This is a genomic window from Streptomyces monashensis (genome assembly GCF_001866665.1).
GTDB classification, from domain to species: Bacteria; Actinomycetota; Actinomycetes; order Streptomycetales; family Streptomycetaceae; genus Streptomyces; species Streptomyces monashensis.
In genome coordinates, this window is sequence record NZ_MLYO01000058.1 from 1 (window position 1) to 57,671 (window position 57,671).

General features: G+C 71.3%; 44 protein-coding genes and 5 pseudogenes (1 of these 49 running past the window's edge). 26 read left to right on the forward strand and 23 right to left on the reverse strand.

Annotated features, from left to right (window positions below; genetic code table 11):
- Window positions 1-232, forward strand: a 232-nt coding sequence (locus BIV23_RS31180; protein ID WP_177240102.1) for an AEC family transporter, incomplete at its 5' end; no start/stop codon positions are given.
- Window positions 233-668: 436 nt separating this feature from the next.
- Here BIV23_RS31180 and BIV23_RS54080 read toward each other — a convergent pair.
- Window positions 669-895, reverse strand: a pseudogene (locus BIV23_RS54080) (IS701 family transposase); the annotation flags it as partial.
- Window positions 896-1,220: 325 nt separating this feature from the next.
- Here BIV23_RS54080 and BIV23_RS31185 point away from each other — a divergent pair.
- The 3 genes and pseudogenes from BIV23_RS31185 to BIV23_RS31195 all read left to right on the forward strand — a co-directional run.
- Entirely contained in the window at window positions 1,221-1,784 is a 564-nt protein-coding gene (locus BIV23_RS31185; protein ID WP_071384374.1) for a GNAT family N-acetyltransferase, read from the forward strand.
- 90 nt (window positions 1,785-1,874) lie between these two features.
- Window positions 1,875-2,566: pseudogene (locus BIV23_RS47125) on the forward strand (transposase); the annotation flags it as partial.
- A gap of 11 nt (window positions 2,567-2,577) precedes the next feature.
- Window positions 2,578-3,417 (forward strand): annotated as a pseudogene (locus BIV23_RS31195) (IS3 family transposase); the annotation flags it as partial.
- A 106-nt stretch (window positions 3,418-3,523) separates the two neighbouring features.
- Here the strand turns inward: BIV23_RS31195 and BIV23_RS31200 are convergent.
- Both BIV23_RS31200 and BIV23_RS31205 read right to left on the reverse strand, forming a co-directional pair.
- Window positions 3,524-4,168 (reverse strand): response regulator, encoded by a 645-nt coding sequence (locus BIV23_RS31200; RefSeq protein ID WP_071384338.1) that lies wholly within the window; start codon window positions 4,166-4,168, stop codon window positions 3,524-3,526.
- Entirely contained in the window at window positions 4,156-5,412 is a 1,257-nt protein-coding gene (locus BIV23_RS31205; protein WP_071384339.1) for a sensor histidine kinase, read from the reverse strand. The genes BIV23_RS31200 and BIV23_RS31205 overlap by 13 nt, the downstream gene beginning before the upstream one ends.
- Window positions 5,413-5,515: 103 nt before the next feature.
- Between BIV23_RS31205 and BIV23_RS31210 the strand changes: the two genes are divergently transcribed.
- The 6 genes and pseudogenes from BIV23_RS31210 to BIV23_RS31235 form a co-directional block, all read left to right on the forward strand.
- Window positions 5,516-6,022 (forward strand): hypothetical protein, encoded by a 507-nt coding sequence (locus BIV23_RS31210; protein WP_071384340.1) that lies wholly within the window; start codon window positions 5,516-5,518, stop codon window positions 6,020-6,022.
- A gap of 60 nt (window positions 6,023-6,082) precedes the next feature.
- Window positions 6,083-6,718 carry a class I SAM-dependent methyltransferase gene (locus BIV23_RS31215; RefSeq protein WP_071384341.1) on the forward strand — a complete coding sequence of 212 codons (636 nt, stop codon included), beginning with the start codon at window positions 6,083-6,085 and terminating at the stop codon, window positions 6,716-6,718.
- Window positions 6,719-6,805: 87 nt separating this feature from the next.
- A complete protein-coding gene (locus BIV23_RS31220; protein WP_071384342.1) occupies window positions 6,806-8,062 on the forward strand; it encodes a hypothetical protein in 1,257 nt (418 codons plus the stop codon).
- A complete protein-coding gene (locus tag BIV23_RS31225) occupies window positions 8,059-8,439 on the forward strand; it encodes an SCO4402 family protein (protein WP_079173502.1) in 381 nt (126 codons plus the stop codon). The genes BIV23_RS31220 and BIV23_RS31225 overlap by 4 nt, the downstream gene beginning before the upstream one ends.
- Window positions 8,440-8,635: 196 nt before the next feature.
- Window positions 8,636-9,505: an alpha/beta fold hydrolase gene (locus BIV23_RS47130; RefSeq protein ID WP_245790716.1), complete on the forward strand. Its 870-nt coding sequence runs from the start codon at window positions 8,636-8,638 to the stop codon at window positions 9,503-9,505.
- Window positions 9,506-9,682: 177 nt separating this feature from the next.
- Window positions 9,683-10,591, forward strand: a pseudogene (locus BIV23_RS31235) (transposase); the annotation flags it as partial.
- Here BIV23_RS31235 and BIV23_RS31240 read toward each other — a convergent pair.
- The 3 genes from BIV23_RS31240 to BIV23_RS31250 are packed head-to-tail and all read right to left on the reverse strand — an operon-like array spanning window position 10,507 to window position 12,906.
- Window positions 10,507-11,724: an alpha/beta hydrolase gene (locus BIV23_RS31240; RefSeq protein ID WP_071384344.1), complete on the reverse strand. Its 1,218-nt coding sequence runs from the start codon at window positions 11,722-11,724 to the stop codon at window positions 10,507-10,509. The pseudogene BIV23_RS31235 and the gene BIV23_RS31240 overlap by 85 nt on opposite strands.
- The gene (locus tag BIV23_RS31245) at window positions 11,714-12,601 is read right to left on the reverse strand and encodes a hypothetical protein (protein WP_071384345.1); all 888 of its coding nucleotides are present in this window, start codon (window positions 12,599-12,601) and stop codon (window positions 11,714-11,716) included. The genes BIV23_RS31240 and BIV23_RS31245 overlap by 11 nt, the downstream gene beginning before the upstream one ends.
- Window positions 12,598-12,906, reverse strand: coding sequence for a PadR family transcriptional regulator (locus BIV23_RS31250; RefSeq protein ID WP_071384346.1), 309 nt, complete (start codon window positions 12,904-12,906; stop codon window positions 12,598-12,600). Before BIV23_RS31250 ends, BIV23_RS31245 begins: the two co-directional genes overlap by 4 nt.
- Window positions 12,907-13,086: 180 nt before the next feature.
- On the opposite strand from BIV23_RS31250, the gene BIV23_RS52380 reads away from it, so the two are divergent.
- The gene (locus BIV23_RS52380) at window positions 13,087-13,500 is read left to right on the forward strand and encodes a recombinase family protein (RefSeq protein ID WP_245790717.1); all 414 of its coding nucleotides are present in this window, start codon (window positions 13,087-13,089) and stop codon (window positions 13,498-13,500) included.
- A 286-nt stretch (window positions 13,501-13,786) separates the two neighbouring features.
- On the opposite strand, the gene BIV23_RS31260 is transcribed toward BIV23_RS52380, so the two are convergent.
- Window positions 13,787-14,932 (reverse strand): amidohydrolase family protein, encoded by a 1,146-nt coding sequence (locus BIV23_RS31260; protein ID WP_071384347.1) that lies wholly within the window; start codon window positions 14,930-14,932, stop codon window positions 13,787-13,789.
- Window positions 14,929-15,522, reverse strand: a complete 594-nt coding sequence (locus tag BIV23_RS31265) for a nuclear transport factor 2 family protein (RefSeq protein ID WP_079173503.1) — start codon at window positions 15,520-15,522, stop codon at window positions 14,929-14,931. The genes BIV23_RS31260 and BIV23_RS31265 overlap by 4 nt, the downstream gene beginning before the upstream one ends.
- A gap of 80 nt (window positions 15,523-15,602) precedes the next feature.
- Here BIV23_RS31265 and BIV23_RS31270 point away from each other — a divergent pair, with 80 nt between their 5' ends.
- Window positions 15,603-16,484: a LysR family transcriptional regulator gene (locus BIV23_RS31270; RefSeq protein WP_071384349.1), complete on the forward strand. Its 882-nt coding sequence runs from the start codon at window positions 15,603-15,605 to the stop codon at window positions 16,482-16,484.
- Window positions 16,485-16,934: 450 nt separating this feature from the next.
- Here BIV23_RS31270 and BIV23_RS31275 read toward each other — a convergent pair whose 3' ends face one another.
- The 4 genes from BIV23_RS31275 to BIV23_RS47135 form a co-directional block, all read right to left on the reverse strand.
- Window positions 16,935-18,494 carry a PfaD family polyunsaturated fatty acid/polyketide biosynthesis protein gene (locus tag BIV23_RS31275; protein WP_071384350.1) on the reverse strand — a complete coding sequence of 520 codons (1,560 nt, stop codon included), beginning with the start codon at window positions 18,492-18,494 and terminating at the stop codon, window positions 16,935-16,937.
- Between the two features lie 23 nt (window positions 18,495-18,517).
- Window positions 18,518-20,776 (reverse strand): hypothetical protein, encoded by a 2,259-nt coding sequence (locus BIV23_RS31280; RefSeq protein WP_079173504.1) that lies wholly within the window; start codon window positions 20,774-20,776, stop codon window positions 18,518-18,520.
- 32 nt (window positions 20,777-20,808) lie between these two features.
- Window positions 20,809-26,964, reverse strand: a complete 6,156-nt coding sequence (locus BIV23_RS31285; RefSeq protein WP_245790718.1) for a type I polyketide synthase — start codon at window positions 26,962-26,964, stop codon at window positions 20,809-20,811.
- Window positions 26,965-27,178: 214 nt separating this feature from the next.
- A complete protein-coding gene (locus BIV23_RS47135) occupies window positions 27,179-27,817 on the reverse strand; it encodes a transposase (protein ID WP_079173511.1) in 639 nt (212 codons plus the stop codon).
- 16 nt (window positions 27,818-27,833) lie between these two features.
- Here BIV23_RS47135 and BIV23_RS53305 point away from each other — a divergent pair, with 16 nt between their 5' ends.
- Window positions 27,834-27,959: a hypothetical protein gene (locus BIV23_RS53305; RefSeq protein ID WP_281250179.1), complete on the forward strand. Its 126-nt coding sequence runs from the start codon at window positions 27,834-27,836 to the stop codon at window positions 27,957-27,959.
- A gap of 12 nt (window positions 27,960-27,971) precedes the next feature.
- On the opposite strand, the gene BIV23_RS31300 is transcribed toward BIV23_RS53305, so the two are convergent.
- Window positions 27,972-29,171 (reverse strand): helix-turn-helix transcriptional regulator, encoded by a 1,200-nt coding sequence (locus tag BIV23_RS31300; protein WP_245790719.1) that lies wholly within the window; start codon window positions 29,169-29,171, stop codon window positions 27,972-27,974.
- Window positions 29,172-29,306: 135 nt separating this feature from the next.
- On the opposite strand from BIV23_RS31300, the gene BIV23_RS31305 reads away from it, so the two are divergent.
- Together BIV23_RS31305 and BIV23_RS52385 are read left to right on the forward strand one after the other, a co-directional pair.
- Window positions 29,307-29,720: a hypothetical protein gene (locus BIV23_RS31305; protein ID WP_245790728.1), complete on the forward strand. Its 414-nt coding sequence runs from the start codon at window positions 29,307-29,309 to the stop codon at window positions 29,718-29,720.
- An 861-nt stretch (window positions 29,721-30,581) separates the two neighbouring features.
- Entirely contained in the window at window positions 30,582-30,884 is a 303-nt protein-coding gene (locus tag BIV23_RS52385; RefSeq protein ID WP_245790720.1) for a hypothetical protein, read from the forward strand.
- A 381-nt stretch (window positions 30,885-31,265) separates the two neighbouring features.
- On the opposite strand, the gene BIV23_RS31315 is transcribed toward BIV23_RS52385, so the two are convergent.
- Window positions 31,266-31,640: a hypothetical protein gene (locus BIV23_RS31315; RefSeq protein WP_143079149.1), complete on the reverse strand. Its 375-nt coding sequence runs from the start codon at window positions 31,638-31,640 to the stop codon at window positions 31,266-31,268.
- On the opposite strand from BIV23_RS31315, the gene BIV23_RS52390 reads away from it, so the two are divergent.
- The 3 genes and pseudogenes from BIV23_RS52390 (at window position 31,631) to BIV23_RS31330 (ending at window position 33,882) form a co-directional block, all read left to right on the forward strand.
- Window positions 31,631-31,999 carry a hypothetical protein gene (locus tag BIV23_RS52390; RefSeq protein WP_245790721.1) on the forward strand — a complete coding sequence of 123 codons (369 nt, stop codon included), beginning with the start codon at window positions 31,631-31,633 and terminating at the stop codon, window positions 31,997-31,999. The two genes, BIV23_RS31315 and BIV23_RS52390, sit on opposite strands and share 10 nt — an antisense overlap.
- A 1,094-nt stretch (window positions 32,000-33,093) precedes the next feature.
- Window positions 33,094-33,255, forward strand: a pseudogene (locus tag BIV23_RS31325) (winged helix-turn-helix transcriptional regulator); the annotation flags it as partial.
- A 339-nt stretch (window positions 33,256-33,594) separates the two neighbouring features.
- A complete protein-coding gene (locus BIV23_RS31330; protein ID WP_071384354.1) occupies window positions 33,595-33,882 on the forward strand; it encodes a hypothetical protein in 288 nt (95 codons plus the stop codon).
- Between the two features lie 21 nt (window positions 33,883-33,903).
- On the opposite strand, the gene BIV23_RS31335 is transcribed toward BIV23_RS31330, so the two are convergent.
- The 5 genes from BIV23_RS31335 to BIV23_RS50660 all read right to left on the reverse strand — a co-directional run bounded on the left by BIV23_RS31335 (window position 33,904) and on the right by BIV23_RS50660 (window position 42,321).
- Window positions 33,904-35,133, reverse strand: a complete 1,230-nt coding sequence (locus tag BIV23_RS31335) for a TIGR02679 family protein (RefSeq protein WP_071384355.1) — start codon at window positions 35,131-35,133, stop codon at window positions 33,904-33,906.
- Between the two features lie 136 nt (window positions 35,134-35,269).
- A complete protein-coding gene (locus tag BIV23_RS31340; RefSeq protein ID WP_071384356.1) occupies window positions 35,270-39,355 on the reverse strand; it encodes a TIGR02680 family protein in 4,086 nt (1,361 codons plus the stop codon).
- Entirely contained in the window at window positions 39,352-40,563 is a 1,212-nt protein-coding gene (locus tag BIV23_RS31345) for a TIGR02678 family protein (RefSeq protein WP_071384357.1), read from the reverse strand. Before BIV23_RS31345 ends, BIV23_RS31340 begins: the two co-directional genes overlap by 4 nt.
- Window positions 40,560-42,152, reverse strand: coding sequence for a TIGR02677 family protein (locus BIV23_RS31350; protein ID WP_245790722.1), 1,593 nt, complete (start codon window positions 42,150-42,152; stop codon window positions 40,560-40,562). The genes BIV23_RS31345 and BIV23_RS31350 overlap by 4 nt, the downstream gene beginning before the upstream one ends.
- 13 nt (window positions 42,153-42,165) lie before the next feature.
- Entirely contained in the window at window positions 42,166-42,321 is a 156-nt protein-coding gene (locus BIV23_RS50660) for a hypothetical protein (protein WP_177240104.1), read from the reverse strand.
- 256 nt (window positions 42,322-42,577) lie between these two features.
- On the opposite strand from BIV23_RS50660, the gene BIV23_RS31355 reads away from it, so the two are divergent.
- The 5 genes from BIV23_RS31355 (at window position 42,578) to BIV23_RS31375 (ending at window position 49,742) form a co-directional block, all read left to right on the forward strand.
- Complete coding sequence (locus tag BIV23_RS31355) at window positions 42,578-44,047, forward strand: ABC transporter substrate-binding protein (RefSeq protein WP_245790723.1); 1,470 nt, start codon at window positions 42,578-42,580, stop codon at window positions 44,045-44,047.
- A 10-nt stretch (window positions 44,048-44,057) separates the two neighbouring features.
- Window positions 44,058-45,863: an ABC transporter permease subunit gene (locus BIV23_RS31360; protein WP_071384359.1), complete on the forward strand. Its 1,806-nt coding sequence runs from the start codon at window positions 44,058-44,060 to the stop codon at window positions 45,861-45,863.
- Between the two features lie 202 nt (window positions 45,864-46,065).
- Window positions 46,066-47,640 (forward strand): ATP-binding cassette domain-containing protein, encoded by a 1,575-nt coding sequence (locus tag BIV23_RS31365; protein WP_245790724.1) that lies wholly within the window; start codon window positions 46,066-46,068, stop codon window positions 47,638-47,640.
- Window positions 47,641-48,681: 1,041 nt separating this feature from the next.
- Window positions 48,682-49,176, forward strand: a complete 495-nt coding sequence (locus tag BIV23_RS31370; RefSeq protein WP_079173505.1) for an RICIN domain-containing protein — start codon at window positions 48,682-48,684, stop codon at window positions 49,174-49,176.
- A 149-nt stretch (window positions 49,177-49,325) separates the two neighbouring features.
- A complete protein-coding gene (locus BIV23_RS31375) occupies window positions 49,326-49,742 on the forward strand; it encodes a peptidase inhibitor family I36 protein (protein ID WP_071384362.1) in 417 nt (138 codons plus the stop codon).
- A gap of 138 nt (window positions 49,743-49,880) precedes the next feature.
- Here BIV23_RS31375 and BIV23_RS31380 read toward each other — a convergent pair whose 3' ends face one another.
- Both BIV23_RS31380 and BIV23_RS31385 read right to left on the reverse strand, forming a co-directional pair.
- The gene (locus tag BIV23_RS31380; RefSeq protein ID WP_071384363.1) at window positions 49,881-50,117 is read right to left on the reverse strand and encodes a hypothetical protein; all 237 of its coding nucleotides are present in this window, start codon (window positions 50,115-50,117) and stop codon (window positions 49,881-49,883) included.
- 257 nt (window positions 50,118-50,374) lie between these two features.
- Window positions 50,375-51,790: an amino acid permease gene (locus tag BIV23_RS31385; protein ID WP_107471318.1), complete on the reverse strand. Its 1,416-nt coding sequence runs from the start codon at window positions 51,788-51,790 to the stop codon at window positions 50,375-50,377.
- Between the two features lie 154 nt (window positions 51,791-51,944).
- Here BIV23_RS31385 and BIV23_RS31390 point away from each other — a divergent pair, with 154 nt between their 5' ends.
- Together BIV23_RS31390 and BIV23_RS31395 are read left to right on the forward strand one after the other, a co-directional pair.
- Window positions 51,945-53,084 (forward strand): C45 family autoproteolytic acyltransferase/hydrolase, encoded by a 1,140-nt coding sequence (locus tag BIV23_RS31390; RefSeq protein ID WP_071384364.1) that lies wholly within the window; start codon window positions 51,945-51,947, stop codon window positions 53,082-53,084.
- A 43-nt stretch (window positions 53,085-53,127) separates the two neighbouring features.
- Window positions 53,128-54,027 carry a MurR/RpiR family transcriptional regulator gene (locus tag BIV23_RS31395; RefSeq protein ID WP_071384365.1) on the forward strand — a complete coding sequence of 300 codons (900 nt, stop codon included), beginning with the start codon at window positions 53,128-53,130 and terminating at the stop codon, window positions 54,025-54,027.
- Between the two features lie 55 nt (window positions 54,028-54,082).
- On the opposite strand, the gene BIV23_RS31400 is transcribed toward BIV23_RS31395, so the two are convergent.
- Complete coding sequence (locus BIV23_RS31400; RefSeq protein ID WP_342746391.1) at window positions 54,083-55,327, reverse strand: pyridoxal phosphate-dependent aminotransferase; 1,245 nt, start codon at window positions 55,325-55,327, stop codon at window positions 54,083-54,085.
- 283 nt (window positions 55,328-55,610) lie between these two features.
- Window positions 55,611-57,026 (reverse strand): IS4 family transposase, encoded by a 1,416-nt coding sequence (locus BIV23_RS31405; RefSeq protein ID WP_177240105.1) that lies wholly within the window; start codon window positions 57,024-57,026, stop codon window positions 55,611-55,613.
- A gap of 606 nt (window positions 57,027-57,632) precedes the next feature.
- On the opposite strand from BIV23_RS31405, the gene BIV23_RS31410 reads away from it, so the two are divergent.
- A protein-coding gene (locus BIV23_RS31410; protein ID WP_245790725.1) for an N-acetyltransferase crosses the window boundary here: on the forward strand, window positions 57,633-57,671 show its beginning. 843 nt of this gene lie beyond the right edge of the window; only the first 39 of its 882 coding nucleotides appear in the window; the start codon lies at window positions 57,633-57,635; its stop codon lies beyond the right edge, outside the window.

A 57,671-nucleotide genomic window follows, 5' to 3' on the forward strand; every position in this document is an offset into this window, starting at 1 on the left:
GAAGTCCCTGGGCCAACCGGCCGTGGCATGGGTACTGGCGAGCGGCGTCTTCGGCCTGCACGGCGCCCCGCTGCTGGACGTGGTGGTGACCTCGGCTCTGCCGGCCGCGCAGAACCTGTTCACGTACGCGAGCCGGTACCGGGTGGCCGAGTCCCTGGCGAGAGAGTCCATCCTGCTGTCGACGGTGGCGTCGGTACCGGTGTTGGCGGGGGTGGCGGCGGTGTTGGGATGAGCGACAGCCGACAGGGAACCCGCCAGTGCCGAGCTTCAGGTCGAACGGCTCCGGAAGCAGGAACCCGGCGCCACCGCAGGGCCAGGCATCAGGAACGAGCCCGTTCGGGCCTTGGGAGTGCGCAGCCATAGCAGCACCGTGTTCGCCGGGTACGACACCGCTGCCCCACTTTTCCCCTGCGGCTGGGTGGCTTGTCCGCCCGGCGTCGCGCGCGGCCCCGCCGTCGCGCGAGGAACACCGGCGGCGCCCGATCCCCTCGCTCGCCGCCCAGGGCCTGCCTGTCCCACCCACCCACTTCTCTTTTCTTCCTGCCGGCGGGCGTGGACTCGGGGGCGTAGAGGGGATGTCGGCCTCCCGAGCATCGCAGGGCCGGCGTCGTGAGCTGCGGGTTTGCGGGCGGGCGCGGGAGTGGGTGCGGACGGTTGTCGGCGGGGATCAGGAAAAACCGCAGCCGCTGCACCGCTGGCACCCCGCACCTTCCACCGGCTCCGCCCCGGCCAGACAGGTGATCGTCTTGTTCCGTTCCCCCGCGGCGCCAGCAGCCCGGTCAGATACTCGCGAAAGCCCCGCCGCTGGGCCAGACTGAAGAAGAGGTCGCCGAAACCGGGCCGCGTAGCCCTCCAACGGCCCCGGCATAGGCGGACACGGACAGCGAGCAGTCATCTTCAGCCCCCGGCAAGGCAGTTGACTCCTCCCACCGGCCTACGACCAACCCGACCTGCCCGTCAACCACACCACCACCGGATTCGACGAACTACCGGTAGACGCACTTGGGCCCCCGTCAGTGACGGCCGATCGCCCCACGATTCACGTTGCCGTTGTGTTTCTCTGTGGCCGAGCGCCACCAGCCGGTGTAGGGAGCCTGACCCCGAAACCCCGCCGCACAGGTTAAAGATCAAGCTAGGAGCGTGGGCCAGTAACGGCTCGGGGCATTCGAGGCTGGAGCGCGAGGTCTCGGCTGGGCCCTGTGCTGGCTATGCTGCCGACCATGACCAGCGGTGTGACCACTGAGCCCGTCGTCCTTGACGCCGTACAGCTGACTTCCGATCCGGAGCTGGAGATCCGGTTTACGGAATCGGCTCACCAGATCCTGGCGGATCTGGTCAGTGGAGGTGCCTCGCTGGGCTGGGTCGAGCCACCCTCGCGGGATGAGGTGGCGGGCCTTCTCGGGCACGTCGTCTCTGCGGTGGAGGCCGGGGATGCGGCTCTGCGTGCCGCTTACCTCGACCGTCAGCTGGTCGGGTTGGGGTACTGGTTGCGCTACGCCCGACCGACCCACCGGCCCCACGCCGACCTGGAGAAGATCGCGGTAGATGCTGCTGCGCATGGTCGTGGTGTCGGTCGAGTACTGACCGCTGCCTTGATCGCTGACGCCCGGGAGGCAGGTATCGAGGTCCTCACCCTGGACGCCCGTGGCGACAACACCAATGCCCTGCACCTCTACCGGTCATTGGGCTTCACCGAATACGGCCGTCTGCCCGACTTCGTCGCCGTCGGCGAACACCGCTACGACAAGGTCTTCTACATGTTGGACTTCCGCCAGCAAGGCTGACCACTGCCACGTACGAAGGCCCGGCGGCGACCTGCTGGCGCTTCGCGATCTTTCATGCGAGATGATCACGGCATGCGTGGCGGGGATGGACTGTTCGATGTCGAGCCGGTCGAGAAGAAGCGGTCTCGGGGCCGTCAAGCGGCGGAGGACAAGACGTTTCGGGCCTTCGACCCGCACCAGGTCCTGCTGCTGCCTCCGCCGCTGGACGACTGGCTGCCCCAGGACCAACTCGCCCGGTTCGTCGCCGACCTGGTCGACGAGGTCCTCGACCTCTCGCCGGTGCTGGCGGACTACACCGACAAGCGGGGCTACCCGCCCTACGATCCCCGGCTGATGCTGCGGCTGCTGATCTACGGCTACACCACCGGCGTCCGCTCCCCACGGGCGATCGAGCGCAAGTGCACCGACGACGTCGCGTTCCGGTTCCCGGCCGCCGAAGGCCCCGGACTTCCGCCCGATCGCCCGGTTCCGCCGCCGCCACCTGGACGCCCTCGCCGACCTGTTCACCCATTCCCTGCACCTCGCGCAGAAACTCGGCATGGTCAGGATGGGCCGCGTCGCCCTGGACGGCCGAGATCGCTCAGTTGGAGGCGAAGGCCCAGGCCTTGCTGGCCGACGCGCAGGCCACCGATGAAGCCGAGGACCAGACATTCGGCCCCAATGGCAAGGACACCGACCTGCCCGCCGAGCTGGACCGCCGGGAGAAGCGCCTGGCCAGGCTGCAGGCCGCCCGCGCGCAGATCGAGGCCGAAGCCGCCGACAAGGCCCGCGCTCACACCGAGGCCCTTGCAGGGTGCCGGTGGCGGTGACGTGCCGGGTGCTCGGGCTGGCTCGTCAGCCCTACTACCGGTGGCTGGCCCGGCCTGCCACCGACGCCGAACTGACCGAGGCATACCGGGCCAACGCCCTGTTCGACGCGCACCGCGACGATCCCGAGTTCGGGCACCGCTTCCTTCTCCACGAGGCCCGCGTCGCCGGTGAGGCGATGGCCGAGCGAACGGCCTGGCGGATCTGCCGGGACAACGGCTGGTGGAATGCCTTCGGCAAGCGCAGGGGCCGCGGGAAGAACGCCAAAGCCGGGCCACCGGTCCACGATGACCTGGTGCGGCGGAACTTCACCGCGGACGGGCCGAACCGGTTGTGGCTCACGGATATCACCGAGCACGCGACCGGCGAGGGCAAGCTGTATCTGTGCGCGGTCAAGGACGTGTACTCCGGCCGCATCGCGGGCTATTCCATCGATGCCCGGATGAAGTCCCGCCTCGCCGTGGCCGCGCTGGAGTCCGCCGTCGTCCGCCGCGGCTCCGCTGCGGGATGCATCGTGCACTCCGACCGCGGATCGCAATTCCGGTCCCGCAAGGTCGCCGCCGTCCTCACCCGGCACGGCCTGGTCGGCTCACTGGGCCGGGTCGGGGCTGCCGGCGACAACGCCGCAATGGAGAGCTTCTTCGCACTGCTGCAAAAGAACGTCCTCGACCGCCGCGTCTGGGCCACCCGCCAGGAGTTGCGGATCGCGATCGTCACCTGGATCGAACGGACCTACCACCGGCGCCGCCGGCAACGACGCCTGGGTCGATTGACCCCCGTCGAGTACGAGACCATCATGACCCCACCCGCAGCTCTGGCTGCATAAACCCCGCTGTCACCCGATCATGCAGCAGTCCCGCCCGGATGTCATGCCGGAGAAAGGCCGGAAAGGCCCAAGTGGAAGGGGATGCGGTCCGCAGGGTCGGCCGGGATCAGGCCACGCCGAGGAAGCTCAGTACGGCGAGCACCCGGCGGTGGTCGGCGTCCGCCTTCGGCAGGTCGAGCTTGGCGAAAATGTTGTTGATGTGCTTGGCCACCGCGCTCTCGCTGACCACGAGTTGCCCCGCGATCCCGGCGTTGGACCGGCCGCCCGCCATCAGCTCCAGGACCTCGCGTTCCCGCGGGGTGAGCCGGTCCAGCGGGCCGCTGTGGCGGCGTACCAGAAGCTGCGAGACGACCTGCGGGTCCAGCGCTGTCCCGCCGGCCGCGACCCGGCGCAGCGCGTCCACGAACTCCTCCACGTCCGCGACGCGTTGCTTGAGCAGATAGCCGATGCTGGAGGTGTTGGCGGACAGCAGATCGGCCGCGTACCGCTCCTCCACATACTGCGAGAGCAGCAACACCGCGGTCTTGGGCCACTGTTGCCTGATGACCAGCGCGGCGCGCACTCCCTCGTCGGTGAAACCGGGGGGCATGCGGACGTCCACCACCGCGATGTCCGGCCGGTGCTCCTCCACCGCGGTCAACAGCGCCTCGCCGTCGCCGACTTCGGCGACGACCTCGAAGCCGGCCATCTCCAGGACCTTGACCACCCCGACCCTGAGCAGTACGGAATCCTCGGCGATCACGGCACGCACGGCAGCTCCACGGTGATGACGGTCGGCCCCCCGACGGGGCTGTCGACCGACAGCGTGCCATCGACCGAGGCGACCCGCTTGGCCAGCCCCGCCAGCCCGGTACCACCGGTGGGTTCCGCGCCGCCCACCCCGTCGTCGCTGATGACGACCAGCAGCGTCGTCCCGAAGCGCTCCACGGTGACCTCGGCGCTGGACGCCTCCGCGTGCTTCACCACGTTCGTCAGTGCTTCGGAGACGACGAAGTAGGCGACCGCCTCGATCGTGGGCGACGGCCGCGACGGCAGGTCCACCTTCACCCGTACAGGGATGGGTGCTCGGGCGGCGATGCCGGACAGCGCGGGGTCCAGGCCGCGGTCCTCCAGCACGGCCGGGTGCAGCCCGCGCACCAGGCCGCTCAGCTCCTCTATCGCCTCCTTCGCCTCCCGGTGCGCCTCGCCGATCACCTTGCGGGCCTCCTCGGGCAGGTCGGTGAGCGTGGCCTTGGCCAGGCCGAGGTTGACGGCCAGGGAGACCAGCCGCTGCTGGGCTCCGTCGTGCAAGTCTCGTTCGATACGCCGTCGTTCGGCATCGACCGCGTCCACCAGGCCGGTCCTGCTCTCGGTCAGGTCCTCGACCCGGCGCGCCAACTGCTCCTCGCGGCTGGGCCCGAGGAGGACGGTGGCGGTGCGGGTGTCGAGCCGGGAGAGGGCGTCGGTCGACAACCGCGCGATGTGGAGCAGGGCGAGCCCCGCCGCGGTGACGTACGCCGCCCAGGTGTAGTAGCCGGGATGGTCGACGCGCCAGTCCAGCGGCACCAGCCAGATCCACAGGTAGATCGAGGTGGCGGTGCCGGCCACGACCCATGCCAGGAGGGTGAAGGACCCCGTGAGAGCGAGCAGCGGCCCGTCCAGCAGGTGGTACCTGAGCTGCCGGTGCCCCGCCCGGGATCGCAGCCACTCCGGCAGCCGGGGCCGCTGTCCCGCGTAAGGCGAGGGGATGGCCACGTCGAGCCGGGTGCGGAAGCGGCCGCGCTGCACCTCGGTCAGCAGCGGCCCGGCGAGCACGATGGCCGTGAACGGGATGAACACCGCGAGGAGCAGTTGGCCCGCCGGGTCGAGGACCGGGAGGAAGAGCAGCCACGGCAGGGACGCGACGAAGAGGACGCCGAGCTGGACGAGGACGCCCGTGACGAGGAACGAGACCGGTCGTCCGGCTCCCTGGAACGGGAACAGAAGTAGGCGCCGCAGGCGGGCGGTTGTGTGCATGGGGAAACGGTAGGTGTCCGGGCCGGGGGCGGGCCATGGCAAGAGCATCCGCCTCGGGGTGTAGCCAGTGCCACCCCCACAACGGACATTCGCGTTACTGACCGTGAGCGCCTGGCGGGCGAGGCTGGAGGCCGTGAAGGAGCACCGGGAACGCGAGGAGACCGATCCGATGAGCACGCTGAGCGTCTGCCGACTTCAGGACGAGGTCCGCGGCTCGGCCGGCCTGCGCATCGGCCGCCGGTACCGCCTGGAGCACGTCCTGGTCGGCTGCGGGCTGGCCCTGCTGCCGTGGCTGGTCGTGCTGGCCAACGGTCTGCCGGGGACCGCCATCGCCTCGAACTGGTGCACCGCCTGGATCGGCCTGGACGCGCTGGAGGCGCTGGGGCTGATCGCCACGGGGCTGCTGGCTGCACGCGGCCACCACCTGCACGCGCTGACGGCCGTCGCCACCGCGACGCTGCTGGTGGTCGACGCCTGGTTCGACACGGTGACCGCGGCACCGGGCGCGGATCAGATATCGGCGGTGGTGATGGCGGTCGGCGCGGAACTGCCGCTGGCGGTGGTGTGCGTCGTGCTGGCGGTACGGAGGTTTGCCCGCCAGACAGCCTGACCCTCGCTCCCGGCCCCGCCTCCTTCCCGCACGCCACCATCCCCTCCCAAGGAGAGATCCATGTCCCACACCGTCCTGGCCAAGCCCGCCGTCCGCTGGGCGCTCGCCGCCGGTGCCGTCGCCGCCGGCGCCCTGTGGTTCGGCGACAAGGCCCCTTACCCGTACGCCCAACACAAGCTGCTGGACCTGCCGTTGCCGTATCTGACCGCGAACCGCCTGGACGCCGTGCTGCGGCCCAGGCCAGGTGAGCGGGTGCTGGAAGTCGGTCCCGGCACCGGCCTGCAGTCGCTGCACGTCGCTCCCCAACTCGGCCCGGACGGACGGCTGGACGTCCTGGACATCCAGCCGGAGATGCTCGACCACGTGATGCGCCGCGCGGAACGGCACGGCATCGCCAACATCACGCCCACCCGAGGTGACGCTCGTGAACTCCCCTTCCCTGACCGCACGTTCGACGCCATGTACCTGGTGACCGCACTGGGCGAGGTACCGGAGCCGGAGCGGGTGCTGGCCGAGGCGGTCCGGGTGCTCACCCCCGGAGGCCGACTGGTGGTCGGCGAGTTCTTCGACCGCCACTGGATCCCCTTCGGCACCTTGCACCGCCTCGCCGACGACTCCGGCCTCCACCTGGCCGCACACCGTGGCTCCGCCCTCGCCTACCTAGCCCGCTTCCGCCCCTGCGCCGCGGCAGCGTAGGAACGGGCCCGGGTCTACTGCCCCGGGAGGCCGGGGACCGCCTTCATCGCCAACGGCCAGTACTCCGCCCGCAGCGACGACGAACGCGTGACCGCCTCCAAACTCGTCAACGACGGCGGCCCGGAGGTCAAGGCAGCCGCCAAGGTCGCCCTGGCCGGCCCCGCCGATCAGCTCGAAGCCTTCCTCAACGTCGGCCAGTGCATGGCTGACCGCAAGGACAAGCTCGCGGACACCCACAACGCCCAGATGCAGCGCCTGATCGCCGAAGTCTCTGGCATCGCGGCCACGGCGCGCAAGAACAGCTGGCTCGCCGCCAAGGCAGCCGCCGACGCCCACCGGGCGTCCACCGATGCCCAGAAGGCGGCCAACCAAGCGGCCAACTCCGCCCACGAGGCCCAGGGCTACGCCCACGACGCCGACGTGGCCGCCGCCAGCGCCGAGAACTCCGCCGACCAGGCCCGCAAGTCCGTGGCCACCGCACGTGCCGCCGCCGACGCCACCGAGTCGGCCGCCCAGGCCGAGTTCAACACCAACTACGCCCGCACCTCCGCCTCCCAGGCCGACCAGTCCGCCACCGACGCCCGCGACTCCGCGATCGCCGCCGGCAAGAGCGCCAAGGAAGCCCAGGAACAGGCTTCCCAGGCATGGCAGATCACCATGGACAAGCGCCGGGCCCAGGAAGCCGAAGCCCGCCGCCAGGCTGAAGAGGCACGCAAGGCGCAGGCCGAGGCCAAGAAGAAGACCAAGCACTGCCACTACATCCCCCGTCCCGGCTACTACCCGGACTGCCTCAAGGACGGTGGTGTCATGGATCCGCCGATCAACGTGGATCCGCAAGAGGCCGCCATGATCTACGGCGGACTGTGGACGCTCTCCGGCGGCAAGGACATCCAGGACTGCATCGACAACCCCACCCTCGGCAAATGTGCCTTCGCCGCCATGGTCGTCATTCCCGGCGTCGGCGAACTCAAGGCAGCCAAGAAGGTCGAAGAGGGCGTCGAAGGCGTCGCCGAGGCCAGCCGGGTCAGCAGGACCGTCGACGGCTGGCTCCCGCAGGACGCCGTGGACAAGGTGCCGGACTCCCTCAAGCCGTTCATGAAGGGGAACAAGAAGGGCATCGGTTACCTCTGGAACGACGGCAAGGGGAACGGCGTCCGGATCGACCAGGGAAACCCCAACAACTCCCAGGTGTTCCAGCAGGTCGACCACGTCGTCATCAACTCCGGCGGTAAGATCATCGGCCGCGATGGAAAGCCCGTAATCGGCTCGATCAAGGATCACGCCGAGGAAGCCCACATCCCGTTGGAGGAATGGCTCCACTGGAAGGAATGGGACAAGCCGTGAACCAGACACCGCAGGTGCGACTGCCCCAGATGCGTGAGCAGATCATCTCCGCGGTCCAAGCGCTGTCCGACCCCGACCACCAGCGACGCGTCTGGATCGAGCGCCAGTACCCGCATCCGGGCTACTTCGACGACCTCACGATGAACATCCACATCCTCTACGACGACACCGCCGTACTGGACGACCCTTCCGCGGCGATCGGCACCACACTCCGCGACGCGTCGGAGGCACGGACGATCCAATGCCTCGCCGACCGCCTGGACGAGATCCTCGACGCCCTGGAGCCCGAGGCGGACGAGGCCGCCTACCTTGGACATCCGCTGTGGCCAGGCGTCGTCGAAGCCGCAGCGCAGGCCCACGCGGCCCTCACCCGGTGACCCGCTGAGGACCCCGACAGTCTCGGCGCCTCGGTGCTGACCACACCACATCCCGCCGCTCCCGTCGGACCGGCCGCACCCGCGGCCGGTCCGGCGAAAGCCCGACCGGACCGCTTCAGCCGCAGTACCGGCCGCTGCACTCAGCTTGTGATTTGACCTTTCGCAGAGCCTCAATGAGACCGGTAGGTTCTCCGCGGTGACCTCGGTGGAGACGCAGGGCTTCGTGTCGATGACGGACGAGGCGCAGTTGCGCTGGATGGCGATGGGAGACGCCACCCGGCGGCCGCCGGTGGTCATGCTCCATGGCGGTCCGGGTCTGCCGGACTACCTGGGCGATGTCGCCGCCATGGTCGCGGACCTTGCGCCCGTGTACCGGTACGACCAGCGCGGCACGGGCCGGTCGCCCTGGCGGGGGCGCCATTCCCTCACCCGGCATGTCGACGATCTTGCTGAGCTGCTCGACGCATGGGACGTATCCAAGGCCGTGCTGATTGGGCATTCCTACGGCACTAACCTGGCGAGCCGGTTCTGCCTGGCACACTCTGACCGGGTTGCCGCGATGCTGCTGATGTGCGGGCCGTTCGTCGGTGATTGGCGCTCCGGGGACCAAGCGGAGCGCGATCGCCGCATGTCCGCAGCACAGCAGGAACGGCTCCGCGCATTAAAGGAGTTGCCGGACCGCACGGAGGAACAGGAAGTCGAGCTGCTCACGCTGGCCTGGTTCACCGACCACGCCGATCCCGAACGCGGGTGGCACTGGGCAGCACAGGGCGCCCGGCGGCGTCGCCCCGTCAACTGGACTGTGAATGGTGAACTTGGCAGGGAAGGACGCGCGGACCCGCTCGATGCGCATCTGGCCGAGCTGCGCGCGTGCCTGCCCGCGCGAACGGAACTCCTCGGTGGGGCTGACGATCCCCGCCCTGTGTCGGCTCTTGAATCACTTGCGCTCCGGCTCGATCTTCCACTGACGCGGATCGAGGGCGCTGGGCACGAGCCCTGGCTGGAGCAGCCTGACGCCGTGCGTGCGCACCTTCGGCGATTCGTGCAAGGCGCGATGGGCGCATAGAGTTTCGGCCGGTTTGCTGGCTGACGTCATCCCCAGCTGTCGGCACCGCGGACGGTCCGGTGCCGAAATGGGCCTCGAACTAGGCCGCTCACCTGGGTGTTCGGCGGACGCTGGGGCGGCCTTCGTCTGATCATGTGCTCCGACCAAGGTGCACCGATCGAGACGAAGGCCGTGAGGGTGAGTCTGCTGCCTGACGCCGGTCCCGGGGAAGCGTTCGCGCAAGCGTCACGCTTCCGAGAGGAATCTTTCGACTGCCTGACCGCGCGCAGGGACGAACTGCTCGAGCTGGTCGATGCGTTGCTGTGCGCGGACGGTCCGGTGACGTCGCCGGTGGATCTGACGCGGGTGGCTGAGCACCGGCGCGGGCACAGCGCGATGTACGAGGCGTTGAACTGCGGGAACGTGGACGTTCCCCGGCTTCGGCCGGTGCTGGCCGGTCTGCCGATGCCGCAGGCCGCCGACGGGCGCCTGGTCCTGGCGGTCGACGTCGGCAACTGGCTCCGCCCCGACGCCCCGACCAGCGCGGACCGCCTGTTCTGCCACGTCTACGGCCGCAGCGGCCGGTCCTCGTACCAGTTCATCCCCTGCTGGCCGTACTCCTTCGTCGCCGCCCTGGAATCGGGCCGGACGTCCTGGTGCCGGCTCCTGGACGCCGTCCGTCTCGGACCCGGGGACGACGTCGCCGAGGTCACCGCCGCCCAGCTCCGCCGTGTGGTCGAGGACCTGATCGAGATGGGTCGCTGGCACTTCGGCGACCGCGACATCCTCACCGTCTTCGACGCCGGCTATGACGCCCCGCGCATGGCCCACCTCCTGGCCGGCCTCCCGGCCGAGGTGCTGGGTCGGATGCGCTCCGACCGCGTCATGCGACGGCCGACGCCCACCCTCAAGGAGTACGCCCTGGCCTACCCCTTGGGCGGGCGGCCGCCGAAGCACGGGAAGGAGCTCCGCTTCGCCAAGCCGGAGACCTGGGCCGAGCCGGACGCGGCCACGACGCAGGCTCACGACGCGGTGCGCTGTACCCCGACCTTGGGGTACGGCGAGGACCGGCCGGCCAGCAGCGGTTCCGGCAGGCCGCGGGCCACATGGTCGACGAACGCGGCCAGGTAGGCGTTGGTGATGGTCAGCGTGTCGTCGCTGTCGATCGACCCGAGCCCGACCACAGACCGGATCGGCGCGGCCAGGTAGTAGGCGCCGTAGTCGCTGAAGTTGAAGTGCTCGGCCCCGTTGAGCCGGTAACTCCAGACGGGCCCGGTGCTGGCTGCCAGCACGGCGCGGGCGGCGTCGCGTTCGGATTGTTCGTCGGCATTGCTCGGCCGGCAGGTTCCGGTGATGCAGGAGCTCTGGCTGGCCAGCAGCATCATCGGTTTGCCGAGTCCGGAGTGGACGACCGTGCCGAACTGGGTTCCGTCCAGGTCGGCTGCTCCGGCGCAGTGCGGGTCGTCGTGGCAGGCTTGGAGCGCGGCGGCTCCGCCGAAGGAGTGGCCCAGGTACAGGGTGGTGGCCGCGTCGACGTGTCCGGCGAAGCGGCCGGTGGCGTCCAGCGCGGCGACCCGGGTCGCGGCGAAGCGGTCGTCGGCCGCCCATACGCTGACCAGCCGGTCGTTGGCGGGGCGCATGGCGGCCGCGTCGGAGTCCTGCGGGTTGCCGGCGGGTGTCGCGCTCACCGGCCGTCCGTTCAGCACGGTCAGGTTCGCGCTGTAGGTGGGGGTGATCCCGGCGACCAGGTATCCGTGGCTGGCCAGGTTCTCCGCGAGCGTGGTGTACTGCGGCGCGGCCAGACCCAACCCGGGTTCGAGCACCACCACGGGGAACCGGCCTGCGGTGACGGGGGCGTCGGCGACGGCGTGCACCCGGATGTCGGCGAAACTGGTCTCGCCCAGCCCGGGCAGGCCGCCCATGTGCAGTCCCGACCATGCGCCCGGGGCGTAGGGCGCGGGTGGTGCGCCGGGGGCGGGTGCGGCCGGGTACCACAGCCACGCGGACAGCTCCCGCGGCATGCCCGGCCGCGGGGCGAGTGGATCGGTGCGGGCGTGGTCGGTCCAGTCGGCCGTGGTCCGGCCGACTGGATAACGGCCGGTCGGGGCGGGCAGGGTGACCTGCTGCCCCTGCCGGACCGCCACATAGCCGATGTAGCCGCCGAGCGTCACCACCAGCACGATCGCCAGGACGAGCAGGGTCTTCAGGGTTCGGCGTAGCCACCGACGGTCAGTGCGCATCGACGCTGCCCCGGGTACGTGCGATGGCGGCCCGCAGGCCGCGTGCGGAGGAGGTCGCCGCGACCACCAGCGTGACCGCCATGACCGTGCCGTAGCCGGTCAGTGCCGTAAGCCCGGGCCGGTCGGCGAAGGCGACCAGGCTCCAGCCGACGCTGGCGGTGACGGCCACCGCCATGAATGCCGTGGCGACCGCGCCGGCCACGGTGGCGAGGCGTAGCCCCGCACCGCCCGGCGTGACGTGCCGCAGCGCGGCGGCCGGTCCGGCGGCGAAGGCGGCACCGGCGAACAGGCCGAGCCCGACCAGGACCAGGAACGCGGTGGGGCCGACACCCGTCCCGTGGGTGATCAGCCGGAGAACCGCCGCAACGCCCAGGAAGGCCGATACGGCGACCGGTGGGGCGAGTAACAGCAGGCGGGCGCGGCGGCGTCCGGGATGGCATTGCGGGGTGCGGAGGACGGCGGCCACCGGGGGCAGCCAGCCGACCGCGATGGCCAGCGCCGACGTGGCCGAGGCCAGCGCGTAGACGTTGTACCACCCTGCGGCCGGGTCGGTGTGCCCGGTGACGTACCAGGCCCCGTCCCGGGTGGTCTTGGCGAACAGGACGGCGCCGGCCGCCAGCGCCGTCCACGCGCACAGCGTCACCGCGACGGTGGTGCACATCCGTCCGGTCCGGTCGTGCAGGTGCCTGCTGGGACGGGCCCAGACGCGCACCGCCGCAGCCGCGACGTCGACCACCTGCCGAACCCCGACGCCACCGTCCTCCAGCAGGGCCGCGAACTCCGTGGCGTAGCGGTGGCGCCACACGGGCGGATACAACCCGACCAGCACGCGCACCCGCCAGTCGGGCCTGCCCTCGGCGGAGTTCGGGATTTTCACGGCATGGCCCCTGCGGCCCGGAGCCGGCGTAGCCCCAGATCGGCCACCCGCTGCATCTGCTCCGCCTGCTCGGCCAGCGTGCGCTGGCCGAGAGCGGTGATCCGGTAGGGGCGGCGACGCCCCTGCGCGGGCAGCGCCTCGATCAGCCCGTCAGCTTCCAACCGGGCCAGCACCCCGTACAGAGTGCCGGGGCCGAGGACAACACCGACCGAGTTCGCGATGTCCTGGGTGATCGCGTAACCGTGCCTGGGTTCGTCAGCCAGGCTCGCCAACACGAGTACGGCCGGATCGGTCTCGGACGCCATGACTCCCCTCTCCGTCGAACTACGCGGGAGGATATAACGCGTCACGATGTAACGCCGAACATGGTAAGCAATCTTTGGTCGCAGGCTTCTGGAACGAGTCCCACGCTGTGGTGTTTTGGTACGCACGCGCCACAACCGCACCCCAGTGATGCACAACCCGACTCACTCGCCGAGACCGGCGTGACGCGCGTCTTCTCGGAGAAGATCTCCACGCGTGCCACCAAACGCCCGGAGCTGCAGGCCACCGTGAAACTCGCCGGGGACATCCGCTCCCCCGGCGTCACCGTCACCCTCGTCGTCCGCGAACACAAACGGCTCGGCCGCGGCATCGAACTCGCCCTGCTCACCGACGAACTGAAGGCCAGCGACGTCGGCCTGGAGTTCCTCACCGGCGAACTGAAAGGCTCGTACGACCCGTCCGAAATCGTGTTCACCATGTTCTCGGCCATGTCGGGCATGGAGCGCAAGTACATCCGCGACGGCACCCTCGAAGACCACGAGTCCGCCCGTAAACGTGGCAGAACCATCGACGGCGCGGGCGTCACCGACGAAGACATACTGTCCATGGCCCTCCACCTGCGTACCAGGAGATGAGCCCGCGCGACGTCGCCAAGCGCCTCGTCATCACCACCGGCACGAAGAAGGGCCGGCACCCCCCCGCCCGGCCACCGTCATGCCGATGCTGGACGAATACGACAAGCAGGCCGCCACACCGGCGAGCGCGTGATCACCCGCTACTTTGCGGCTGGTGTCTGAGCTAGGACTACGGGGCACAGATCCCCGCGAGTTCGCGGAAACCGAAGGTTCTTCGACGTGAACCCGCGGGTGCGAGGCCCCGATTATGAGGGGTGGCCCGCGGGTTCGTGGTCAACTCGCTGGGTCAGTCTCGGCCGCCTGGTTCAGCAGGTGGGCCGCCCGAGGATGTACACGACCTTTTCGCCGTGTCAACGGCCTCGCCGTCTGTCCAGACGCTTTGGACATGGCGGGTTGCGGCGATGTCAGTCACCGGGTTGCCGGTGACGAGGAGCAGGTCAGCGCGCAAGCCCGGGCGTATACGGCCGCGGTCATGGAGGGCGAAGGTGCTCGCGGCCACGCTTGTCGCCGACTGCAGCGCTTCGAGGGGGCTCAGACCGGCCTCGACGAGCAAGGTGAGTTCGTCGTGCAGGCTGCTGCCGTGCAGCACCTTTGCGGGCACTCCAGGCGCGTCGTTGGCATCGGTTCCGGCGACGATGGTGGCACCGGCTTGGTGCAGCGCCGCGACCGTGTTGCGCGCGTGGTCGAAGGAGAGCGCGGGGTCGCCGAGGTTGTTCGCGGTGCCGCGCATCATGGTCAGTGTGGGGACGACGACGTGTCCTCCACTCGTAAGGGTCCGCACCAGGTCGTGATCGATGTCGGTGTCGAGCGGGACGTGGGTGAGGACGTCGGCACCGGCCCGCACAGCGAGCTTGACCGCGGCGGTGTGGCTGGCGTGGGCCACCGTCCGCAGCCCGACCGCGTGAGCCGCCTCGACCGCGGCGGTCGCAGTGCCCAGGTCGGGTCCGCCCGCTCCGGGCCGTTCGACGATCAGCTTGATGTAGTCCGCGCCTTCGGCGGCGCGGCGCGCAACGCAGCGGCGGGCCTCTTCCGCTGTCGTCACCAGGCTGTCGGCGGGGAAGCCCGGGATGTCCGCATGTGGCCCGCCGGGTCCGGCTAGCGGGGCGCCGCAGCTGCGGAGGTCCGCGCCTGCGCCGGCTGTGCGCAGCGCTGCGACGAACAGCGGCGGCCAGGTCCCCATATCCAGTGCGGTGGTCACTCCGGACCGGGCGAGCGCCCTGAGTTGATGGTGGGCGGAGAAGTGCACGTGAGCGTCGATCAGGCCGGGCAGCAGGGTCGCGCCGGCACCGTCGACGATCCGTCCGGCGGGCGGGTTCGTACCGGCCGGGGTGACTCCGATGATCGCGGACTCGTCGAACGAGACGTCCCAGGCACCGTCAAGCAGGTCGGTCCCGTCGAAGACCGCGACACTGGTGACCGTGGTGAGCGTCACGTCCTCACCTCCCCGCGCAGCCACTCGAACGCGGACTGCTTGATGACGCGTTCCCGTTCGCTGCCCTTGGTCGCGAAGGTACGGCGGACGGGGAACCCGCTCACCTCCAGCAGGTACGCCAGCGCCGCGTACTCCCGCGGGTACCCGGCGAGCGCCTCGCGGTCGATCTCCACGACGCCGGCGGGGAAGGTGAAAGAGCCGAAGTCATAGACGCTTTTGCGGTCGAGGATGCGCCAGACGCCGTTCCGCTGCTCAAGGCGGTCGATGAACCGGTTGTGACTGTTGCAGCCGAGCTCGATCCGGACGTTCTCGCCGATGATGACGGCGTTGGTTTCGCTGACTGCACGCGTGCCGTCGGCTGAGAAGGTCGCCACGGGCGCCGTGATCAGATGCTTGGAGCGCAAGTCGGAGGCGCCCATGCGCGCGGACGCGTCGACGAACTCGTAAGCCGTGCCCTCGAACCAGGTGATCTCGATCCGTCCGTCCGGGTGGAACAGCTCACGCAGCTGGTCCCACTCGGCGAGGTCACGGTGGATCCATCCGGTCATGAGGTCGGCTATGTCCTGACGGTCCTGCAGTGTCGCTGTCACGCATCCAGTGTCTGGCCGCACATTTGATCGGTCCAGTTCATTGATACGATCGATCCATCGTTTCAAGCGATGGAGGTCGGATGGAGTTGCGGCATCTGCGGTACTTCGTAGCAGTCGCCGAGGAACGCCACTTCGGCCGCGCGGCGGCCCGATTGCACGTGACGCAATCGACGCTCAGCACCCAGGTGCAGGGACTGGAACGCGAAGTGGGCGGCCCCCTGTTCTCCCGGACGAGCCGCCGGGTCGACCTCACCGAGGCGGGAGAACTACTGCTGGCTGAGGCACAGCGCACGCTGACGCAGGCCGACCGGGCGCTGAGCGTTGCCCGGCAGTCCATCAGCGGCGAGATCGGCGCGGTGCGGATCGGATTCTCCGGCGTCGCCGTACTGCACGGCGTCCTGACCGCAGACCTGCACCGCTTCCACCAGGCACACCCCCGAGTAGAACTCAGCCTGGCCGAACTCCCACCCGCCGCCCAGGTCCAGGGCCTCCGGGACGGGACGATCGACATCGGCTACAGCCCCGGCCTCGGTCTCGACTGCACGGACGACCTCTTGGTGACCCGCCGCGCGGGGACGTCGCTGTCGATCGCCATGAGGCACGACCACGAACTGGCCGCCGCAGCTTCAGTGACGACAGCCGATCTGGCGAACAGGGACCTCATCGTGTTCGCAACCCACGAGGAGGAAGGGACCATGCTGGCCCGGCTCGGGCCGGCCCCCGGCAAGCATCGGGCTCGTGTCCATCTGGTGAGCGGCACCCTCGGCGTTCTTGCCCTCGCCGCAGCCGGGGCGGGCGTGGCCGTCGTCCCCACCGCGACCGAACGCATCACCCTACCGGAGATCACCTACCGGCCTATGCGCGATGGTGGCGGGCCGGACGTGGTGACCCTCAGCAGGCCCGACGAGTTGTCGGGCCCCGTCCGCACGTTCATCGCCAGCCAGACGAGCACCGCACGATGACGCTCGCCCCTGGGACAACGAACCCGGACAGCACGTCGGTCTCGAACCGCTCCGGCTCCTCCGCCGACGCATCCGCCCAGTAGTCACGCAGATCCTGTACGACCGCTGGCACCGCCAACCCGAGCCTCCTCGGCTTCGGTCCGACTGCAGCTCGGTCGGATGACGTGAGAACGCTTCAAGAATCCCGAAAGTTACGTCACAGAGTCGCAGAGCACCCCGAAGGAGAAAGAACCCCTGGCCTCGGAGTTGGGGACTCAGCCGGGCTTCAGGAGAACTCACGGGATGTCGCACAGTGGGCAAGCTGCGGTTCCTGCGCGGGCTGGGCGCCGAGACTCTCGACCTGCCCGTCCTGCCGGCCCAGCGGCGCCGCATCCTCGCCCAGATCGGCCGCCGACTCACCCCGCAGGCCCCGGCCCGGCCGGAAGCCGCACCGGTGCCGCCCGATCCTGCTCAGCTTTGCAGCCGGTACTCCGCGCAGGCGGCGGGCAACCGCACGCCCGCCAGCTGGAGTTGGGTGATGCGGGCGTGGAAGGCGGCGCCGTGGAGGAGGTGGTGTGCGATGGCGGTGACGTGGCGGCGGTCGGGGTCGGCCAGGACGGTGCCGGCCGTCCAGGCGTTGAAGGCGCCCATCGCGGGGCCGCACCAGATCTGCCAGTCGCCCTTGCGCGCAGCCTCCCCGGTGACGGCCCAGCGCGAGGCCATGGCCAGGTACCAGCGGAAGACCACCGCCATCCGGAACTTGTGGTCGCGCTCAGCGCGCTCGCACCATGCCGGGTGGTGGGTCGCCAGGTAGTCCGCCGTGTCGCGCCAGACCTCGTCGAGGGGGCGTCGCAGGACGCGTTGTTCCAGGTAGCGGCGTTCGGTGGGCGGCAGGGCGGCCAGGCTGTCGTGGTCGCGGTAGAGGCGGTACAGCCGGCTGGCGTGGCCGGGGAACATGGTGCCCCGGGCGAGGACCTGGACGGTCACGCCCTGTTCGAAGAGGTCGGCGGCCGGGGCCATCGTGCAGTCGGCCAGGCCCGCGTCAGCCAGCAGGCGTTTGACGGCCGGCGAGGTGCCGGCTTCCGTGGCCGCCTGGTTGACCGACCCGGTGACGACGTATGCGGCGCCCAGCGCGAGGGCCGCCACCACGGCCTCCGGGGTGCCGATGCCGCCCGCCGCGCCGACGCGCACCCGCGCGGTGGCGGGGTTCTCGCGGGCGGCGCGGTCGCGTAGCCGGATGACGGCGGGCAGCAGGACTGCGAGGGGGCGGCGGTCGGTGTGCCCGCCGGAGTCGGCCTCGACGGTGATGTCGTCGGCGAGTGGGACCGTACGGGCAAGTTCGGCCTGTTCGGCGGTGACGCGACCGTCGGACACCAGGGCGGCCGTCAGCTCCTCGGGGGCTGGGCGGAGGAACAGTCCGGCGGTCTCCGGGCGGGAGACCTTGGCGACGACCCGGTGCTCGGCCCGTACGCCGGTGGGGTCCTGGGCGCGGTGGAGTCCGGCCAGGCGGTAGCGCACCAGGTCGGGGGTGAGCTGGACGAAGGCGGAGGCTTCCACACAGCGCACGCGGTGGCGCAGGCAGGCGTCGATGCACGCGCGTTCCTGGCCGGGTGCCATGGGATTGTGGATGAGGTTGCACGCGTACGGCACCCCGGTGGAGCCGAGGGCGTGTTCCAGCCTTTCCAGGGCCGAGTCGATCCGGGCCTCGGGGAGTCCGGCGGCCCCGAAGGAGGCGAGGTGCCCGGCGCGGGCGGCGGCGATGACGAAGTCCTCGCAGGAGATGCCGCCAGCCATCGCACCCGTCATATAGGCGTAGCGGACGCCGTGGTGCCGGCGGAACTCGGCGGAGCCGAGCCGGTCGGGCTGCTGCGGGGCGACGGCGGCCAGGACGGTGAAGCCGGCACCGGGATGGGGTGGTTCGCTCGTGGCGCCCATGCGGCCGCCGCCGCTGACGATGTAGCAGGGACGGTCCAGGTCGGCCAGGACCGCGTGGACGCCGTCGGCGTCGTACCGCACCTGAGCGGGTGCCATCGTCGCTCCCTTCCCCCGCGTGGTCACGGGGCCTCCCCGCGGATGTCGGCCACGATGTTGTCCACCTGGTAGATGCGCAGGTCGTCGCGCCAGACGCTGCCGTCAGCGCGCAACAGGACCTGCCGGTCCTCGCGGCGCACCTGGTGGATGTGCGCCTCGCCGCGTACGCGCCGGTGTTCGCGCAGGATCTGTCCCCGGTACGACCAGTGGAGCTCCTCGCCGAGGGCGATATACAGGCGGGGGCGGACGAGGTGGTCGAGCAGTCCGGTGTGCAGGGCATAGGCGTGCACCGCCTGGTAGAGCATCTGCACCCCAGCGGAGCCGGGCATCACGGGGTCCTGGAAGAAGTGGTGGTGAAAGAACCAGTCGTCACGGCGCACGGGTTTGTCGCACAGGACGTATCCGGCGCCGTGGTCGCCACCGCCGGGTACGAGCGTCACGTCCTCCAGCAGCGCGAGGCGGCCGCGCCCCGGCTGGGGGGCCCGGCGGAGGTCGAAGCGGAGGATGTCGGCAGGGGCGGGCGGATGGCGTTCCAGCCAGGGGGGCCGGTAGGTACCGCCGTCCAGCCCCTGCTGCTCTGCGAGCAGCTCGGGGGTGAAGAAGCCGTGGACGGCCTCCCCCACATAGAAGGGCTCGCCGCCCGCGCGCAGCTGGAAGTCGTAGCGGTGCAGGAAGCCGCCGGGCAGGGCTGAGTGCGATCGCAGGGTGATGTGCTGCTCCACGGTGGTGCCCGGCGTGTCGACGTGCCGGAGCAGCCGCGCCCTGCCGTCGAGGTTGCGGCAGGACAGGTGCCGGTCGGGGTACTCGCCCGCGACGCCGAGCATGCCGCTGAACAGGCCGGCGGCCTGCAACGCGGTCTCCATGAGGGCTAGTTGCGGCATCGTGCCGCCGTTCTCCTGTACGTACCAGGGGTCGGGCGGGACGTCGTACTCGGCGAGCCCCTGGGTGCCCGGTCGGTAGCGACCCCAGGCCCCGTCCGACTCGACGACGCGGTCCAGCATGCGGAAGTCGCCGCGGGGCAGCCGGGGGCGGACCCGGCCGGTGACCCGGGTGGTGGTCCCGGGCAGCGGGACCGTGCCCAGGTCGCCCTCGGCGAAGATCGCGGTGTGCAGTTCGTCGGCCAGGACGCGCTTGCCGGTCACGCTCGTGCGCCGGCTGAGCCGGTCGGGGTCCAGGACGTCCTCCTCCGGCCCCTCCTTGAGGACGACACCCAGGTCCCGCAGCCGCACGAGGGGACGGCCGTCCACGGTGATCCGGCAGTCGGCGGTCGCATACGGCCTGGGCAGCATGCCGGTCGCGGTGAGTTCCGCTTCCAGTCGCAGTTCCGCGCCGGGCGGGGCGGGGGTGTCGAGGACCTCGACCAGGACGGGCCGCCGGTCGGGCATGGTGGCGCGGGCGCCGGGCAGGCACAGGTGAAGCCCCTGGTGGAAGGCGTGGACGCGCAGCAGCTCCAGAGCCGCCGCCACGCAGTGCGGCCACGCCAGCGCGGCGCGATCGTCGTGGCCGTCGTGGTCGTCGCCGTGGGGCAGGCGGGTGGTGGCGTGCAGCAGGCCCTGTGTGTATCGGCCGCCTCGCGGGTCCAGCAGGGTGGCCGTCTCCAGCAGCCGGGCGGGCCAGGGCGCGGGGAGGGCGACGGGCGGCTGCCCGCTCTGGTCGAAGGCCGACCCGAGGACGCGGGCGATGTCACCGGCGCCGAGCGCCTCGAGGCCGGGAGCGGTCAGCCGGGTCTCCGCGGTGCGGGCCAGGGGGCGTGGCTCGGGCGGGACGCGCCAGACCGGGGGCTCGGGCCAGGGGTTGCGTGGGTCGTACGGCGCCAGGATGGCGACGTCCCGCTCGCCGTCGGCGATCCGCCACGCTTCCCCGTCGTGCTCGACACGGGGCGTGGCGTCTGGTTGTTGCCGCGGCTCGTCCAGCCAGGTCAGCACCGCGCTCCCCGGGTAGGGGCCGGTGCCAGCAGCCCGGATGGCGCGGGCGGCGGCATACAGGACCGTCGCCACCGTGTCGACGGGCCGGGCCCTCACAGGGACGGGGACGGCGGCAAGGGCTGGGGCGGGCACGGGCGGTGTCCCGGGGGCCGCGGCACGGGCGAGCTGCCAGGCGACGACGGCCTGATGGGCCGCCAGCACGCCGGCGTGCGTGCGCTGGAGGCGCTCGCCGAGCCGCACGGTGAGTGACACGACGGCGGCCGGGGTGGCGACCGGGGCGCTGGCCGGAGTGCCGACGGGTACGGGACCGGCAGCCGGTTGCGGCAGCGCAATCCCCTCGAAGGCGAGCTCGTCCATGAGGATTCCTCCTTGATCATCACCGGGCCCGGTCATCCCCGGCTCACCGCGCTCCGGGCGGCGATGCCGTCGACCAGGGCGGTCGGCTCGATCCACACCGTGCGGACGCCGCTCCACCTCTGGTGGATCCGTCCGTCGGGTGCGCACGCGGTCAACGTGGCTCGGGAGAAGAGCGTCGTCGGGGACGGGGCCTCGTCGACGTCGACGGTGATGACGAAGGGTTCGTCGTCGGGCAGCTGGCTGAACAGCTCCAGGCGCTCGACGGAGACGGGTACGGGGATCTCCTCGCCCTCGGCCAGTGCCAGCAGCGTCACAAGGGCAGCCTGCATCAGCAGGTCGGACAGGGCAGGGCTGTACAGCCGCCCGGCGAACGCGCCATGGGCGAAGGCCGGGTCGGGCATCCTGGCGATGATCACCAGATGGCCGGGCGCCTCGTCCAGGACGTTGCGCAGGCCGTTGAGAGCCGGGCCGTGGAACAGCCGGCCGTCCTGGTAGCCGGGGTGCGGCTCGTCGGAGAACGTGTACGGCGGCAGGGTGGTGACAGGTGCCTCGGCCGGCCGGTCCGCCTGCCGGAAGCGGCCTTCGAAGCGCGGTGTCCCCTGGTCACCGGCTTCGTCGACGCTGACGCGGACGAACGGCAGGACCGCGAGCTGCGGGTCGCGGGCCAGGCGGACGCGGAAGCGCTCGGGGTGCCCGGGTGGGAAGGTGATCGCCTGGGCGATCCGCAGGTCGCGGCATTCGACGACCGGCCGTCCGTCGCCGTGGGCGCGTTCCACGGTGCCCAGGGCCCAGCCCACGGCGGCCGTCATGGGCAGGATGGGCACGCCGCCGACGCGGTGCGCCTGCAGGACGGGCTCCTTGCCGAGCCCGGTCAGCAGCCGGTGCGCGCTCCACCCGGCGTCAGGGAGCAGATCCGTCCGCTGGAAGAGCGCGGTGGTCGGGCCGACGAGCGCCACCCCGCCGCCCCGTCCGGGAGCCATCAGCTCCAGGAACCGCGCGCCCCCTTCCTCCCGGGAGAGCACGGGCACACCCACTTCGGTGAAGACCTGCTGGACACCGGCGGCCATGCCACCGGCCCAGGGCCCGAAGGCGATCGGTACGACGCGGCAGTGGGGATGGGCCGCCTGCCAGGCGCAGCCGAAGCGGTTCAGGGCCTCGTTGGCCAGCGTGTAGTCCGCTTGCCGCATGTTGCCCCAGATGCCGGCGACGGAGGTGAAGAGCACCAGGTGCCTCAGGCGCGTGGCGTCCAGGGCGGCGAGCACGTGCCGCAGACCCGTCTTGGTGTCGACGACCGCCGCGATACCGCCGGGGTTCGCCTCGGCCAGCGGCCGGTCGCCCAGGACGCCCGCGGCGTGGAGGACTCCAGTGACGCGGCCGGCGTGCGGGGCGAGGGCCGTGGCCACCGCGTCCGGCTCGCGGACGTCCGCCGCGACGTACTCGGCCTCGGCACCATGCGAGCGCAAGGTGGTCAGGAGCGCGCGGATGCGCCGCTGCCGAACGAGCAGGCCGAGTTCCTCTTCGACGCGGGTGCGTGCCGGTTCCTCGCCAGGGTTCTCCCCCGCGTCGCGTGCCCGGGCCTCCAGGGCGGCGCGCAGTTCTTCGGGACCGTCGAGCGCGGCGGCCCAGCCGGGCTCGTCCGTCAGGGGCGTACGGCCGAGCAGGATGCAACCGCAGCGATGGACGCGTACCAGGTCCTCGACGCACCAGGCGGTGACGCCTCCGGTAGCGCCCGTGACCAGCAGGACGTCGTCCGCGGTGAGCCGGATACCGGCGGCGGCCGGTGTGCGGGGCCACGGGGTGCCCGACACCCGGGGCGTACGGCGACCTGTCGCGTCCACACCGACCTCGCGTACGTCCCCGGCGAGGTCGGCGAGCTCGGCGGCGAAGGCCGCTCCGGCGTCCTCGTCGGACAGGCCGAGGTCGAGGTCCAGGGCGCGGCAGAACAGGGTCGTCGCCTCCAGGGCGACGGTCTTGACCAGTCCGCCGAGTCCACCCGCGAGGGCGGCCGTGGCGTCGCCGCCGGAACCGGCGTAGCCAAGCGCGCCGTCGAGCCGGGTGACGGCGACCAGGCCGGCGCGCGTGCCGCTCCGGGCAGCCGCTTCCAGGGCGGGCCGGGTGTGCTTGGCCACCAGGATCGCGTGCTGGAGGCGGGTGACGATCCGGTCGGCGGCTGTCCCGTCCGGATTCGACCCGTCGGGATCCGTCCCGCCCGGATCGGTGCCGACGCCGACGCCGGTCTCTCGGCTGACGGGCAGGACGCACAGGTCGAGCCGCGTCCCGTCCGCCAGGAGCTCGGCGAGGCCGGTGGCCAGCGTGTCCTCGCCCCAGTCCGGCAAGCGGGGCGAGGACACGCCGGTGCCGGGGAGGGCCAGCCGACTGACCCGCCAGCCCCGGGTGGTGAGGGCGTCGGCGAGGAGAGGGACGAGCCCGCCCCCGTCGTCGATCAGCAGGCCATGGGGCCGCTCCGGGTAGGTGCCGTCCCGGACGTCGACCGCGGGCAGGTCCGCGAGGGTCACCCAGGCGGTGCCGACGGCGGTGCCCACCGCCGGTGAGACCAGCTGGGGCTGGGGGTTGGCGATGACCTCCTGGGCGATGACCGTCAGGTCGCGCACTGTCCGGGCCTCGCTGAAGCGGTACAGCTCGCTGCGGGCGACCACCGGGTAACGGCGATACATCTCGGCGCCGATCTCGACCTGTTTCAGGGAGTCGATGCCGAGATCCGCCTGGATGTCCATGTCGGGCTCGATCATGTCGACGTCGTAGCCGGTCTTCTCGGCGATCACGGCGCGGAAGACCCGCTCGACCTCGTCGGGGTCGAGTGTGCCGATGTCCATCGTGCCGGTCGCCGCGACCTCCCCCTTCTGGGCCGCCCACAGTTCGGCGAGCGCCGACCTGCTCTCGGCGTGCGGGCCCTTGTCCCCCGGCCCGGCCTCCGCCGTCGGCGCTCCCGCGTCGGCCGGGCGGGGCGTCGCCGCCACGGCGTCCGTCGCCGTCGCCTCGGGCAGCGCCGGCGCCGCAAGGACGAGCGGATCGCCCTGTTCCGGCAGGCGCAGGAGGCCGGAGACCGCTTCGGCTGCACGGGCGTGCGTCTCACCCAGGGCCATGCTGTGGTCGGCGACGGCCTGGATGGCCGCGAGAAGGGAGGCATCCATCGGGCCGGCCGCCGCGCCCCGGGCCAGGAGCGCGGTGAGCTGTTCAACGGTGCGGACCTCGCTGTCCATGTACCGGGCGTGCGCCGCCAGATGGTCGGTGGCGGCACGGGTCAACGGGTCGGTCTCCCGCGCACCTGCCGCCGGAGCCTGGGGGGCGGCCCCGGTCTCCGCTGGGGTGGCGGCGTGGCGGGCAAGGAGTTCCTCGTAGCGGCCGCGCAGTTTCTCCAACGCGAAGAAGGGGCCTTCCAGGCGCCGGGCCACCTTCGAGGGCGCCTTGCGCTCCGGGCGGGGCGGGGGCATGTGGCGGTCGATGTCAGTGAGGGGCAGGCCCAGGACGGCGAGGCGCACAGCCGCCTGCTTGAGCGCCGCGCAGGCGTCCGGCCCGGGCCCGGCGTCGCAGGCGACGGCCTCCACACGGCCGGCCCCGAGGGTCCGTTCGACAAGGCCGGTGAGGATCCGTCGGGGGCCGAACTCGACGAAGACCCGGACGCCATCCGCGTACATCTCCTCCAGACGGGCGGCGAAGTCGACAGGGCGCAGCAGTTGTTCCACCAGGGTACGGCGGTTGGCGTCCGCGTCGTCGCCGTAGGACGCCCCGGCCGTGTCGGCGTAGACGGGGAGCAGGGGCGGGGCGAAGGCGGCCTCGGCGCAGGCCGCGGCGAACTCCTGGGCGGCGTGGGCGATGTGCGGGGTGTGGAAGGCGGCCGCGACCGGCAGGAGCCGTACGGGCAGGCCGCGTGCGGCGCACTCGTCGGTGAAGCGCCGTACGGCGTCGGTCGGGCCACCGACGGTCTGCTCGTCGGGGGCATTGTGGTTGCATACCGTCAGTTCCGGATGCGCCACGAGCAGTTGGGCGAGCGCCTCCTGGCTCACGCGGGCCGCGGCCATGGCGCCGGGGTCGTGGCCGGGGGCGGGCCGCCGGGCCATGGCCCGGCCGCGGGCGTGGGCCAGGGCCGTGAAGGTGTCGTCGTCCAGGACGCCGGCGGCCCACAGGGCGGTCAGCTCCCCGAAGCTGTGGCCGAGCAGTCCGTGCGGGACGAAGCCCAGCTCGCGCAGGTAGCGGTACTGACCCGTGGAGAGCGCGCCGATGGCCGGCTGGGCGTGGGAGGTACGGCCCAGTCGTTCGCCGTGGAGAGTGGCGTCTCCCGTCCCCGGTGGAGGGAAGACCGCGCGGGCCAGACTGTCGGCGGCGGGGAAACGGGCGTTGGCGGCGTCGAAGGCGGCGCGCACCGGGGGCAGGGCCAGGGCGGCCCGCAGGCCCATGCCCGGGTACTGGCTTCCCTGCCCCGCGAACAGCGCCCCCGTCTTTGTGCCGGGGGGCAGGGCCCGGGTCCGGTAGTAGATGCCTCGGGGGTGGTTCCAGGTGTCGTCGCCGGGGTGGTCGCGCAACCGGGCGACGGCGAGGGCGCGCAGCTCTTCGTATTCCGTTCGCCCTGTGGCGACGAAGCCGAGGCGGGCGTGCGGCGCGGAAGCGGGGCCCGGGCCGGGCGGGTCGCCGCGCTCCAGACGACGCAGCAGTTCCTCCCTGCCCGGCGCGTGCCACAAGTACGCGACCGGGGCGTCGTGCAGCGCGTACTCCCGCTCGTCCGCCTCGCCTTGGTGTTCTTCGAGGACGGCGTGGTAGTTGACGCCACCGAAGCCGAACGCCGAGACCCCGGCCCGCCGGGCCGTGCCGGACGGGTCGCGTACCCAGGGTCGGGCCGTGGTGTTCACGTAGAGGGCGCCGTCCGGGCGGACGGCCTGGGCGTGGGGGGTGGTGACGTTGATGGTGGGGGGCAGCACCTTGTGATGGAGGGCGAGCGCGGCCTTGATGAGCCCGGCCGCGCCGGCCGCGGCCTTGGTATGCCCGATCTGCGATTTCACGCTGCCGACGGCCACGTGGTGCCGGTCGCCGGGGGTGGCCAGCAGATCGTTGAGCGCGGTCAGTTCGACCTCGTCGCCGGCAGGGGTGCCGGTACCGTGCGCCTCGATCAGTCCGACAGTCGAGGGCGGGCAGCCGGCGTCGGTGTAGGCGCGGTGCAGCGCGGCGGACTGCCCGGCGCCGCAGGGGGCGTAGATGCTCCGCGCGTTGCCGTCACTGGAACTGCCCAGGCCCTTGAGGACGGCGTAGATCCGATCGCCGTCTTGCTCGGCGTCGGCCAGGCGGCGCAGGGCGAGCATGCCGATGCCCTCGCCCACGAGCGTCCCGTCGGCCTCGGTGTCGAAGGGCCGGACCGTGCCGGTAAGGGAGAGGGCCGGGGTCTTGCTGAAGCACATGAAGGAGACGATGGAGTTGTCGGCGTCGCAGCCGCCGGTGAGCATCACGTCGGCACGGCGGGAGACGAGTTCGTCGACAGCGCAGCGGACGGCGGCCAGGGAGCTGGCGCAGGCGGCATCGACGGTGTGGTTGGCGGCGCCGAGGTTCAGACGGTTGGCGACGCGTCCGGAGACGACGTTGGCGAGGATGCCGGGGAAGGAATCCTCGGTCCAGGGCGGCAGAGCCGCGAGCCGGGCCCGGATGATCTCCATGGCCTGTTCCTCCGGCACTCCCACGGCGAGCATGGTCTCCATCAGTTCGGGGACCAGGAGACGGGCGGCAAGGGGGATGAGGGTGGAGTTGGTGCCGCAGACGCCCAGGACGACGCCGGTGCGGTCCGGCGCGCACCAGCTGTCCCTGCCGCGTCGTGCGTCATCCAGAGTCTCCTTGGCCACGACCAGGCTCAGCAGTTGCACCAGTCCGGTGGAGTCCACCGTGTTGGGCGGCATCGCGAACTCGAGCGGGTCGAAGACCTCGGGGGTGAGGAAGCCGCCGCGGCGGCAGTAGGTCTTGTCCTCGGCGAAGGGGTCGGGGTCGTAGTAGTGATCCGGGCGCCACCAGCTCTCCGGTACGGTGTCCGAGCAGTCTCGGCCCGCCACGATGTTGTCCCAGAACTCCCTGATGTCGCGGGCCTTGGGGAACCGTCCGGACAGGCCGACGATCGCGACGGGGTCGGAGCCCAGGCGGCGGTCCGGGCCGCCGGGCACCGTGCCGTCGGGGTCCGTGATGGTCGTAGGCACCAGTCACCTCAATCCCGTCGGTGGGTAACGGCGCGGCAGCCGACGCCCGCCGTCCTGGCCCGGTCCGCGTGCCGACGCCCCGTGCTGGGTGTGCGGCAGCGGACTCGTTCCTATGGCTCCCCACGGGGACGTACCAGACCGCTCCGGGCGGTGAGGGCGCGTGGAGGCACTGGTGTCACGGCGTACGACATGAGGCGCCCCGGAGGAAAGCGCGTCACCACGCGGCACCCTCCGCGCCGGTGCCGCACGCCCCGATGCCCACTTGCGTATCCGCCCACGTCGTCACCGCGGCGACCACGCGCCAAGCCCCGCCGGTTCCCGACCTCGGGACTGGTGAGGTCGCATGTTCAGGTGTGCCCTTGGCCTTCACCGCGGCCCAGGCCGCCTCGGTCAGCGTGGCCTTCAGCCACTTCGGTCCGGCCCGGCTGCGGCCGCCCTTGCGCTTGCCGCCCGACGCATGGTTGACCGGGCAGACCCCCACCCAGGAGGCGAGATGGGCCGAGGGTGGGAAGGCGGACATGTCCAGACCGATCTCGGCGATCAGCACCTGGGCGACCTTCGCCCCGGCCCCGGGGATGGTCTGGATCAGTTCCAGGACCTGCTCGTGCGGAGCGAGCCGGACGGCGATCTCCGCGTCGTAAACGTCGAGCCGCTGCTCCAGCCCGTCGATATGGGTAAGGAGGCCGCGGACGATGACGCCGTGGTGCTCGATGCGGAAGCGATGCTCGAGGGTCTCCTCCAGAGCCAGGACGCCTACCGGGCCAGCAAGTCCGCCCTCACCCAGCGGATGAGCGGCTACGCCGCACGGTACGCCGACGCCGCGCACAGCCTGCTGCTGATGTGCCCCGGCCACGTCCGCACCGAACTGGGTGGCCCCCGGCGCGCCCCTGACGGTCGACCAGGTCGTCCCCGGGCTCGCTGACACCATCGACCGACACCGCGGCGAGCCGGGCCTGAAGTATTTCGACTACCAGGACCGCACCATGCCCTGGTAGCCGTCGGCCGGGTCACCGGTGAGGTAGTGTCTGGGCGCGCCTTTCCGTCCTGGTTGCGGTCGTAGTCGGACCCGGGTCGTCATCGGGAACTTTCCCTCCGTGTGCGGAACTTGGTTCCGCCGCTTGCGGAACCGCTGGGAGAGGAGCCCGCGCTGCCAGCATGCCCGCCGGCCGTGGTGCTCGACGCAGGTGCTTCTCCTTTGCGAGCCTGTACCGACTGGCGCATCCACGCGGGTCCTGGAGCAGCACGCTCGTCACTTGGTCGGGCAAGAAGTCGCGCGAGTCGGAGGGGTCCGCGGCCGCCCGGTACCGGCGGAACTGCCCTGGGGTGCAGCCCATCATCCCCTTGAAGGTGCGGTCGAAATGCGGCTGGTCGTGGTAACCGGTCTCCGCCGCCGCACGTGCCACGGACCAGCCGGTGTCCAGACGATGGAGCGCCGCCTGCAACCGGCACACCTGGGCCAGCGCCTTCGGCGTGGTGCCCACCTGCTCGCGGAACCGCCGCTCCAAGTGGCGGCGGCTCCACCCGACCGCGGAGGCCAGTTGTTCCACTCGCACTCTGCCGGCGTCACTTCGCAACCGCTGCCAGACCCACAGGACTTCAGGGGACACGGCCGGCCCGAAAGCGAGCCGGGTGAGGATGATGCGCTCCAGCAGGGCGAACCGGCTCTCCCAGCCGTCACATTCCGCCAGTCGCTCCGCGAGGCGTGCGGCCTCCGCGCCGAGGAGATCGGCCGGATCGAGCGGTTGCTCGCCCCATTCGTTCAGCGGCACGGCGAAGAGGCGGTAGGCGGCGATCGGAGTCAGCAGAACGGTCACGCCGTACAGCGAGCCGGTGTGCTCGCCCACCGCGGCCCGGGTGCGAACCGGGTTGACCATGGACGCCGCATGGGTGGCGTGGTGCGGAACGACCGCGTCCACCACACGCACCAGATCGCCGAAGCCCACCATGACTTTCACCACGCCGTCCGGCACCATCAACCGGCGCCGGGTGCCCAGGACTCCGAAGCGGAAACCGCGGTATCCCAGCGTCTGCCCGCGTAACAACGGACTCGCCGGCCACCGGACCAGCTCATGGGTGTGATCCTGCATCGTTGCCCCCATCTGTGCACCCTCAGCCGCCCCGGTCGCCGACGTTGCCATGGCACGACACATGGAGTAAAGCCACTGAATGGGACATTCCGGGATGCGATTCGGGCGCTGCTCACCCATGGCGCATTCGTACAAGCCTGGCGGACGGTGCCGGCAACAGGATCGTGGGCGGTGGGTGATGGCTCACCGTTTCCTATGGGAGGGACCACGATGGCCGTACGAAGACTTGCAGCGAGAGCCGGCCTGGTGGCTGGGATGCTGGGCCTGGTCGTCGGCGGGGTGGCCGGCACGGCCGACGCGCGCAGCGACAACATCTCCAGCTGGAACAGCTACCGCTGCAACACCGTCAACTGGTTCTGCCTCTACTATTCGCAGGGCGCGTCCGGGGCGTCGCTCGGTTACCAGCACGCCGACGCGGACATCCACAACCTCGGCAACTACACCTACGCCAATGACGGCGCCGGCGCCGGCCAGGTGGTGCGCAACAACGCCGCGTCCGCAGAGGACGTGTCGGACTGCAACGTGGGGATCTGGTACGCACCCAACTTCACCGGTGACTCGGAGTGGTTGAACCCGTGGATGGGCGGAGACCTCACCTTCCTGAGCAATAACGAGGCGTCCATCTCCGTCGACGACAACACCAACTGCCCCGGCCGGGGCATGCACTGACACCCCCGACGGCCCGCTCCGCCCGCGAAGGGGCGGGCCGTCGGGGAGGGGGAGGGCCGTCGGGGAGGGGGAGGGCCGTCCGCGGTGCGGGTCGGGGAAGGGATCACGGTCGTGGGGAGTGCAGTGATCATGTGGTGCAGACACACAGGGCCGCGGACGCCCGTTCGCACGGGCCCGACGCGAGCGGTGAGGCTGAGCGTGGTGACGGCTGCGCTGGTTGTCGTGCTCACAGCGTGCGGTGGACATGGCCAAGCCGGGGCCCTGCCGTCAGGGACGGCCACGCCCCCGCCCGGCACCGACGTCGGCGCGCTGCACCTGCCCATCGAGACGTACCTGCTGGCACCACGGCTCTCGGTGGTCCACGACCGCTTGCGCAACGTCCTGATCCACGCGTGCATGCGCGGCTTCGGCCTGCCCTACCCGGCACCGCCCGCCGCCACCCGTGCGACCGACCGAGCGGCGATGGACGCATACACGGTCATGTACCGGCGGTACGGCGTCACCGATGCGCGAAGCGTTCGCACGTGGGGCTATCACGCTCCGCGACTCGAGGTCCGGGCGACCAGAGCCTCCGCCCCTGTGAGGCTGGGTGACCTCCCGGCTGCGGCTCGGCGGGTGCTGCTGGGAACCGACCCGGCCAGCGGCGTCTCGGTCGCGGGCCGGACGGCTCAGAACGGACGGCCGATCCCGCCGGGCGGATGCGTGGGGGCGGCGGACCGTCGCCTGGCCCCTTCCGGCTCCGACTCCGCGACGCGAGGGCCTCAGGGACCGCAAGGTCCGCAGAGCGGTCCAGGCGGACTGGTCGCGGCCATCAAGAGTGACAGCTTCGCCGCCTCCGCGGCCGACCCACGAGTCACCGGGGTGTTCTCGAACTGGTCCTCCTGCATGCAGGCGGCCGGTTACCGCGTGAGCGACCCGGTGCACGCGACCGGCGCTCTGGCTTCGGTCACCGCGGCGAAGCCGGACACCGGGGAGATCGCACAGGCCCAAGCGGATGTCGCCTGCAAGACCCGCACCAACGTCGTGGGGGTCTGGTTCGCCGTCGAGTCGGACTACCAGAACGCAGCCATACACAAGAACGCCAAGGCGCTCGCCGTGGTGAAGGCTGAACTCACCCGCCAGACCGACGTGATCAACTCCCTCGCCGAGCGGAACGGCGCTTGAGCAGTCCGGCACCCCGGAGACCGACAGCCCGCCGACGTCATCGTCCATCCCCCAGCGCACGAGACAAGCAAAACAGGCAGGACTGTAGGCCGACAGCGTGTACGAGAGGAAGCCGGGGCCTTCCTCCAAGGCCGGGAAGTTAGCGTTTTCGCAGGTCACGCAAGTGATGGCACTGGTTTTCGGGCAGTGTAGCGGCCTCGGTCGATCTTGTGGATGTGGCCGCTGGTGGTCCATCTGTTCAGTTGCCGGTAAATGGTGTGCAGCGTGATGTCGCCGAGCTGTTGGGCGAGTTCGTGGGCTGACCAGGTGCGTTCGGGATCGGCGCGGAGGAGTTCGAGGATCTGTTCCCGGCGGCTTCGTGACGAGCGGTGGGTGGGCCGGTCATCTCGTGAGGCGGTCGGCAGGAGCTGCTGTTCGACGGCGTACCTGGACGGTGATGTCGAGACCGGTGACGGGACGGCGGTCTCGGGCCTGCCGTCGTCGAAGCGTTCGTTGTAACGGGACCGGTGACTTGACCTTGCGGGTGCTGACCCGCGGCCGTCGGAGCGAGAGCAGGCCGGACAGAACCCGGTGCCCGATCGTCCCGGCCGGCCCGGGAGTGGTGGTGATCACGTCGCAGGCCGTCACGACCTGGTCGCGGGCGGCCTGGAGAGCGATGGTGAATCCGCAGCGGTCCGGATCGGTGCCCGGGACGGATTCGGCGGCGTCGACCATCACGATGCGTAGTACTTGATAGAGCATCAGCAGTGCCCACATCTCCCGCGGTCGAGCGCCGCTACCACGACTTCAAGGGCCCGCTCGCGGTTGCACCGGTCTTCGTGCAGCACAACCGGCGCGTTGCCGCCCTGATCCAGGTCATCTGCCTGGCCCTGCTGATCTTCTGTCTGATCGAGCGGCATGTCAGACGGGCGCTGGGCCCCGAGCAGACCATGAGCGGCCTCTACCCCGACAATCGCCGCGTCCGTCCCACCGGCCGCGTGATCCTCTACCACCTCGGCGAACTCACCTTGCGGATCGGCAACATCACAGACCCGCCCGCCGTCCAGATAACCCGCGGCGTCCAACTCCACCTCCTCGACACCGCCATCGGACAGACCCGCTGGCCACAGGCCTGAAACGGTGACCCGCGAAGTCCGGGTCCAGCTCGTGTGCCATCCGGCCTCGGCCGATGAAAGCTGCAGACCGACTCCGAGGGGCTCTTCACCAGCGCCCAAGCTTGATCACGAACGAGTGCGGAATAAACTTTCAGATAGCGACTATTCCCACCCTAGGGAAATACTACAAATAGTTGTGATTTGAGGACTTCTCAGGGAGCTACTAGCATCTGGATATGCGTCAATCCGCTGTTCAACTTGTCTTTACGGCTATCCAGTTGCCTCTCGCAACCATCGCGGTGGGAACGGTTTCGGTATCTGCGTTCAGGAGGCAGGTTGCACGGAACCAGGCCAGCAAGAGTGGAGAGCTGCCGCGGTCCTCCACGGCCGACGGGGGAAACCTCTGCGGTCAGCCCATGAGTCGGCCAGCCTCCCACCCCGTCAAGGCGGCGACCTGCGGCGCGGCGGCGGTGATGTCCGAAGCGGCTTGATGCCGAGACACGGCAGATGCCCCGAAGAAGCACTCAGGCCGGAGACAGGAAGTCCCGCGAAAAGCCTGGAATCCGTGCAGGAGTGGGCCGACGTGCGCAGTGCGGTGATTGGCTCCCAGGACGCACTCCCCATCGGCCGGAGCCCCCTTGCGGGGGCGTGTGACTGGCTACTTGCGGCGGTGGCCGCAGCCGGCACAGATGTCATACGCGTCGTCATTCTCGCCACCGCAGAAGCTGCAGGTCCACGAACGCCACAGGCTTCCGAGAAGGTCACGCATACCCTGCCTCCTCCTTTCAATCCGGTGAATCCAACTCAGGCTCGGATAGGTAGACGATCCGAATGATCGGCTTGTCATGCCAGACAGTAGCGGCTTCACCCTCGGACTCATCCTCACCGGGTGGTCGACATCCCGGATCCTCGCGTCCCGTCCAACGCCGAACCCGGGTGAATCGTTCACTCGTTCGTTCGCGCGCGGCCAAGGTGAACGACGACGGGCCCTACACACGTACGTTCGTAGACGCCAGGAGACAGACACCACAGCATCCCCAGCACAATCCCCCTCCCAGGAGCCTTTTCCATCCATAGCTCTGAGGGTGGGGCGGTGCTGCGATGTTGGCATAAGTCCGAAGGCGATGCGTTACTCCGAGATCTCTCGTCTCTTGGCCGGGGTCAGCCAGAAGATGCTGACCCAGACGCTACGGTCGCTGGAACGCGATGGCCTGCTCACCCGTACCGCGACGCCCATCGTCACCTACGAGCTGACCGACCTCGGCCTATCGGGTCACCGGCGAGTGGCCCAGACTGCGAAGCCCTCGACGGCGTCGGAGACGGCATGGAACCGGAGCGAGTGGAAGAAGTCGAAGTTGTGCTGAGTGCCGGGTAGCTCGGCGAAGGCGACCGCGCCACCCGCTCCGTCAACGCCGGAACCTCATAACCGGGCCTGGACCACAACGACATCACGGATCACCCCACCGGATCCCCGCGAACGCCTATACGGGCTCACTGTCCCGCCCTCACGAAGATCACGCAAGATTCACCGTGAAAAGACCAGCAGAGTCACTCCGGGGGACGCCTCACCAACCACCACCCCCTCCAGCGTCAGCCCCTGCGAAGGGGCCGACGCCGTGCGCGCGTTCGAGGAGGAGGTGCGCATCATGTCACGCCCCGGCGCCTCGCTCTGGCTGGGTGCCGCCATCGTGGCCGTCGTCGGCGCGCAAGGCCACCGGTTGGTCGGCGCGGTACTGCTCGTCGCCGGAGGGGCGAGCGTCGTCATGATCTGCTTCCGGCGGAGCCGTCTGCCGCTGGGCATGTCGCGCAGCGCCGCCTACTGTGCCTGCTGTCACCTGCGGTTCCGTTGCGATGGCACGGTCGGTGAAGGTGTCGGTGACGACAGGTGTGAGGCCGGGCCCTGACCGGACAGACTCTGCCCGCGCTCAGGCTGCGCCGAGGTCTGCGATCAGTTCGTCGAGTACGACTTCCTCTTCCACGCGTACGCCGAACTCCTTGAGCGCCGAAGCGAGTTCGGGGTCCCAGGGGGTCGCTGCGGGTGCGCCCGCGAGGAGTGGCAGGCCGGGGTGGGTGGCGGCCCGGCGGTAGTCGTCGGCTCGGTAGCGCCAGGGGTGCCAGGGGACGTGGCGCAGCAGGGTGGCGGCGATCCTCGCGCCGCCCCAGTCGAAGTCGCCGTGATAGTGGAGGGAGAGGCCCTGCGCGTGCGCCTGGCGCAGCAGAGTGAGGGCGGCTGCCGAGGGCTGGCCCTGGAGGCAGACGAGGGGTGGGCAGTTCGGCCCGTAGGTGTCGGCGGCCTGGGAGACTACGGCCGGGTTCTCGCAGACGTGGAGTGCCGCGTGGGGCAACAGCGGCCCCCGGACGACAAGTTGACGTAGAGTCAGGACTGCGGGCTCGCCGGCGTCGGTGTGCCAGTCGAGGGCCGGTGTGCCGCGCAGCCCCAGGGTGAGCACGGTCGAAGAGACGTCGTCCTTGAGCAGTCCGGCCGCGGCCCACGCGTCGCGGCGTCCCTGCGCGCCGGACTCCTTGGCGTACCCGGTCAGGGCGCGTACGCCGAGCAGGACAAGGGTGGCCAGTGGCCTGCCGTCGTCGAGGGCGTGGGCGTCGCCGAGGGTGCGGGCGGCGAAGGCGGCCAGGGAGCAGGGTGGTTCGGCGGGCAGGGCGCTCAGGGTTCGTACGGTCTTGGCGACGAGGGCCGCGGCGGTGTCCGGGTCACCCGCCAGGCGGCGTACGAGGCCGTCGCGGGGCAGCCGGTCCGACCAGTCGGCGAGGGTGGTACCGGAAAGGTCGGCGAGTGGTGCGTAAGCGGCCTCCCAGGCTCGTTCCTCGCGCTCGCGAGCGTCACGCAGCGGCGCGACGGGGCCGCCGAGGGCGATGAGGGCGGGAGCGAGACCGTCGGGGCTGATCCCGGAGCGGCGCAGGACGGCGTCCACCGCGTCCAGTCGCAGGGTCAGGGAGAGGCCGGCGCCCGGGGACCGGCCGAGGAGTCGTTCGGCGGCGGCGCGTTGGGCCGGGGTCGGTGCGGTCAGGGTGACGGGGCCGGTCAGTGGCTCCTCGCGGGCCATGCGGCGGCGGGCCCGTTCGACGAGCCAGGCCAACTCGTCTGCTCCGAGGAGGCGCTGGAGGCGGCCGGTGTCCACGCGTGCCTTCTCGGTCATGTCGCCTGTCCGCTCCCGCTCGCGCCCGCGCCGGCTCGCCTGCCGTGGAGCGTCCGGGGCCGTCTGCCGAACGCAGGCCGTGTCCATGGGCGGGGTGTGCGGCGATCGGCAGGCCCACCACCGCTGAGTACGGCCCTCACCACAGGGCCGCTTCCGGTGTCGCCGCGTCTTCGCCGGGCTCGCCCGGCTGGTGTGGGTCCACGCCACGGGCGCGCGTGGTGCCGTCCCACTCCCAGCGGGTGACGAGGACGGCGGCAACCTCGTCGACGCGGGAGAGCTGGGCGATGGCGATCCCGGGGACCTGGGGGTAGCAGGCCCATTCGCGTTCGCTGGTCATGACGACGTCCAGGTCGAAGGCGTGCAGCAGGCCGAGGCACTTGGCGCGCGAGTCGTCGTCGACCCCGGCGAACGCCTCGTCGAGGGTGACCAGGCGGGGCGCGTGGGGGCTGGTGGCGCTGGCGTAGTGGGAGGAAGCGGCGGCGAACAGCGGCACACAGACGGCAAGGACGCGTTCGCCGCCAGAGGCAGGGCCGGTGGCCGGGACCCATTTGCCGTGCTGCCGGCGTTCGATGCCGAACTCGTGCCAGGTGCGGTAGTCGAGGGCCTGGGTGAGGTGTTCCAGCCAGCTGCCAGAGACGTCATCGCTCTGGTAGCGGGCGATCTGCTCCTGCAGGAACTCGCCGACGGCCGTGCGGTCCTCGCGCGACCAGGCGTCCGCCGACTGGCGAAGACGTTCGCGGGCCTGGCCGAGGCCGGCGGGCGCCCCGCGTGCGGGTCGCCAGGTCAGGCGCAGGCGCATGCCGGTGGAGGTGGGCCGTTCCTCCAGTTCGGTGTTCATCGCGCGTACCTGCCGCTCGGCCGCGCCGATCAACTCCTGCAACGTACCGGCAACTTCGGTCAGCAGATGGGTCTCCAGGATCTCACGCTCGTGGGCGGACAGGATGCGCTGCAGCTCGCCGACCTCGATGGCGAGCGCGTCGGCGAGCTCGGCGATGCCGCGCTCACGGCCCTGGTACACGACGTCGACGATCATGCCGTCCTCGACCATGCGCGCGGACGCACTGTGGCCGCCCCGGGAGAGGCTGTCCTGCAGCTTCTTCAGTTCGGTGTTGAGCTGGGACTGGACGCGTTCCCAGGCAGCGTCCGAGTCGTCGGTGCGGGCGAGTTCGGCCTCGACGGCGCGGGCGAGGGCGATGGCCGGCGTCGCCGCCCAGGGCTCGGCGGCCGGGTCGGGCACGGGTACCTCGGGCAGGGCGAGGGTGAGCAGGCCGGTGGTGGCGAACCGCTGCAGGGCGCCGATCGCCTCGGCTCGGGCGGCGGTGGCCTGGGTGACGTCCTGTTCCAGCTGCTCGATACGGCCTTCGGCGCGGCTGGCGCGGCGGTCGGCGGCGGCCCGCTGTTCTGTGGCCGCCTTCAAGGATGCCTCGGCATCGGCGAGAGCGCGTGCGGTGTCGGCAAGCCGCCGCTCGAGTTCGGCGACGGCCGCTCCGACCGTGGAGCGCAGCGTGGTGTGGTGCTCGTCGGCGGCCGCGGCCTCGGCGGCGCATGCGTCGGCGCGCAGGGCTAGTTCGGCGGTCCGCTCGCCCGCCGCCGCGGCCTCCGCGCGCTCGTCGGCGACGGCGGTCTCCGCCTCGGCGCGCTCGCGGAGGGCAGGCCAGAGGGCGGCGAGTGCGAGGGCGTACTCGGTGAGGGCCTGGCCTACCGCGGCCAGCGCGTCCCTCTCGGCGGGCAGTGACAGGTCGGCGGCGGTGTCGGCGAGGGTGGCGTGGGCCTGTGCGGCGTGCTCAGCGGAGGCAGTCAGGTCCGCGGCCCGCTCTTCGTGGCGCTCTTGGGCCCGCCGGGTGGCCTCGCCTGCCGCCGCAACGCCGGCGTGGGCCTGCCGCAGCGGCGCGTCGTCGGGCAGCGCGGCAAGTTCGGCGTCGAGCACACGGCGCCGCCCCGCGATCGTCTCCCGCTCTCCGCTGATCCCCTCCAACTCGCCTTGCAATTCGGCTAGTTCATCGGCGAGTAGGGCGATCCGGGTGCGCCGCGCCTCCTCGCGCGCACCCTCGCCGACGAACTCGGCGCCGCCCTTGGCCCAGCTGCCGCTCAGCGCCCCCACCTTGAACCGGCCGTCGTCGCCGACCCAGGTATCGCCGCCCGCCCCCAGGCCGATCGCGGCCAGCAGGCGCTCCACGGCGGCTTCCCCGACGGCCTGCGCGAGGGGGTCGCCGTGGTCGATGGCGGGACGCAGCAGCAGCCCCAGGTGCGGTCCTGACACTGCTGGACCGGGGGCGATCAGGACGTCGTGGCCACCGCCCTGGTCGAAGAGGGTGCCGTCGGGGCAGACCCAGGCGTCGAGAAGCCCGGACGCCTCCAACGCCGCCTCCAGACCGGCCCGCTGATCAACGGATACGGCTTCACGGAAGTCGACAAGACGCCACAGCGGGGCGCCCGGCCGCCCGTCGCGCACGCCCGGGGTGCGGGTCGCCGGCACGGCGGGCGGCTGCTGGCCGCCCTCCTCCAGGCGCGCCAGCTCCGCGCGGGCCGCGTCGACGCGGGCCTCCGCCTCTTCCTGCCGCCGCCTCAAGGCGGCTTCCGCATCGGCGAGTTGGCGTCCGGCCTCGCGATGGGCCGCCGCCATCTCCTGCCGGACCGGGTCGACGCCGTCGAGATGGACGACCCAGTCCTGCAGCCGGTCGAGCAGACCGACCGGGTCCGCCGCCCTCAACTCCACACAGAAATCCAGGTGTTCGCCGACCCGCAGCACCAACGCGCGCCCCGCCTCGGTGGCCGCCGCCTCGGCCTCGCCCTGCCGTGCACGGCACTGGTCGAGTTCGGCTGCCGCCTCGTCCAGGCGGCGCTGGGCTGCACGCCGCTCGCCGTCGGCGTGCTCGGCGGCGTGGACCAGCCGCTCCACATGCTCAACGGTGCGCCGCCTGCGGGCCAGTGCCTCCTCCGCCGTACGCCGCAACTCGCTCACGGCGGCGCCCTCGACGGCCGGCTCACCGTCCAGGGCCGCGGCGCCCGCCCGCTCCCTGGCCTGCGCGAGGACCTGGTCGACCTGCTGCGCCGCGGCCTCGGCACGGTTCTGGGCGGCGCCCACACGCTCCAGGGCCCGGGTGTGGGTGCGGGCCGCCTGGTCCCGGTCGGCGGAGGCCTGGGTGAGCGCGGACGCGGTACGCGCGGCTTCCTGGGCGGCGCGCTCCAGTTCGCGGGCGCTGCGCATCTCGGGGCCCGCGCGCAGTGCCGCGTCCTGCGCGCTCAGCCGGGTCGCCGTCTCCTCCAGCGCGGCGATCCGCTCCTCGGCCTCGGCTCGCTCGCCTGCCGCCGCGTCCCGCTCCTCCTGCGCCCGGGACAGGTCGCGGTGCAGGTGCTCGTAGCGGGAGTGCTCGGCACGCGGCAGGCGGGCGCGGCGCCGCGAGGCGACACGGGCATAGCGCCGGTAGTGCTCCAGGAAGGCGCTTGCCGCGCGTTCCGCCTCGGTGGAGGTGCGCAGCTCGTCCTTCTCCTCGTCGAGGGACCGGAACGCCTCGGCCACGTCCGCGATCACGGCCTGGTCCATCGGCGGCAGCGCCTCGGTGAGCGCCCGCGACAAGGCCGCTTCGTTCGGCCGCTTGGACAGCTGCGGCTGCCGCAGCTGGACGAGGAGGTCGACGAGGGCGGCGTACCGCTGCTCGCCGAGTCCGAACAGCGCCTCGTCGACGGCCCTGCGGTACGCGCGCGCCTGGTCGTAGAGCATGCCGCGCCCACCGATCGCCTCCACGAGCCGGTCGCGACCCAGGGCACTGCCCGTCGCGTCCAGCAGTCGCAGGTCCTCGCCGATCCGCTGGTCGGTGACGGCGAACCAGTGCCGGGCAATTCCCCGCCCGGACACCGCCTTCAAGCCGCAGAGCAGCGTACGGAAGTGAGCGCGTCCCGCCTCGTCGAGGCGACCGAACTCGATCCAGGTGTAGCCGAGCCGCTCGGGGTGCGGATGTTCGCCGCCCAGGAGCAGGTTCCACTCCATGCGCTTCTTGGGATCGCCGTCGGGCTCGACGCGGCGCGCGGACAGGTCGCCGTCCAGGAGGAAGGGCAGGGTCAGGGCGAGGACCTTCGATTTGCCGGTGCCGTTGTTGCCGCGCAGCAGCAGCCGTCCGTCCCGGAAGTGGAACTCCTCCTCGTCGTAGTAGAAGAGGTCCACCAGGCCGATGCGCAGCGGCTGCCAGCGGTCGCGCGCGGGGGCGGGCAGGGGGCGGTTCATCGGTGGTTCGCCTTTCGAGGTTCCAGGACGACGGTCTCGCCGACGGCGTAACGGGCGAGCGCGGGGCGGGGAGCGGCACCATCGGGGGTACGGGTGATCAGGCCGAGGGCGTCGAGCTTGACCAGCGCCTGCTCGACCAGCTCCGTCTCGGCCCCCGGTTGCTTGGCGCCCTTGGACCAGAACCCGGCGTGCTCGACGGCCAGTTCACGCACCCGGCGCCGCAGCTCCGCCACCGTGACAGGCGTGCCCGCCGCTGCGAGGTGCTCGGCCAGCAGCAGCGTGACGTGCCCGTGGGTGCCCTGCTCCGGCATCCGTACGTCGGTCAGGTCGTCGGCCGGGTCGACCATCGCGATGCCCTCGGCACGTACCTCGGCGACCAGTCCGGTCAGTTCAGTGATGCGGGCCAGGATGAACGGCCGCTGCTTGGTCAGATACGCCAGCTCCGCGTCGCTCAACTCGTCGTAGTAGAGCACCGGATCGTCGATCAGCCGCCGGGTCAGATGGCGGCGGATCGCGCTGAAGCGGGCCTCCTCCGTGTCAAGGGCGCTGTCGGTGGTCAGCTCGACGAGCCGCTCGTGCGGGTCGGTGGCACGGACCGTGGAGGGACCGCGACGGGTGGCCAGCAGGCCGGCGAGCACACGCCGCTCGACGTCGTAGAGCACGTCGCCCGCACCGCTGACATACGCCTCCTCGTCCCCGGCCACCCGCCGCAGCACCCCGAGATCCAGCAGAACCCGTACGACGGCGGCCAGATCGAGCCGCTCGTCCCGCCGCTCCAGAGTGAACTCGATACCGGCATCGACCAGTTGAGGATCGGCGGCGTCCACGACGATGTGCTCGGCAAGGCGGCCGAGGGCGACCTGAGCCTCCCCCCGCTCCAAGGCGGCAAGCGCCAGACACAGCAGGACATAGCGGCGCCGGGTGAAGGGGGCGCCGGTCCGGGTGGCCTCGCGCGCCGGGTGGCTCGCGTCGTCGAGCCGCCCCGGCGTCTTGCGCAACCGGGCCGCCTCCGCGTCCACCTGCACCGCCCAGCCGGTGTTGCGCTCGAACCACTCGCGCAGCTCGGATGCGTGTCGTCGTACGAGCCTGAACTCCTCCTCGTACGGACCGTGCGCGAGCAGCAGCGGACGCTTCAGCAGCGCGCGGGCGGCCCGGCGCACCTCGGCGGCCCGCTGCCCCTCCAAGACCTCGGCCAGCGGCGTGCTCATCGCCCGTCCTCCTCCCCCACGAGGTCGATGATCTCCACCAGGTGGTCAGGCCCGCGCAGCACCCCGTCCGGGGTGCGGATCTCGGCCTGCCCGCCGCCGGGCAGCAGTGCGAGGTGGATCTCCATCGAGCCGTCGTTGCTGGTGGCGACGGTACGGGTCATGCCGGGCCGCCAGGTGGCCAGCGCGTCGCCGAGCAGTTGCAGGAACAGACCGAAGGCCACCGTGTCCAGCTCGCCGAGACCGGAGAGTCGTATCCCGCCCCCAGTGACCAGGCGCCGCCGCGCCGCCGCGATCTGCGCCGACTGCCGGGCCGCAAGCTGGGCAAGGGCGCGCCGCCCCGCCGAGCGGTCCTCCACCTTGCGCGCCTTGCCCCGCCGCTCGTAGCTGCCGGTGCGCCGCAACTGTGGGCTGGTCCTGAGCGGCGCGGCCTCGTGCCAGGGCGTGGCGGGCGGCACCGGCTCGGCGTCGCGCGCCGCGAGCGTGTCCGCGTCGACCGTCAGATGCCGCGCCGGATACAGGCCGAACGCGGTGCGCCACAGCCGGTGCCGGTCCGCGTCATCGCGCGCCTCGGCGAACCAGCGGGCCAGCGCCCGGAAGTCCGCAGACCGGTCCGAGCGTCCCGAGCGCCGCTCGTTCACCAGCCGTACGACGGCCAGCAGCTGCGGGATCGCGCCGAGCGCCTGCCCGCGCAACAGCCGCGCCTGCGACGGCCGCCCCTCGCCCTCAGGACCGGACAGGAACCAGGCACGCAGCCCCGCCCACCGGCCCCGCCACCGCTCCAGGGCGGCCTTCTCAGCGGTCTCCGCCTCCCCAGGCGAGGCGTCGGCCGCCTCCCGCGCGGCGGCGATCCGCAACAGCGGCTCCACCCCGGAGTCCAGCTCCGTGATCAGCAGGGCGATCCGCCCACCCAGAGTGATCAGATCCTGGATGAACCGCTCCAGGTACTGGATCAGCCGGTCCTTGTAGGCGAGGAACTCCTCGACCTCCACCTCGTGCAGGTCGATGGTGCGCTGCAAGGACCCCATAAATGCGCGGGCGTTCTCCGCAAGCGCGGCGAACCGGCTGCTGAGCGCGTCGAGGGCCAGATACGTCACGGCCGCATCAGGCTCCTCCTCCGCGGCCACGACCAGCAGCGCCCGCAACTGCGTGACGATGTCGTGCAGCGCCACCGCCTGCAACGCGCCGCTCCGCCCCAGGGCCTCGCCGAAGACGCCGAGCGCCTCCTCGGCGGCCTCACCGGCCCGGGTGAGCTGGTAGATGAACCGCTTGCGGTAGAAGTCCTCGACCGCGGTGACCCGCGCGGTGTCCGGATCGGCCCGCAGGTTCCCCCACCCCACCAGGCTGTCCAGCGCCCTGGCCACGTCCTCCACCTCGGCCGGACGCCGCTCGGCAGGCAGCGCGGCCTGCACGTCCTCGGGCCGCAGATGCACCGTGAACCGCTCCTTGGCGGCCACGAAGACACCCATCACCGCACGGTAGAGCGCCGCGTTCGGCACCGTCAGATGGGTGAACGCGGCGAAGTCGTCAGGCGGCTCGGAGCCCTGCGGCAGCGGCATCATCGTCAGGCCATTGTCCCCGAACGGCGACACCGCGCGGGACGGTTCACCTGACCTGGGGCACCCGTGCGACACCTTGCGGGTGCGGTCGCATCCGGGTGGCCGGCTCGGCCACGGCCTTCGCCGCGCTGACGTCGCAGCGGCCGGCGACGACCACGCTGCCGCCTGCGTCCAGGACGTACCGGGCGATGGACAGGCCCATGCATCGTGGTCGTCCTGACGCTTCTGTTCGCCGCGACCTGGTCTCCGGCGCCGCGGCACGGACTGCCCGGCCGCCGGCGCCGACGCGCACGGGCAGCCCTGGCGAGCGAAGCCCCTTGATGCAAATGATTGTCATATGCTAATTTCCACCACCGCAGCTTTACCGTTCCGTTGCCTCCTCATTGCTTGGATGTGCCGTGCTCCCGCCTGCCCCTGCCCCTCGCCGCGCCTCCTCCCGGCGCGGCCTGCTCGCCGCCGTGTCCGCCACCGTCGTCGCCGCCCCCGCGCTCTCCGGCTGCTTCGCGTCCTCCGCGACGTCCGGCAGTGCGGGCGGCGGGGACAAACGGATTCGGGTCGCGATGATGCAGCCGCCGCGCTCCGGCCTCTCCCCGCTGAGCGACGACGCCTTCAAGCTCTCCCGCTGGTCGACCGCCGAGACCCTCGTCCGACTCGACGCCGATGGCGACGCGCGGCCGATGCTGGCCACCAAGTGGCGCCAGAACGGCCGCACTTGGACCTTCGACCTGCGCGAGGGCGTCACCTTCCACGACGGCACGAAGCTCACCTCGGCCGATGTCGTACGATCCTTGCAGCGCGCCGCGGGCGCCGCGCCCAAGCCGCGCATCCTCGACGGCGTCGAGATGGATGTCGCGGCCGACGGCGCGCACACCGTGCGGATCACTACGGACGATGTCGACCCGCTCGTTCCGCAGCGGCTGTCCTCGCCGCAGCTGTCGATCCTGGCCGCGAAGGCGTACGGGAAGAAGGCCGTGAACCCGGCGGGGGCCGGCACCGGGCCGTTCGTGCTCACCGAGTCCGGCGGCACCAGCTACGCCACCCTCGACCAGTACGAGGACTACTGGGGCGGCAGGGCGAAGGCCGGCGGGATCGACGTGAAGTACATTCCCGACGGCACCGCCCGCGCCGCAGCGCTGCGCAGCGGGGAGGCCGACATCGTCGAGGCGATTCCCGTCGCACAGGCGTCGCTCCTGGACGAGAACCAGATCACCGAGGTGCCGATGCCGCGCACCAACACCCTTTACCTCAACGCGGAGTCGGGGCCGTTCCGCAAGGCCGGGCTGCGGGCCGCCGCCCGCGAGGCGATCGACGCCCGCTCGATCGTGAAGGGCGTGTACGAGGGGCGCGCCGACGTCGCGAAGGGGCTGCTCGGGCCCGCGCTGCCGTGGGCCGACACGCTGCGCGCCGAGGTCACCGGACGGGCGAGGGCAGCCGACCCGGACGGCGCGCAGATCACCATCGGCACCTTCACCGACCGGGCCGAACTCCCGGAAGTGGCAGCCGTGTTGCAGCAGCAGCTGCAGAAGGCGGGCTTCACGGTGAAGCTGGAGATCCGTGAGTACGCCAACATCGAGGCGGACGCCCTGGAAGGGAAGTTCGACGCGTTCATCCTGTCGCGCGCCACGATCCTCGACTCCGGCGACCCGGCCGCGTACCTCTACAGCGACTTCGCCTCCGACGGGTCCTTCAACATCGCCCGGCTCGCCGACGCGGGCGTGGACACCGCGCTGGACAAGGCGAGCGGGACCCCGGCCGGGGACAAGCGGCGCCACGGGATCATCGACGCCGAAGCCGCGGTCCTCAAGACCGACGCCGCGATTCCCCTGCTGCACGAGCGCGTGATCCAGGGCGACGCGACGAACGTCGTCGGCTCGGTCAAGGACCCGCGGGAGCGGGAACTCATCGGCCTCGACACGTACGTGAAGTAGGGGCGCTGTGATGCGTGTGCGGGGGCGTGCGGCCCTGGGAGCGGCCCTGTCCAGTCGTACTGTCGCGCTCGTGCTGGTGGTCGCCTGCGTCGGCCTGCTGCCCTGGCTGTCGGGCAAGGATCCGGCGCTGAGCGTGCTGCGGGCACGCTCCGCTGAGCAGGTGGCGACGCCCGAGGCGCTCGCCACGGTCCGTGACGACCTCGGGCTCGGGAACGGTCCCCTGCCCCAACTCGGCCACTGGCTGGGCGGGTTGGCGCGCGGCGACCTCGGCACGTCCTGGGTGTCGGACACGGAAGTCGCGCCGGGCATGCTGTCGGCACTCACCGTGTCGCTGACTCTGATGGGCGCCTCGCTGGTCGTGGCGCTGCTGCTCGCGGCCGCGCTGTGCGCGCGGACCGTGGCGCGCGGCGCCCGCGGGACGCCGGCCGGGCGCACGAGTACGGGGGCCGGTGCGGCGATGCTCGCCTCGGTTCCCGAATTCCTGCTCGCCACCGTGGGATTGCTGCTGTTCGGGGTGTGGCTCGGGTGGCTGCCCACGTCCGGGTGGAGCGGGCCCGTGGACATGGTGCTGCCCGCACTCGCCATGGGCGTACCGGCGGGCGGGCTGCTCGGCCGGCTCGTCACGGACGCGCTGCCCGGCGCGTACGGGGAGCGGTGGGTCGAGCTGTGGCGGGCCTCGGGGGTCGCCTCGTGGCGGATCGCGCTCGCCGGGCTGCGCCGGTCGGTCCCGGCCGTGGTTCCCCAACTCGCGCTCGTCGCCGTCGGGTTGACCGGAGGCGCCGTCGCCGTCGAGACCGTCTTCGCGATCCCGGGGGTCGGGCGCACCGCGCTGGGGGCGGCCAAGTCACTGGACCTACCACTGCTTCAGGCGTGTGTCCTCACGCTGCTCGCGCTGGGGCTCACGGCCGGAGTCCTGGCTCACCTGGTGCGCCGCCGCCTGCTCGGCCCGGGTTTGCGGGACGCACAACTCACGCTGGCCGCACCCCGGCCGACGGCCGGCACAGGGTGGCGCGTCGCCGTGCCCGCCAGCCTCGGCCTGCTGCTTGTCGCCGTCGTCGGCGCGGGACTGTCGGGCGACCCGTACACGGTGGAGACCGCGGCCCGGCTCGCTCCTCCCACGCTCACACATCCCCTGGGCACGGACGGGCTCGGCCGCGACGTAGTGGCCCGGCTCGGGCACGGCGCCGCGTCCACCGTCGGCACGGCCGCCGCCGTCACGGCGGTGAGCGCGCTCGTCGGACTCGCGCTCGGGTTTCTTCCGGTCTTCTCGGCCGGTCTCGCGGACGTCGCCAGCGCGCTGCCACCGGTGATCGTCGGGCTGCTCGTCGCGGGCGTCACAGGCCCCGGCGCCTCGGGCGCGGCCCTCGCGGTCGCCCTCACCTCCTGGCCGCCCCTGGCCGCGCACGCCGCGACGCTGGTCGGCGAGGTGCGGGCGTCCCGGTTCCTGGTCGCACAGCGGGCGCTCGGCGCGACCCACGGCCGGATCTCGCTGCGTCACGTGCTGCCCGCCGTCGCCGGACCCGTGGCCCGACACGCGGTGCTGCGCCTGCCCGGCACCGCGCTCGCCCTCGCCGCACTCGGCTTCCTCGGCCTCGGAGCCCAGGCGCCCGCACCGGAATGGGGCCTCCTGCTCGACGAGTCCCGCTCCTACCTGGAGCGGGCGCCATGGGCGGCGCTCGCTCCCGCCCTGGCGCTGGCCGCGCTGGCGGGCCTTGCCGTGTCACTGTCTTCGCTGTCGTTCAGCGGCGTGCGCCTCCGCAGCAAGGGCGCGCAGCCCGGCACCCGCCCGGCGACAGCGGCCGCGCACGAGGCGTGAACGGCCTCGGAGGGGCCCGACGCGCCATCACCTGGACGACGACGCAAGCGCACGCTGTCTCCTCATCGCCGGTGGTCGCGGCCGATACCAAGGACGCCGCGACCGACTCGGCGCCTCCCCGCCGGCCGTTGCCTGCCTCGCAGCTCCCCCCTGCCCGCTGCCGCGCCGCTCGCTGATGCCCATACGAAGGAAGGACCCCTCCGTGTCACCCGAGGCCGCCGAACCCCTGCTCTCCATCAGGGACTTGACGATCACACTGCCCGGGGGCCGCGCAGCGCCCGTGCGTGACGTGTCCCTCGACGTCGGCGCCGGCGAGGCGCACGCCCTCGTCGGAGAGTCCGGAGCCGGCAAGACCCTGACGGCCCGGGCGGTGCTCGGCATGCTGCCGTTCGGGGCACGGGTGACCGGCGGCGTACGGTTCGCCGGGCGGGACATCGGGCCCGGAACCCATCGGGAGTTGTGGGGGCGCGACCTCGGGTTCGTACCGCAGGACACACTGTCGGTGCTCTCCCCCGTGCACTCCGTGGGCGATCAACTGGCCGCGTCACTCAGGTCATTGGGTGGCCTCGGCCGGAGGGAGGCCCGGGCCGCCGCCGTCGCGGCCCTCGACCGGGTCGGCATCCCGGACGCCGCGCGACGCGTCCGCGCGTATCCGCACGAGTTCTCCGGCGGCATGCGGCAGCGGGCCGTCATCGCGCTGGCCACCCTGCACCGTCCCCGGCTGCTCGTCGCCGACGAACCCACCACCGCTCTCGACCCGCTCGTCCAAGACCAGATCCTCGCCCTGCTCGCCGAGCAGCGGGCCGCGTCAGGGGCCGCGCTGTTGCTGATCACGCACGATCTGCCGCTCGTGAGCCGCTGGGCGGACCGGGTCACGGTGCTGCACGCAGGAGTCGTACAGGAGACCGGACCGGCGCCCCGCGTCCTGACCGAGCCGCAGGCGGCGTACACCCGCAGGCTCGTCACCGCGACCCGGCGCGGGCCCCGCCCCACCCCAAGCGAGGCAGACCCTGATCTCCTCCTGTCCGTACGGGACTTGACGGTCCACCACCTGGGACGGCGCCGCGGCGAGGCTCCCGTGACAGCTGTCGACAAGGTCTCCTTCGACGTGGCGCGCGGCGAGACCCTCGCGCTGGTCGGCCCCTCCGGATCCGGCAAGTCCTCCACCGCCGAGGCCGTGCTGCGGCTGCGCCCCGCTGCCTCGGGATCGGTCCTCTTCCGCGGTCGGGAGCTGCTCGGGCTCGACGAGGCGGAGATGCGGGCGCTACGGCCACGCATCCAGCCCGTGTTCCAGGACCCGTACGGATCACTCAGCCCACGCCGGCGCGTGAGGGACGCGATCGCCGAACCCCTGCGCGTACAAGGGCGTTGGGACGACAGGAGTGGTCCGGAGCGAGTCGGCGAACTCCTGCGGCAGGTCGGCCTCGACCCCACGCTCGGCGCCCGCCGACCGCACGAACTGTCCGGCGGCCAGTGCCAGCGGGTCGGCATCGCGCGGGCGCTCGCCTCCGAACCCGAGGTACTGATCCTCGACGAGCCGGTCTCCGCGCTCGATCCGACCGTACGGGCCGGCGTCCTCGACCTGTTGGAGTCGCTCCAGCACGACCTGGGGCTCGGCTACCTCTTCATCTGCCACGACATGGACGTCGTGGCCTCGTTCGCCCACCGCGTCGCCGTCCTGAAGGGCGGGAAGATCGTGGAGACGCTGCCCGCGAACGCCCTGGCAACCCCCGCGGAACACCACCCGCACACCCGCGAACTCCTCACCTCGGCATGAGAGTTCGCCCGACAAGCACGATCCGACGGGGGCGACCCGCAACCGCCCTGCGCACCTTCCGGGCACTGCCCGCACTGCCCGGGCACCCCGCAGCCGCACGATGTGTTCCTCCAGCTCGGCCGGCGTGCACAGGGGCTGCCGCGATTATCCAGGGTCAGTGGGCACTTCACGCAGGTCAGGCAGCATATCCCGGGGTGAGGCAAGTAAGGCAAGGAGCGGCCCCGGAAACGGTTCGATCAAACCGTTTCCGGGGCCGCCGTTCATGAGGACGGGAGCCGTCCGGGGCCGCAGAGCGGGCAGGCTCAGGTGCCGCATCTGTTCGTGCTCCTCGGGCAGGCTCCGGGCCATTCTCCGCACCAGGTCAAGGCCGAGGCCGAGGCGGTCACCGGGGGTGAACCGGGATGCCGTAAGGCCATCGCGCACCTCTCGCTTCAACGAGCTTCCCTACTCGGAGAGTTGCGCGATGGCCGCCGCATGACCAGGGGTTACGCCAAGATCGCTGCTACACCACTCCACGGGACGCCATCCGGCAGCGCGGGCACAGAGGACGCTCCGGGCCCGACGTGCCCGGCTGGAATCCCCAGCCGTGGCAGTGCGGGCACAGGTCGCGGTCAGGCGGTGGACACAAGCAGGTGGTCATGTCCGGTGAACGCGGGTGGGTGACGGCGCGTCACGGCTCGCGGCCCGCCGCTGTCCCCGCACCACCGTCAGCGCTGGAGCAGGCCCCACCCGTACTCTTCCCGGCTCGCTGTGCACTGCGACACCGGAACCCCCGCTTCACCGTGCAATGAGACACCCCACACCATGGGTCGCCGGCCCTACATTCGGTGAGCCGACAGGGGCCGACCGGGGTGTGTGGACTTGTGTGGGAAACGAGACCCCACGCGGCCACGCCGGGCAGCCTGGTCGGGCCGCTTCGCGCAAGGCCAATACAGACGATTGCGGGTTCATCGAACCTCGACTCGGCCGACGCCGTAGAGGTCTTCGAGGAGGGGCGAACGGGGCTCTTGGCCCCGCGACTTCACGGGAGGACGCACAACCATGAGCAAAACCCTTCGACGCTTGCTGCTGCTTCCGGCGGCAGCCCTGGCGCTGCTGTCAACGCAAGCCCTACCGGCGCATGCGGGCACAACGTTCAACCTCCGGACCCCCTGGGGCGGCAGTCCGTGCCTCCGGCCGGACTCGAACAACTTGGGCGTGAGCGTTCACGCGTATCCGTGCGACGGCTACTCCAACCACTGGACATTCGCGAACGTGCATCCAGACGGCACGTACGAGTTCGAGTGGCTCCCCAACGGCGGCTGCCTTATCCCGAACTGGAATCAGCAAGCCTCGCCAGTCGTCGTCACCAATGGGACCAACGTCTGCAATAACGACTCCTCGCGGTGGTATCTGAAGGGGCTGCCCGACGGGAAGACCCAGATCGTCAACGTTGCCACCGGCCTGGTGCTGGACTATGACTCGTCGGGCGCCAACCGCGGGCTCCAGCTATGGCCCGCGTGGGGCGACCTGAACCAGGAGTTCTTCCTATCCTGACCGCTCAGCTGGCGACGGCGGTGATCTCTCCGCGAAACGGACATGATCACCACCGCCGCCGGATGCGATTCGAGATTACCTCAGCATGGTCGTGATCTGACCGGTTGCAATATTGAGTGCACGGCACTGCTGTCATGGGAGGGGACGCAATGCGTATCGGGTTCGGGCGGCGCACCGGCAAGCCTGCGATCGTGGGGACGCTCACGGTCGCCGCGTTGAGCTTGGCCACGGGAGGCGCTTTCGCCGCCACGCCGCCGACGGGGGCCGAGGCCTGCCCGAGCGGGAACGTGTGCTTGTACTTCAACTCGCCGAACGGCTGGGGCGCGTGGGAAGACTGGTCGCCTGGCCAGAGCCTCAGTCTGTCGGACTTCACGTTCGCTCACTGGGGGAACAACGGTTCTGGTTACGGGCAGACGGTGTACGACAACGCTGCCTCGGTCGTCAACAACACCGGCCACACGGTGGTCGTTGAGTCGGACCTTGGCCACGACGACTACTACGTCGCGGGCTACGCCGGATCCCTGTACTCCTTCACCTACAACCACGACGCTCTCCTGTACTGCTGACGCGCAGCGAAGCATCGCGAGTGCCCCCTCTGCACCGACATGGTGGAGGGGGCCCGCCCCTTCGCCGACCCCGCTAGCGCAGCCCATGAGCGCCGGACCAGGCCGGGCTGCGCAGCCGTGGCTTCGACGATGCCCGCCTCAGCAGCAGCAACGCCCGCACGGCGCCGTCCTGCGAGCACCCGCCTGTCCAGGCTGGCGTCGACCGCGCCAACGGTTGATGACCGCGTACAGGTCGCCGCCGGTCTGGGCCAGGGAGTCCGGGACGCCGGCCAGGACCAGGGCGAGTTCGGGGTCGCCGACCGGCGGCATCGGGGCCCGGCCCACCCCCTTGTCGCTGCTGCTCCTCTCGTAGGCGGACAGACCCCGGTCCTCCACTGGGCGAAGCGACGGTAGAGGTACCAGCCGAACGCCTCCACCAGGCGCTCCAGCGGACGCGGGCCGACTGGGAGGCCGAACTCCGACGCTGGAACCGGGAGAACCCGGACCTTGCGGCAGAGCCGCCTGGAGCCGGCCCGCCTGCTGCTCGCCTCGGATGCCGCGCCCTGCGCGGCATCCGAATAATGGGGCATCCCGCGCCACCCACCGGGGCGCGTGCCTCCGGTTCTGGGGTGCTGTTCGGCGGGAGGTCGTGGTCAGACGAGGGTGCGTGAGGGCGCCGGTTCGGCGGCGTTCTTCGGGTGCCGGGCCCGCTGGGTGATCAGGCCGGCGACGACGGCGACGGCGGTGACCAGGAGCGTCAGCAGGAGCGATCGCCGGCTTCCGGAGTCGGCTGCCATGCCGGCGATGATGGCCAGGAGTGCCGCGAGGACAAGCAGGCTCAGCCAGGGGTATGCCCACATGCGGACGGTGAGGGCTTCGGGCCGCTCCCGCATCAGCCGGGCGCGCCCGCGCAGGTGCGTGACGGTGATGCACAGGTAGACCACGACGGCGACGGCGCCGGAGGAGTCGAGCAGGAACTGGTAGACGGCCGTGGTGGGCAGGAAGTAGTTGGCCACGACGGTGAGCAGTCCGATGCTGGAGGCGGCGAGCACGGCCGGTGCGGGCACGCCGAGCCGGGTGGTGCGGGCGAACAGCGCCGGGGCTTCGCCTCGTTCGGCCAGGGAGTGGAGCATCCGGGAGGAGGAGTAGATCCCGGAGTTGAGGCAGGACAGGACGGCGGTGAGCACGATGAAGTTCATCGTCGTGCCGGCGAAGGGCACGCCGAGGTGGCCGAGGACGGCGACGTAGGGGCTGTCGGTGACGGCGGTGGAGTTCCAGGGCAGCAGCATCACCACGACGGTGATCGAGCCGATGTAGAAGAGCAGGATGCGCCAGACGACGCTGTTGATGCCGCGCCGCACGGCCTGGGCGGGGTCCTTGGCCTCGCCGGCGGCGATGGTGACGACTTCGGTGCCGAAGTAGGAGAAGAAGACGACCAGCGATGCCTGGAGCACGGCCAGCCAGCCGTTGGGGGCGAAGCCGCCGTGGCCGAGGAGGTTGGTGGTGCCGGGGGCGCTGGTGTTCGGGAGCGCGCCGAGCACGGCGGCGAGGCCGATGAGCAGGAAGGCGATGATCGCCGCCACCTTGATCATGGCGAACCAGAACTCGAAGGTGCCGAAGGACTCGACGCGGGCGAAGTTGACCGCGATCAACGCGACCATCAGGACCAGGGCGGCCAGCCAGGTGGGTATGGAGGGCAGCATGTGGTGGGCGACGGCGGCGCCGGCGATGGCTTCGAATCCGACGGTGATGCACCACTGGTAGGCGTACAGCCATCCCACCGACAGCCCGGCCCAGGGGCCCAGCTCGCGGCCGGCGTAGCTGGAGAAGGAACCGGTCTCCGGCTGGGCGACCGCCATCTCGGCCAGCATGCGCATCACCAGGACGGCCAGGGCGCCGACGGCGGCGTAGGCCACCAGTACGGCGGGCCCGGCCTGGCGGATGGCGCTGCCGCTGCCGACGAAGAGCCCGGCGCCGATGACGCCGCCGATCGCGATCATGGTCATCTGCCGGTTGCCCAGCGCACCGCGCAGTTGGGCAGAGCCGTGGGCGTGAGCGGAAGGTTTCACAGGCGTTCCTGACCTTGGGGAGAGGGGCGGGAACAACAAGATATGCAAGCAGAATTGCAAGATGTAGTATCGCTGCAATTAAATTTACGTCACGGGTTGCGGCCAGCACGTCCGCGAAGCGGTCGGCGCAGCCCAACCGGCAGGAGGTCGGAAGATGGCGGCAGGCATCCGTGAGCAGGAACTCGCCGGGCTGCGGTGGCTGGTCGTCTCCGGGGAGCGGACGGAAGTGTTCCGTGCCCTAGGCCAGGCCGCCCGCGCCGATGTCCACGCGGTCCAGGACGCCCTGCCCGAACGCTCCGCGCTGCACCGTTGGGCGGCGACCGAACGGGGGCGGATCCGGATCGGCCGAGTGCTGGACGCCACGCACGCCGCGTGCGGCCGACAGCTGGCCGAGCTGCGCGCCCTCGCCGCCGGCGCCGGCATGGACTTCCACGACCTGCTGCTGGCCAACCTCCGCGGCGACCTCGGTGTCGACGACGGCACCGGCTGCACGGACCTCGGCTGGCGCCGGACGCGTTCCTACGTCGCGCACAACGAGGACGGGGCGCCCGCACTCGACGGCCGGCTGATGCTGCTCACCCTGCTCGTCGACGGGGACGCGCCGGTCACGGTCCAGTGGTATCCGGGCTTCCTGCCCGCCAATACCTTCACGGCCACCGGCAACGGCCTGGTCTGGGGCATCAACCACGTCCAGGCCACGCGCCCGGCCGACGCCCCGGGACGGCACTTCGTCGCCCGCGCCCTGCAGCAGGCCCCGACCCTGGACGCCGCCGTCGACCACCTGCGCACCCACCCCAGCGCCGGCGGCTTCGCCTACACGATCGGCGACCGTGCCGAGGGCCGGGTCGTCGTCGTGGAGAGCGCCGCCGGACGGACCGCCGTGGTGGAGGCCGATCCGGTCCACCACCCCCTGCACTGGCACACCAACCACCTGCGCCACCTGACAGAACCGGCCGACGCGCCCACCGCCGCCCCGGCCGCGAACGACGGCGCGCGGGCGGCCCGCAGCCTGGGCCAGTTCGAGGAGAGCGTCGCCCGCGGCAAGGCCCTGAGTACCCTGCCCGTCCCCGCCGACGACCCCGGCGCGCAGTGGTTCCTGGACATCCTCACCGCGGCGCCGCTGCCCTACGGGGTACACCGCACGGCCGCAGGCACCGACCCGCTGATGACCCTGTGCTCGGTGGTGGCCGACCTCACCGACGACCGGATCACGGTGCGCGGACCAGCCGGGAAGAGCGCCGAGATGGCGCTGTCGGACTTCGCACAGGGGCGTGCCGACGCCGCCACCGGGTGACCCCGTGGCCTCGGCACGGCCGTTGCGGGAGAGAATTCCTCTCATGGCCACAGCATCGCGGCGACCTCCGCAGACCTACGACGAGCTCGTCGCCACCCTCCACAACCCGGCGACGCCGCTGACCCGCTCCCAGCGGCTCCTGGCCGACCGTGTCATGGCCGATCCCGAGGGCGTGGCGTTCATGACCATCTCGGAGCTGGCGTCCGCAGTCGGCGTCAACGAGGCCACCGTGGTGCGCTTCGCCACCAGCCTCGGCCTTGAGGGCTACCCCGGGCTGACCAGACTGTGCCGCGAGCATCTGCGCGAACAGGTGCACCTGCTGCGCCGCTACGACAACCTGGAGCAGCTGGGGGCCGACGGCGGAAACCTGCTTCAGCAGGCGGCCGCGGCGGAAGGGGCCAACATCGCCCGCACCTTCGCCCGGATCGACCCCGAAACCTGGGAGGCCGCCGTCAAGGCGCTGGCCGAGGCCCCCCGCGTCCACGTCATGGGCCTGCGCAAGTGCCACGCCCCGGCCTATCTGCTCGGCTACCTGCTGCGGATGCTGCGCGAGGACGTCGAAACCGTCACGCTGGGCACGGGCACGCTCACCGACGACCTGCGCCGGGTCCGCGAGGGCGACTGCTTCGTGACCATCGCGATCCGCCGCTACAGCGCGGAGACGGTGCGGGCCGCGGCCTGGGCACGATCGCGCGGAGCCCGCTGCGTGGCGCTGACCGACAACCCCTCCTCGCCGCTGGCATCCTCGGCCGAGCAGGTCTTCTTCGTCGATGCCTCCAGCCCGTCGGTGCTGCGCTCGCTGACCGCGTTCACCGCACTGGTCCAGGCGCTCGCCACCGGGGTCGCCCAACTGCGCGGGCACCAGGTGCGTTCGACGTTGCTGCAGGAAGAAGAACTGCTGGAGGAGTTCGGCGCCTACGCCCCGGAGACGCCCCAGCCGTGAGCCGCCGGGCCGGCGCCACACAACGTCCGCGCGGCCCGCCCGGCGGCAGCCCGCCTCAGCCGCGTGCCGTCAGCGCGGCGAGCGCACCGCGCAGGTGCTCCAGGGAAGCCGCGATCCACGGCAGCCGCAGCGGGTCGTCGCTGCGCAACGCCTCCCAGCGCTCCGCCTCGGACTCCCCGTACAGCAGGCTGGTAGCCACCCGGGCGCGCAGTCCGCCGACCGCGTCCCCGAACGCCTCACCGGCGAGCACGCCGACCCCGTGCTCCTCCAGCAGGGCTGCGGCCAGCCCCGCACCGGTGTCGATACCCCGGGCGGCGAGGACCGGCCGCACCGGTTCGAAGTCCGGGTAGAGGTAGAAGCCCGCCTCGGGACGGCGGCAGACCGCACCGGCCGCCGTGAACCGCTCGTACACCGCCGCCGCGACCGTCGCATGCAGCCCGCGCGCGGCATCGATGTGGTCCAGCACCTCGGGCGGATCCTGCAGGATGTACGTGGCGGCGGCCTGCATCGGCGCAGCCAGGCTGGACCACACCTCACTGGCCACCCCGACAAGCTCGCCCATCAGCCGTTCGCCCCAGGGACCCGACGGCACCCGGGCGAACCCGATGCGCCAACCGCCCAAGGCCATCGACTTGCTCAACCCGCTGGTGACAACGGTGCGTTCGGGCAGATAGCCGAGCGCGCTGGGAGCCTTCCCGAAGTGGCACACCTCGGCGTAGATCTCATCGCAGACCACTGCCAGACCATGCCGCTCGGCGATCTCACAGACCGCACGCAGGTGCTCCTCGCGGGCGATCGTCCCCGTGGGATTGTCCGGCACCGTCACCACCAGGACACCGGGGTTCGCCCCGGCCGCCCGCGCGTCGGCCAGCGCCTGCTCCAGCAGCTCCGGGTCCGGAACGCCGCCCGCCTCCGCCGGCACCGGCACACTGATGGTCTTCTTGCCCACCAGAGCCGTCTGGGCCGCGTAGCTGACCCACGCCGGGCACGGCAGTACCACGTCCCCCGGCAGCGTGGCGAGCAGCGCGAACAGCAGCGCCTTGCTGCCGGGGGCGAACAGCACCTGCTCGGGTTCCGTCTCCACCCCACGCCGGCCGAACCACCCGGCAGCGGCCTCGCGGGCCTCCCGCGAGCCGACGACGGCCCCGTATCCGTTGCGCCCGGCCGCCGCCGACAACACCTGCGCGACCGAATCCGGTACCGGCAGCCCCGCCTCGCCGAACCCGAGGTGCAATACCTTCTCCCCCGCCGCCCGGCGGGCCCGCAGTGTCTCGTCGATGGCCAAGGTCGCCGAATGCATGGTCACGGCGCCCCACTCTCCTCACAAGGTTCGACACGGCAGCGCAAGCGCGACTGCATAGTTGAGAGTATATGCAAATGTGTTTGCATTCGGGCCGGAGGGCCGCTCCGGGTTTGCGAAGATCCGGCTGATGCCGCTGGTGGAGTGTGGGACCCGTGCAGTGATCCAAGCCGCGTTCGGGTCGACTGCGCCTGACTGAGTGGCCGCAGTTCTGCCACGTCGACCCGCACCGGCTCACCTCCCGGCAGCGAGGTCACGTCCGCTGGAGTGCAACGCCGTTGCGTTAGCCGTCAGGCCCGGCGTCAATGTCTCCGTCCTTGACCATCTTGAAGTCCAGCGTGCACGCCTGCACGGTGCGCGGATGCTGGTCCCGCTGGAACTGGTACTTGCTGGCTGTCTTGCGGTAGCGGGCCTTCAATCGCTGGCGGCGCTGTTCGGGCAGGAGGTTGGCCAGAACGGCACGGCCGATTGCCCCGATCAAGGACGCCGTACTGCCCCGGGCAGGCCCCGGGGCGACGATGATCTGGTCCGCGGCGGCCTGGAACAGAACGGTGAAGCTCACCCGCTGGACGGATAGTCCCGGCCTGGCCGTCGTGACATCGCCTGCCATTTGGACCAGCGCCTGGTAGACCGCGAGCAGCGCGAAGATCTCCTGCTCAAGTCCGGGGACACTACGGGAACGCAGCACTCGCCCGTCCAAGATCGTGGACTTCAGCGAGAAATAGCAGGTCTCCGCCTGCCAGCGCCGGTGGTAGAGCCGCAGCAGATCGTCTGCGGGATGGCGCTCGGCATCCAGAAGATTGGTCAGCAGCCGCCACAGCTCCGTGCGCCGCGTACCGTCGGCGAGGACGATGGTGAGCCACGCCTCGACCACCCGCACCTCCACCCGCTGCCCGCTCGCCCTGGCACGGTGGCGGCGCGGCAGGACCGCGGTGAGGTAGGAGCCGTCGGGCAGCGGACGGCGCACAGTCGGGCGCCGCTTGCGGGTGGAGCGCAGCACGAAACGGGCCCCGGTGTCCTGCGCGGCCTGAAGGAAGTCGAACGCGTCGTAGTAGGCGTCGGCCAGCAGGAGCATCGATGAGTCCAGATGTCCCAGCAGACGGCGCGCGTAGGCGAGTTCGCCGACGTCGTCGGGTCCGAAGACCGCGCCCATCAAAGCCCGTGTGCCGCACTCCACGAGGGCCACCAGGCGCACCAGCGGATAGCCGAACGCGCGGACCCTGCCGATGTGTTTGCGAAAATGCCAGGTCACCGCTTCCTCGTCGGGAGCGGACAGAGTGGTGCCGTCCACGGCGACCAGGCGCAGGCCCTGGTAGAACGCACAGGACTGGCGGCGGTCTGCCACTGGTCCGGCGAGGATCGAGAACAGATGGCGCAGCGGTCCGCTTCCCAGCCGGCGCCGGGCACGTGCCAGCGACGAGGCGCACGGGCGGGCCACGGGCACGCTGCCCAGTCCCGCCGTGAGCTTGGCCCAAACCGCCTGGTAGGAGGATCGCTCGAAGAAGGCGAGGGCCAGCACGAAGTACACCACGACGCGCGCCGGGAGCAGCCGCACCCGCCGCGTGCGGACACCGGTGTCCTCCAGGACCGCGTCGACTAACTCGGGGTCGATGATCTCGGTCAACTCGCCCAGATGGCCAGGCGCATACACGTCCAGGGCTGTTGCGTCGGGCCTGACGCTGACAGAATTCTGCGGCAACGGGACCTCCAGGGCACTCGCAATGGCTTCGACACCATGCGAACTACCAGAGGTCCCGCCCTCTTGACAGGGCGCGCACATCCTTAACCCACTGGCGTTGCACTCCAGCGGACGTGACCGCAGATCTCGCGTGAGGTGGAGAATGTGGTCCCACAGTCGGCGTGCCCCGGCCAGGTCGACGCGCGCCGACTCGTCCGGCGGTACCACGGCCATCTGTGCGAGCCGTCGCCGGCCGTGGGAGATGAGCCTGGACAGTGTCGCGCCGTTTCCCAGGACGCCCGGCCCGGACATGGGCACCGCCCAGTAGGCGCCGGTGCCGCCCGGGTGCCGGACGATGTCAGGGTGAGGCACGCCCAGTGAGTGGCGTGCATCGTGAAGTAGCAGGTCACGGGCCTGGTGTGCGTCGACTCCGGGGTACTCGTGCTGGTGACGGGCGGGTGACTTCGGTGGAGATCGTCGGTCAGCGGGCGACTTCCCCGTTTGTGAGGACGAGCAGGCGTGAGCGCCCTCCCTCATCGTCGCCCACTGCCGCGGCGCCGCCTAAATCCGCTGGCGGCCAACACCTCGTCCTGCGACAGTGCGTGAATGGAGTGGAGAGCCGTTTCCGTGGCGGACGTCGACGCCCTCGCCGAACTGCTCGGCCGG

Excerpts from the sequence above, each read along its gene's own strand:
- BIV23_RS31185 (WP_071384374.1), top strand. The coding sequence starts at position 1,221 with ATGACCAGCGGTGTGACCACTGAGCCCGTCGTCCTTGACGCCGTACAG.
- BIV23_RS31205 (WP_071384339.1), bottom strand. The coding sequence starts at position 5,412 with ATGCACACAACCGCCCGCCTGCGGCGCCTACTTCTGTTCCCGTTCCAG.
- BIV23_RS31215 (WP_071384341.1), top strand. The coding sequence starts at position 6,083 with ATGTCCCACACCGTCCTGGCCAAGCCCGCCGTCCGCTGGGCGCTCGCC.
- BIV23_RS31240 (WP_071384344.1), bottom strand. The coding sequence starts at position 11,724 with ATGCGCACTGACCGTCGGTGGCTACGCCGAACCCTGAAGACCCTGCTC.
- BIV23_RS31250 (WP_071384346.1), bottom strand. The coding sequence starts at position 12,906 with ATGGCGTCCGAGACCGATCCGGCCGTACTCGTGTTGGCGAGCCTGGCT.
- BIV23_RS31270 (WP_071384349.1), top strand. The coding sequence starts at position 15,603 with ATGGAGTTGCGGCATCTGCGGTACTTCGTAGCAGTCGCCGAGGAACGC.
- BIV23_RS31275 (WP_071384350.1), bottom strand. The coding sequence starts at position 18,494 with ATGGCACCCGCTCAGGTGCGGTACGACGCCGACGGCGTCCACGCGGTC.
- BIV23_RS31280 (WP_079173504.1), bottom strand. The coding sequence starts at position 20,776 with ATGGACGAGCTCGCCTTCGAGGGGATTGCGCTGCCGCAACCGGCTGCC.
- BIV23_RS31300 (WP_245790719.1), bottom strand. The coding sequence starts at position 29,171 with ATGGGTGAGCAGCGCCCGAATCGCATCCCGGAATGTCCCATTCAGTGG.
- BIV23_RS31305 (WP_245790728.1), top strand. The coding sequence starts at position 29,307 with ATGCTGGGCCTGGTCGTCGGCGGGGTGGCCGGCACGGCCGACGCGCGC.
- BIV23_RS31315 (WP_143079149.1), bottom strand. The coding sequence starts at position 31,640 with ATGTGGGCACTGCTGATGCTCTATCAAGTACTACGCATCGTGATGGTC.
- BIV23_RS31335 (WP_071384355.1), bottom strand. The coding sequence starts at position 35,133 with ATGACCGAGAAGGCACGCGTGGACACCGGCCGCCTCCAGCGCCTCCTC.
- BIV23_RS31340 (WP_071384356.1), bottom strand. The coding sequence starts at position 39,355 with ATGAACCGCCCCCTGCCCGCCCCCGCGCGCGACCGCTGGCAGCCGCTG.
- BIV23_RS31345 (WP_071384357.1), bottom strand. The coding sequence starts at position 40,563 with ATGAGCACGCCGCTGGCCGAGGTCTTGGAGGGGCAGCGGGCCGCCGAG.
- BIV23_RS50660 (WP_177240104.1), bottom strand. The coding sequence starts at position 42,321 with ATGGGCCTGTCCATCGCCCGGTACGTCCTGGACGCAGGCGGCAGCGTG.
- BIV23_RS31360 (WP_071384359.1), top strand. The coding sequence starts at position 44,058 with ATGCGTGTGCGGGGGCGTGCGGCCCTGGGAGCGGCCCTGTCCAGTCGT.
- BIV23_RS31370 (WP_079173505.1), top strand. The coding sequence starts at position 48,682 with ATGAGCAAAACCCTTCGACGCTTGCTGCTGCTTCCGGCGGCAGCCCTG.
- BIV23_RS31375 (WP_071384362.1), top strand. The coding sequence starts at position 49,326 with ATGCGTATCGGGTTCGGGCGGCGCACCGGCAAGCCTGCGATCGTGGGG.
- BIV23_RS31390 (WP_071384364.1), top strand. The coding sequence starts at position 51,945 with ATGGCGGCAGGCATCCGTGAGCAGGAACTCGCCGGGCTGCGGTGGCTG.
- BIV23_RS31395 (WP_071384365.1), top strand. The coding sequence starts at position 53,128 with ATGGCCACAGCATCGCGGCGACCTCCGCAGACCTACGACGAGCTCGTC.
- BIV23_RS31400 (WP_342746391.1), bottom strand. The coding sequence starts at position 55,327 with ATGCATTCGGCGACCTTGGCCATCGACGAGACACTGCGGGCCCGCCGG.